The 45,659-nt window shown below is 36.2% G+C and carries 50 protein-coding genes, 1 pseudogene and 1 riboswitch; of the genes and pseudogenes, 16 read left to right on the top strand and 35 right to left on the bottom strand.

The window, feature by feature from the left end; genetic code table 11:
* Positions 1–265: 265 nt before the first annotated feature.
* Complete coding sequence (locus tag JCM9157_RS16905) at positions 266–1,075, bottom strand: S1C family serine protease (RefSeq protein WP_035666573.1); 810 nt, start codon at positions 1,073–1,075, stop codon at positions 266–268.
* Between the two features lie 145 nt (positions 1,076–1,220).
* On the opposite strand from JCM9157_RS16905, the gene JCM9157_RS16900 reads away from it, so the two are divergent.
* From JCM9157_RS16900 to JCM9157_RS16885, 4 genes and pseudogenes are all read left to right on the top strand, one after another.
* The gene (locus JCM9157_RS16900; protein ID WP_035666572.1) at positions 1,221–1,568 is read left to right on the top strand and encodes a YojF family protein; all 348 of its coding nucleotides are present in this window, start codon (positions 1,221–1,223) and stop codon (positions 1,566–1,568) included.
* Positions 1,569–1,582: 14 nt separating this feature from the next.
* A pseudogene (bshB2, locus tag JCM9157_RS16895) lies at positions 1,583–2,253 on the top strand (bacillithiol biosynthesis deacetylase BshB2).
* Between the two features lie 119 nt (positions 2,254–2,372).
* On the top strand, positions 2,373–2,894 hold the full coding sequence (locus tag JCM9157_RS16890) for a GNAT family protein (protein WP_035666571.1): 522 nt from the start codon (positions 2,373–2,375) through the stop codon (positions 2,892–2,894).
* A 291-nt stretch (positions 2,895–3,185) separates the two neighbouring features.
* The gene (locus tag JCM9157_RS16885) at positions 3,186–3,695 is read left to right on the top strand and encodes a haloacid dehalogenase type II (RefSeq protein WP_235715041.1); all 510 of its coding nucleotides are present in this window, start codon (positions 3,186–3,188) and stop codon (positions 3,693–3,695) included.
* Positions 3,696–3,740: 45 nt separating this feature from the next.
* On the opposite strand, the gene JCM9157_RS16880 is transcribed toward JCM9157_RS16885, so the two are convergent.
* The 3 genes from JCM9157_RS16880 to JCM9157_RS16870 form a co-directional block, all read right to left on the bottom strand.
* On the bottom strand, positions 3,741–4,352 hold the full coding sequence (locus tag JCM9157_RS16880; protein ID WP_035666569.1) for a DUF8580 domain-containing lipoprotein: 612 nt from the start codon (positions 4,350–4,352) through the stop codon (positions 3,741–3,743).
* Between the two features lie 75 nt (positions 4,353–4,427).
* On the bottom strand, positions 4,428–4,883 hold the full coding sequence (locus JCM9157_RS16875) for a divergent PAP2 family protein (protein WP_035666567.1): 456 nt from the start codon (positions 4,881–4,883) through the stop codon (positions 4,428–4,430).
* A 242-nt stretch (positions 4,884–5,125) separates the two neighbouring features.
* Positions 5,126–6,016, bottom strand: coding sequence for a DUF4349 domain-containing protein (locus JCM9157_RS16870; RefSeq protein WP_052013216.1), 891 nt, complete (start codon positions 6,014–6,016; stop codon positions 5,126–5,128).
* Positions 6,017–6,182: 166 nt separating this feature from the next.
* On the opposite strand from JCM9157_RS16870, the gene JCM9157_RS16865 reads away from it, so the two are divergent.
* Positions 6,183–7,721: a hypothetical protein gene (locus JCM9157_RS16865; protein WP_035666566.1), complete on the top strand. Its 1,539-nt coding sequence runs from the start codon at positions 6,183–6,185 to the stop codon at positions 7,719–7,721.
* Positions 7,722–7,825: 104 nt separating this feature from the next.
* Here JCM9157_RS16865 and JCM9157_RS16860 read toward each other — a convergent pair whose 3' ends face one another.
* The 5 genes from JCM9157_RS16860 to recQ all read right to left on the bottom strand — a co-directional run bounded on the left by JCM9157_RS16860 (position 7,826) and on the right by recQ (position 13,835).
* A complete protein-coding gene (locus tag JCM9157_RS16860) occupies positions 7,826–8,161 on the bottom strand; it encodes an SCP2 sterol-binding domain-containing protein (RefSeq protein ID WP_035666564.1) in 336 nt (111 codons plus the stop codon).
* Between the two features lie 301 nt (positions 8,162–8,462).
* A complete protein-coding gene (locus JCM9157_RS16855) occupies positions 8,463–9,980 on the bottom strand; it encodes a malate:quinone oxidoreductase (protein WP_035666562.1) in 1,518 nt (505 codons plus the stop codon).
* A gap of 365 nt (positions 9,981–10,345) precedes the next feature.
* On the bottom strand, positions 10,346–10,672 hold the full coding sequence (ytxJ, locus tag JCM9157_RS16850; RefSeq protein ID WP_035666561.1) for a bacillithiol system redox-active protein YtxJ: 327 nt from the start codon (positions 10,670–10,672) through the stop codon (positions 10,346–10,348).
* Between the two features lie 84 nt (positions 10,673–10,756).
* Positions 10,757–11,605: a DegV family protein gene (locus JCM9157_RS16845; RefSeq protein ID WP_035666560.1), complete on the bottom strand. Its 849-nt coding sequence runs from the start codon at positions 11,603–11,605 to the stop codon at positions 10,757–10,759.
* 112 nt (positions 11,606–11,717) lie between these two features.
* The gene (gene recQ, locus JCM9157_RS16840; protein ID WP_369384768.1) at positions 11,718–13,835 is read right to left on the bottom strand and encodes a DNA helicase RecQ; all 2,118 of its coding nucleotides are present in this window, start codon (positions 13,833–13,835) and stop codon (positions 11,718–11,720) included.
* 76 nt (positions 13,836–13,911) lie between these two features.
* On the opposite strand from recQ, the gene JCM9157_RS16835 reads away from it, so the two are divergent.
* The 3 genes from JCM9157_RS16835 (at position 13,912) to JCM9157_RS16825 (ending at position 16,939) form a co-directional block, all read left to right on the top strand.
* Positions 13,912–14,175: a hypothetical protein gene (locus tag JCM9157_RS16835; RefSeq protein WP_035666559.1), complete on the top strand. Its 264-nt coding sequence runs from the start codon at positions 13,912–13,914 to the stop codon at positions 14,173–14,175.
* 149 nt (positions 14,176–14,324) lie between these two features.
* A complete protein-coding gene (locus tag JCM9157_RS16830; RefSeq protein ID WP_035666557.1) occupies positions 14,325–15,917 on the top strand; it encodes an ABC-F family ATP-binding cassette domain-containing protein in 1,593 nt (530 codons plus the stop codon).
* 107 nt (positions 15,918–16,024) lie between these two features.
* On the top strand, positions 16,025–16,939 hold the full coding sequence (locus JCM9157_RS16825) for a DMT family transporter (protein ID WP_035666556.1): 915 nt from the start codon (positions 16,025–16,027) through the stop codon (positions 16,937–16,939).
* On the opposite strand, the gene JCM9157_RS16820 is transcribed toward JCM9157_RS16825, so the two are convergent.
* The 4 genes from JCM9157_RS16820 to JCM9157_RS16805 form a co-directional block, all read right to left on the bottom strand.
* A complete protein-coding gene (locus JCM9157_RS16820; protein ID WP_035666555.1) occupies positions 16,936–17,547 on the bottom strand; it encodes a DedA family protein in 612 nt (203 codons plus the stop codon). The genes JCM9157_RS16825 and JCM9157_RS16820 overlap by 4 nt on opposite strands.
* Positions 17,548–17,596: 49 nt before the next feature.
* Positions 17,597–17,797: a DUF6501 family protein gene (locus tag JCM9157_RS16815; protein WP_035666554.1), complete on the bottom strand. Its 201-nt coding sequence runs from the start codon at positions 17,795–17,797 to the stop codon at positions 17,597–17,599.
* A 141-nt stretch (positions 17,798–17,938) separates the two neighbouring features.
* On the bottom strand, positions 17,939–19,195 hold the full coding sequence (gene odhB, locus JCM9157_RS16810; protein WP_035666553.1) for a 2-oxoglutarate dehydrogenase complex dihydrolipoyllysine-residue succinyltransferase: 1,257 nt from the start codon (positions 19,193–19,195) through the stop codon (positions 17,939–17,941).
* 15 nt (positions 19,196–19,210) lie between these two features.
* A complete protein-coding gene (locus JCM9157_RS16805; protein ID WP_035666552.1) occupies positions 19,211–22,066 on the bottom strand; it encodes a 2-oxoglutarate dehydrogenase E1 component in 2,856 nt (951 codons plus the stop codon).
* 282 nt (positions 22,067–22,348) lie between these two features.
* Between JCM9157_RS16805 and JCM9157_RS16800 the strand changes: the two genes are divergently transcribed.
* Complete coding sequence (locus JCM9157_RS16800) at positions 22,349–22,933, top strand: hypothetical protein (protein WP_035666551.1); 585 nt, start codon at positions 22,349–22,351, stop codon at positions 22,931–22,933.
* 65 nt (positions 22,934–22,998) lie between these two features.
* Here JCM9157_RS16800 and JCM9157_RS26235 read toward each other — a convergent pair whose 3' ends face one another.
* The 4 genes from JCM9157_RS26235 to JCM9157_RS16785 form a co-directional block, all read right to left on the bottom strand.
* Positions 22,999–23,127 carry a hypothetical protein gene (locus JCM9157_RS26235; protein ID WP_439644352.1) on the bottom strand — a complete coding sequence of 43 codons (129 nt, stop codon included), beginning with the start codon at positions 23,125–23,127 and terminating at the stop codon, positions 22,999–23,001.
* On the bottom strand, positions 23,078–24,274 hold the full coding sequence (gene kynU / locus JCM9157_RS16795) for a kynureninase (RefSeq protein WP_439644349.1): 1,197 nt from the start codon (positions 24,272–24,274) through the stop codon (positions 23,078–23,080). The genes JCM9157_RS26235 and kynU overlap by 50 nt, the downstream gene beginning before the upstream one ends.
* 38 nt (positions 24,275–24,312) lie before the next feature.
* Complete coding sequence (locus tag JCM9157_RS16790; RefSeq protein ID WP_035666550.1) at positions 24,313–24,591, bottom strand: hypothetical protein; 279 nt, start codon at positions 24,589–24,591, stop codon at positions 24,313–24,315.
* Positions 24,592–24,665: 74 nt separating this feature from the next.
* The gene (locus tag JCM9157_RS16785; protein WP_035666549.1) at positions 24,666–25,787 is read right to left on the bottom strand and encodes a cysteine desulfurase family protein; all 1,122 of its coding nucleotides are present in this window, start codon (positions 25,785–25,787) and stop codon (positions 24,666–24,668) included.
* A gap of 114 nt (positions 25,788–25,901) precedes the next feature.
* Between JCM9157_RS16785 and JCM9157_RS16780 the strand changes: the two genes are divergently transcribed.
* A complete protein-coding gene (locus tag JCM9157_RS16780) occupies positions 25,902–26,138 on the top strand; it encodes a hypothetical protein (protein ID WP_035666548.1) in 237 nt (78 codons plus the stop codon).
* Between the two features lie 61 nt (positions 26,139–26,199).
* Positions 26,200–26,715, top strand: a complete 516-nt coding sequence (locus tag JCM9157_RS16775) for a manganese efflux pump (RefSeq protein ID WP_035666547.1) — start codon at positions 26,200–26,202, stop codon at positions 26,713–26,715.
* A gap of 134 nt (positions 26,716–26,849) precedes the next feature.
* On the opposite strand, the gene JCM9157_RS16770 is transcribed toward JCM9157_RS16775, so the two are convergent.
* The 3 genes from JCM9157_RS16770 to JCM9157_RS16765 all read right to left on the bottom strand — a co-directional run bounded on the left by JCM9157_RS16770 (position 26,850) and on the right by JCM9157_RS16765 (position 28,445).
* A complete protein-coding gene (locus JCM9157_RS16770; RefSeq protein WP_035666546.1) occupies positions 26,850–27,101 on the bottom strand; it encodes a hypothetical protein in 252 nt (83 codons plus the stop codon).
* 177 nt (positions 27,102–27,278) lie between these two features.
* Entirely contained in the window at positions 27,279–27,440 is a 162-nt protein-coding gene (locus tag JCM9157_RS24705) for a hypothetical protein (protein ID WP_156321502.1), read from the bottom strand.
* Positions 27,441–27,455: 15 nt separating this feature from the next.
* Positions 27,456–28,445, bottom strand: coding sequence for an AimR family lysis-lysogeny pheromone receptor (locus JCM9157_RS16765; RefSeq protein ID WP_035666545.1), 990 nt, complete (start codon positions 28,443–28,445; stop codon positions 27,456–27,458).
* Positions 28,446–28,795: 350 nt separating this feature from the next.
* Between JCM9157_RS16765 and JCM9157_RS16760 the strand changes: the two genes are divergently transcribed.
* Positions 28,796–29,890 (top strand): CotS family spore coat protein, encoded by a 1,095-nt coding sequence (locus JCM9157_RS16760; RefSeq protein ID WP_035666544.1) that lies wholly within the window; start codon positions 28,796–28,798, stop codon positions 29,888–29,890.
* Positions 29,890–31,893, top strand: coding sequence for a glycosyltransferase family 4 protein (locus tag JCM9157_RS24120; RefSeq protein ID WP_081734225.1), 2,004 nt, complete (start codon positions 29,890–29,892; stop codon positions 31,891–31,893). Before JCM9157_RS16760 ends, JCM9157_RS24120 begins: the two co-directional genes overlap by 1 nt.
* Before the next feature lie 373 nt (positions 31,894–32,266).
* On the opposite strand, the gene JCM9157_RS16750 is transcribed toward JCM9157_RS24120, so the two are convergent.
* Both JCM9157_RS16750 and JCM9157_RS16745 read right to left on the bottom strand, forming a co-directional pair.
* The gene (locus JCM9157_RS16750; RefSeq protein WP_035666543.1) at positions 32,267–33,214 is read right to left on the bottom strand and encodes an NAD-dependent epimerase/dehydratase family protein; all 948 of its coding nucleotides are present in this window, start codon (positions 33,212–33,214) and stop codon (positions 32,267–32,269) included.
* Complete coding sequence (locus JCM9157_RS16745) at positions 33,211–34,488, bottom strand: UDP-glucose dehydrogenase family protein (protein ID WP_035666542.1); 1,278 nt, start codon at positions 34,486–34,488, stop codon at positions 33,211–33,213. The genes JCM9157_RS16750 and JCM9157_RS16745 overlap by 4 nt, the downstream gene beginning before the upstream one ends.
* A gap of 344 nt (positions 34,489–34,832) precedes the next feature.
* Here JCM9157_RS16745 and JCM9157_RS16740 point away from each other — a divergent pair, with 344 nt between their 5' ends.
* Positions 34,833–35,030 (top strand): hypothetical protein, encoded by a 198-nt coding sequence (locus JCM9157_RS16740; protein ID WP_035666541.1) that lies wholly within the window; start codon positions 34,833–34,835, stop codon positions 35,028–35,030.
* Between the two features lie 337 nt (positions 35,031–35,367).
* Positions 35,368–35,469: a sporulation histidine kinase inhibitor Sda gene (gene sda / locus JCM9157_RS24115; RefSeq protein ID WP_081734224.1), complete on the top strand. Its 102-nt coding sequence runs from the start codon at positions 35,368–35,370 to the stop codon at positions 35,467–35,469.
* Positions 35,470–35,786: 317 nt separating this feature from the next.
* On the opposite strand, the gene queF is transcribed toward sda, so the two are convergent.
* The 4 genes from queF to queC are packed head-to-tail and all read right to left on the bottom strand — an operon-like array spanning position 35,787 to position 38,094.
* Positions 35,787–36,284 carry a preQ(1) synthase gene (queF, locus tag JCM9157_RS16735; RefSeq protein WP_035666539.1) on the bottom strand — a complete coding sequence of 166 codons (498 nt, stop codon included), beginning with the start codon at positions 36,282–36,284 and terminating at the stop codon, positions 35,787–35,789.
* 15 nt (positions 36,285–36,299) lie between these two features.
* Positions 36,300–37,007: a 7-carboxy-7-deazaguanine synthase QueE gene (gene queE / locus JCM9157_RS16730; protein ID WP_035666537.1), complete on the bottom strand. Its 708-nt coding sequence runs from the start codon at positions 37,005–37,007 to the stop codon at positions 36,300–36,302.
* Positions 37,004–37,429, bottom strand: a complete 426-nt coding sequence (gene queD, locus JCM9157_RS16725; protein WP_035666536.1) for a 6-carboxytetrahydropterin synthase QueD — start codon at positions 37,427–37,429, stop codon at positions 37,004–37,006. The genes queE and queD overlap by 4 nt, the downstream gene beginning before the upstream one ends.
* Positions 37,426–38,094 (bottom strand): 7-cyano-7-deazaguanine synthase QueC, encoded by a 669-nt coding sequence (queC, locus tag JCM9157_RS16720; RefSeq protein WP_035666535.1) that lies wholly within the window; start codon positions 38,092–38,094, stop codon positions 37,426–37,428. The genes queD and queC overlap by 4 nt, the downstream gene beginning before the upstream one ends.
* 206 nt (positions 38,095–38,300) lie before the next feature.
* Positions 38,301–38,344, bottom strand: a riboswitch (PreQ1 riboswitch).
* A gap of 119 nt (positions 38,345–38,463) precedes the next feature.
* Between queC and JCM9157_RS16715 the strand changes: the two genes are divergently transcribed.
* Positions 38,464–39,696 (top strand): aminopeptidase, encoded by a 1,233-nt coding sequence (locus JCM9157_RS16715; RefSeq protein WP_035666534.1) that lies wholly within the window; start codon positions 38,464–38,466, stop codon positions 39,694–39,696.
* Positions 39,697–39,766: 70 nt separating this feature from the next.
* Here JCM9157_RS16715 and JCM9157_RS16710 read toward each other — a convergent pair whose 3' ends face one another.
* The 9 genes from JCM9157_RS16710 to JCM9157_RS23555 form a co-directional block, all read right to left on the bottom strand.
* Positions 39,767–40,891, bottom strand: a complete 1,125-nt coding sequence (locus tag JCM9157_RS16710) for a site-specific integrase (protein ID WP_035666532.1) — start codon at positions 40,889–40,891, stop codon at positions 39,767–39,769.
* A gap of 317 nt (positions 40,892–41,208) precedes the next feature.
* Positions 41,209–42,411: an IS110 family RNA-guided transposase gene (locus JCM9157_RS16705; RefSeq protein ID WP_035666531.1), complete on the bottom strand. Its 1,203-nt coding sequence runs from the start codon at positions 42,409–42,411 to the stop codon at positions 41,209–41,211.
* 264 nt (positions 42,412–42,675) lie between these two features.
* Positions 42,676–43,101 carry a hypothetical protein gene (locus JCM9157_RS16700; protein ID WP_035666529.1) on the bottom strand — a complete coding sequence of 142 codons (426 nt, stop codon included), beginning with the start codon at positions 43,099–43,101 and terminating at the stop codon, positions 42,676–42,678.
* Positions 43,102–43,257: 156 nt separating this feature from the next.
* Positions 43,258–43,569 (bottom strand): hypothetical protein, encoded by a 312-nt coding sequence (locus JCM9157_RS16695; protein WP_035666527.1) that lies wholly within the window; start codon positions 43,567–43,569, stop codon positions 43,258–43,260.
* Positions 43,570–43,639: 70 nt separating this feature from the next.
* Positions 43,640–44,062, bottom strand: a complete 423-nt coding sequence (locus JCM9157_RS16690) for a hypothetical protein (RefSeq protein WP_035666525.1) — start codon at positions 44,060–44,062, stop codon at positions 43,640–43,642.
* A gap of 93 nt (positions 44,063–44,155) precedes the next feature.
* Positions 44,156–44,341 carry a hypothetical protein gene (locus tag JCM9157_RS16685; RefSeq protein WP_035666523.1) on the bottom strand — a complete coding sequence of 62 codons (186 nt, stop codon included), beginning with the start codon at positions 44,339–44,341 and terminating at the stop codon, positions 44,156–44,158.
* Between the two features lie 98 nt (positions 44,342–44,439).
* The gene (locus tag JCM9157_RS16680) at positions 44,440–44,661 is read right to left on the bottom strand and encodes a hypothetical protein (protein WP_035666522.1); all 222 of its coding nucleotides are present in this window, start codon (positions 44,659–44,661) and stop codon (positions 44,440–44,442) included.
* A gap of 18 nt (positions 44,662–44,679) precedes the next feature.
* Positions 44,680–44,802: a hypothetical protein gene (locus JCM9157_RS25830; RefSeq protein ID WP_268870960.1), complete on the bottom strand. Its 123-nt coding sequence runs from the start codon at positions 44,800–44,802 to the stop codon at positions 44,680–44,682.
* Positions 44,803–44,932: 130 nt separating this feature from the next.
* Positions 44,933–45,613 (bottom strand): hypothetical protein, encoded by a 681-nt coding sequence (locus tag JCM9157_RS23555; RefSeq protein ID WP_052013215.1) that lies wholly within the window; start codon positions 45,611–45,613, stop codon positions 44,933–44,935.
* Positions 45,614–45,659 lie beyond the last annotated feature (46 nt).

Raw genomic sequence — 45,659 nt, 5'->3', positions numbered from 1 at the left:
ACTATTGAGCTTCATTTCGGTCTTCATCAACCTTATGAAGACCTTTTCTTGAACTAATGCGCTTCATTTCGGTCTTCATCAACCTTATGAAGACCTTTTCTTGAACTATTGAGCTTCGTTCCGGTCTTCATCAACCTCATGAAGACCTTCTCTTGAACTAAATAGCTTAGTATTGGTTTTTATCGTTCTTATGAAGACTTAAAACAACCTACAATAAACCTTCATTGAATAAATTAGCTATTCTAAACTGATAATTTTACTCTTGTTATTCACTAACAATCTGTTTTAATTCAGGAATAAACTCAAAGACTTGTTCTATAGGTATAGCTAAACCATGACCTTCTTCTTGATTCCCGATCGAGGGAATCATTCTTGCATAAACAATTCCAACAACTTCACCAGCTTGAGAGATTACCGGACTTCCTGAATGCCCTGGGAAAATGGGATTCGTAATTTTCATCACTTGGTAAGGCTGTTCATTATTAACGATTTCACCTTCGTTTACTATTTGGGTCTGTGTAAGTGGATTACCAATTACATATATACTCTCATGCTCTTTTGCATCAGAAATTCGTAAAGGTAGATGAGGTAAATTTTCTCCTTCCACTTTTAAAAGTGCTACATCCAAGTCTTCATCCGATTGCAAAACATCAACATGATATATTTCTCCGCCCGGAAACACAGCGGCTAATGGTTGTCGATTGTCAATAACATGGTGGTTCGTCAAAATATATCCATCATCTGATATAGCAAAGCCTGTTCCTTTGCCTCCATTTCCCTGTATTGTAACGACTGCTTCTTTATAATTAATAATATGTTCATACTGACTTAACTCTTCTGAGGTTCGAGCTAGTTCACGATTATCTTTAGAAAAAAGGGAAAACCAAATATTGGCTCCTTGTAAAATTAACACAACAGCAATCCCAATCCCGATAAAACGTCTCATAAACTTTTGGGACTTTTTCTTTTCTATGTCTTCCTCTGTTTCTTCTTCATCAAATAAAAAGTCTTCTGGAGTCGGAACATATTCCTCTTCTTTTGGTTGATCCTCTTCAAATTTACCTTCGTCTTTCATATGATCTCCCCTTTAACAGAGACTTATTGATTTCTTCCTTCAAGTTTACCAAAAAACAAAAGATGATGACAAACCTCTATATTGGTCGCTAGCTTAATTTTGCTTTATACTATAGTAAAGATAAAAATAGATAGGGGGCTAATAAATGGAATTAATTCAAATCGAAGAAGTACAGCATTTAATAGACTTATTCGCTAAACAAGAAGTATATTTGCATTTAGAGACGACAAATGGGGCTTATGCTTCTCATAATGATGAGTCCTTTTATTCTGCTAGTGCTTATATTCGAAATGCCAAAGTTCAATATGAACATGGTAAAATAATTGGTTCTGGACCGTACCGAGTAGGTTTAAAGATTGAAATTGGTTGGGTATATGCAGAAGGTTTAACTCATTTTGAACTAGACAGCGCTGGTAGGTTATTACTAGCAGGTCACGGTCATGATGGAAAACTAGGTGTTGCACTCGAAATTAGTAAAACACCTTTTGAATAGAGAGGAGACTTACCATGAATAAAGAAGATCAAGTTCTCGTCATCTTTCCCACCCAGATGATGAAGCCTTTGGAGTATCAGGAACGATCTCTATGCACATAGCTAATGGAACCCCTGTTACATATGCATGTTTAACACTTGGTGAAATGGGAAGAAACTTAGGCAATCCTCCCTTTGCTACACGAGAGTCACTTCCAAAGATTCGTAAACAGGAATTGATAAAAGCAGCTGAAGCCATGGGCATTCAAGATTTAAGAATGCTTGGATTTCGAGACAAAACAATTGAATTCGAAAATGATGAAAAAATGGTTCAATTAGTCGAAGCGCTTATTCATGAATTAAACCCTTCGCTTGTCATTAGCTTTTATCCTGAATATTCAGTTCACCCCGATCATGATGCAACGGGAAGAGCAGTCGTTCGAGCAATGGAACGAATGGATAAAGATGCTCGCCCTACACTTCATTGTGTAGCTTTTGCTAATAATCATGAACAGGAAATTGGTCCACCTGATCACATTATCAATGTTTCAAAGTTTGCCGAACAAAAGAAAGCTGCTATGAAAGCTCATCTCTCTCAAACAGCTTGGATGTTAAAGGAAATGGAGCCAAAATGGGAAAACGGGGATAAAGTAGCGCTTGAGTGGCTTCACACTGAACGTTTCTGGACTTATCCATTTCATAATTAACTAAAAAGGTGTATCCAGAAATAACTTTTTGGATACACCTTTTTTCAATTAGGACTTGCACAATTTTACTAGTCCCCTTATAATATATAACTTGTATAAGAGATGAAGGGACTGATTCGGTGCTTTTAACTAGGCTTGGGGCTTATGAGGAGAAAAAAGACCCCGAAGAATTAAAGCAAAATTTAGAGGAACTTGAATTTCAAGTGTTTAGAATGCAAGAAAACATGAAAGAAATTGCGAAAAAATCGCAAATCGTTGGAATTGAACAAACAAGAGAAGAAAAATGGGTGATTGTGTCTATAGTAGATGATGGGCATGCCTGCAAAATCATGCTAAACGACTGTGACTCCGCGTACCATGGCCACTGGGATTTTTCGATTCAAGCAAAATATGAAAATGAATCGACCATCCATATTGGTGACATCAAAGGCGAAGAAAACAAGGGTTATGGCTCGATTTGTATGGATTACTTAAAAGAGTATGCACAAGAACAAAACGTCCAATACATCAAAGGCGACCTCGCCAAACGTGATTGGGACCATCTTGACAGACTCATCCATTTTTATGAAAAACATGATTTTGATGTTGAGATTGACCACGAAAATCAAAGTGGCTCAATCGTTTGCCAGCCCCATTTGTAGAATGGGGTTTTATTTTTTGTGAAGCTATTTTCGTAAACTTTTGTTTTTTTATGACTACAATAGGATTTTCTCTTTAACTTATAGAATTAACATTGTAAACGCTTTAACAATTGAGTGTATTAAGGAGTTGTCAGACTTGCAAATTAAAGCCATCTTGTTTGATGCTTATGGAACTTTATTTGATGTACATTCTATTACACAAGTTTGTGAACAGTACTACCCTGAAAACGGTATAACATAAGTCAATTATGGAGACAAAAGCAACTTGAATATACGTGGCTAAGAACTTTGATGGAGAGCTATGAAGACTTTCAGGTCGTCACTAAAGATGCATTAATCTTCACTTTAAATGAATTAAAGCTTGAGCAAGACGAAATTGTTTTAGCCAAGTTATTAAAAGCCTATTCGAGATTAACCCCTTTTCCTGAAGTAAAAGAAGCATTACAATCATTAGACTCGAAACAACTATCTATCTTATCGAATGGATCACCGGATATGTTGAATAAGGTTGTTGAACGAGCGGATCTGTCTCAACATTTTTCACATATAATAAGTGTTGATGAGTTAAGGAAATATAAACCCTCAATGGACGTATATCAGCAAGGTGTTTTAAAAACGGGTTATCAGAAAGATGAAATTTTATTTATCACTTCAAACCCCTGGGATGCATGTGGGGCAAAAACATTTGGATTCCATGTTTGTTGGATCAACCGGTCACAAAAGGCTTTTGACGAATTGGGAGTTCAGCCTGATGTGATAATAGAACATTTGGGGCAATTAACTGTAAAGCATGAGTTTTAAAATTCAAAAAGTACATTGGTCATACCAATGTACTTCTACTATTCATTAATAATCAACCGTTTCAAGCATAGCCCAGAAACTCGGTTCCATCCCCTCAATTGGTTCTCTTTCAGGTAGGAACAATGTAAACTCAATTAATTGACCATTATATTTTTTAGCTAAGTGTTTGATCGATGTTTTTTCACCATTTGACTCCACCATTTCGTGAAGAGCAAATTCAACATTAGAGAGTGGCACTTCCAACTCCTCTATATCTCCTTCTGCATGTTCCAGTAGATTCTTTTTTATATTCTCGGCATCTGCATCTGGACCATGAACTATCACACGAGCAAAATAATGTTGGTCAAACTTTGAGTAAATAATATCACGATTAGGCTCTTCACTTTCAAGTTGAAAATCCTCTAGAACATAAATGGAGTAACCAAGTCCGCTTCTGTTAAACTGGGCTTTTCTCATTTCTGTTTCGCCTTCTACGTGAACGGGGATCTCCTTAATCTCTGAAGCATCACTTCCTCCTGCTACTGCAGGATCTACTTCCACTACCTCTTCATCACCACTTGTTACATCTTCTAACTCTGATGTATCATTAGTACCACAAGCAACAAGGCCGATACTTACTGCTACCACCAATCCAGCTTTTAATAACTGTTTTAACATGATTACAACCTCCATAAGTAAATATTCATTATTTACTTATGAAACGAATAAGCTCTTTTAAAGGTTTCATTTGTTCTAACGAGTTAATAAATAACTTAATGTTCCTGTAAATAAGCCTAATAACGCTCCTCCAAGGACTTCTTCAGGCAGATGCCCTAATCTTTCCTTTAGTTGGTTCGTTCTTTCTTGGTTTGTAACTTGTTTATGCATTCCGTTTAATTGTTCAAGTTCTTGGTCCATTTCATTTACTTTAATGGTTAATTCCCCTGTTTGTCTTCGGATTCCTTGGGCATCGTACATGACAATTAATCCAAAAACCGTTGACAATGCAAAATCAACTGAAGAAATGCCACGATCTAATGCAACAAAAGTAGCTAATGCAGAAACACCAGCAGAATGAGAGCTAGGCATACCACCCGTTTCAAAAAAGATCGACGGTTCCCATTTCCCCGTTTGTGCTTTATTGATAGGGATCTTTAATGTCTGTGCAATACCAATTGTCGTTAATGCTGTAATCATTGGACGATTCATAGAATTCACCTCGTTTCTATCGTTTGAAAGAAGAGATACTTCTATTCATCATTCATTTTCATTTTTCTGCCAGCAAAAGGATAACTGTCGTTAAAACAAAAAAGCGTTTGATTAAATAAATAATCATAACGCTTTTTGAGGTTTTTTCGTTTTAAATAAGCTTTTAAAAATGTTTTTCCCTTTAAATGAATGGAGACAATCGCCAATAAACCAATTTACACATTCTTGTATGAGGAAATCATTTACTGATTTAGTTTTTGATTTTTCTTCCTAGTATAAATAAAGATAAACAGTAGAAAAGCAATTGGTATTATGACAGGACTTAACCCAATCAAGAAAACGAATACACTGGAACTTGCTTTAATTAAGACATTAATCGTATCTATAAAAAGTTTCTTCGAGCGGTCCCACGTATTTAGATCTTCACTTTGAATACTTGTTGCTAAACTATTTTCTTGTATGTGTATACTTAAGGTTGCATACTCAACCTGGTTGTTTAAATACTGTTTTCTTCCGAGCATCTGTTCAATTTCTGCTTGCACTTGAGCTAATTCCTTAGAAATTTTAAGTAAGTTTTCTGTATTGGTCGCATCATTCATAAACGATAATAACCGTTCTTCAACCACTCGTTTTGCCTTTAACCTAGATTCGAGATCTACATATTCCTCTGTAACATCATTTCCAGACGTTTGTTGTTCGATAATTTTCCAATCACTTGCCACTAGTTGTGAAATCATCGGCTGAAATTCTTGCTTAGGTAAACGAAGAACCATTGATCCAGATGGTTGATTCTCTCCTTGCTCATAGTAATAAGAATCGACAATATAGCCACCAACACTGGTTACTTTCTTTTGAATCTCATCTCGCGCTTTTTGATAATCTTTAACCTCAATCATGAAGTTGCCATGATAAATTACTTTACGATTATCGTTGGAAACGGCACTGTCCATCATAACAGCTTCCTCAGCCATCTCCATTTCCTCAATGCCACGTTCACCACCATACGATTTGGACGTACTCATATCCCCATCCATAGCAACCTCATTGGCCATTTCGGTATCGTGACTTTGATTACTGCATGCAATTATGACAAATACTAAGCTAAACATGAAGAAAAGTTTAAGCTTTTTCATGACCCACCTCTAATTCTCTATTTATTAATTAAACGCACAAAAAGCCAATTAAGTTACAACAAATTAATTTACTATTCTGGTTAATACATGTATAGGCTTACAGTGATTTACTCTAAGTTTCGAATAAGGTAAGCTTTATAAGCAAAATGATAAAAGGAGCTATGTAATGGAAATAATTGATCAGATTACTCATTTACAAATCATTAATCAGTTTTGGATCTTATTGTTTTTCCTGGTCCCTATGGTTCTTATTTCAAGAACAGTTGTAGCAGGTACTAGATTTTCACCTATTTTAATTATTGTTATTTTTGGCCTTTTGCTTGGCTTTATTTTAGTCAACGTTGGCATTGCTTCTCCCGGTTTAACAGAGTTCCCGTTTGTTGATTTAATGGCAAGAACAACAATTATTGCTCTTATTGTTTCTTTCTTTGTTGGTGGTCAAGAACTAAGAAAGATACTCGGAAACAAGGATCTTGAAGTAGATGATATTGTTGTACCGTCTGATGAGGAAACCATTCTAGGTACAAGTCGGACACAGTTCATCTTTATTATACGAGCGTTTTTTCTCTTACTTGGAATTGAAGGCTTTACGAGAATGATCTTACAAGGACAGAATGTAGAAGGGTTAGCCTTATACAATCCTTTGATTGCTTATATTGGAATTGTGTTAGCAATTATTTTTATAGACAATCGTGCTCAAATTAAGAATAAACACCTTTACATTAGAAAGGGCTTAATTGAACTGTTTCTTATTATCGTCGTTCTCGTCATTTCCTTTCATATCGCACAAGCATTTAGTACGATTATTGCACTACCTCAAATTTTCTTTGCCATGATGATATCAGCTGCACTAGGAGCAGTATTTTATAATTGGGCATTCGGACCTACTGTTCGCGCCCTTTTATTCGCAGGAATTCCAGTAGTGCTAGCGGCCAATTTCATGGTTGGTGGCTCTCGAATTGGTGATGCCTTTGTAATTGAAGGAATGAATTCCGTGTTGGCTTACGGATTTTTCGGTCAGTTGTTTTGGATGTTTGGTGGAATTGCATTAGTAATGTTGATTGCTAAAACAGCCCATACACGTAACTTAGCACCAGGAATGGCTGGATCACTTTCTCACTCCGGTCTTACAGGAGCTTGTACTGCTGGAGATTTCGGAAAAGTCGCAGCCAAACGTGCACCGATCATGATTAATATTCCGTTCTTTGGTCATGTATTTGTATTCTCTGTATTGGCCATTAGTGCGGAACGAGGTTCATTGTGGCTTGGTCCAACTGCTTTAATCGTTGCTGTCGGAATTGGCTTAACACTTTACTCGTTATTAAATTTACGAAAGGCTAACGGAGATGATCGTAAAGAGGTTAAAGCTTTAATGCAATTCTCATTTGGCTGGCAAATTTGTGCTGTTTTTGGAGGGCTTGCCTTACTTAGCTTAAGCACTATGTCCTTTGAATACACTGCAATGGCTCAAACATCAGCAATCTCACACTTCGGCCTATTTGCAGCGATTCAAGGAGAAATGTTTGGGATGGACGCTGCTTTATTAATTCCATTTATTTTCTCTATGCCATTTTTAGTCCATCCACTTGTTTTCTATATGTTTGGAAAAGCGATGGAAAGAGATGGAGAAATGCCAGTTAAACCTGTTTATATATTAGCTTTAATTGGTGTAATAGGTGTCTCCTATGCAATATTTCTTTCTTAGAAAACCTTTTTAAAATATTCTTCGTAAGCAATACTTTTGTAAACAAAGAAAGCTAGGAGCCATTCCTAGCTTTTTTTGTTCAGTAATATCATATTACTCACTTGTTATTCGATTGCCTGATATTTCTTAACGATTTCTTGTAGCTTCAACGCAAGTCCCATCTTGCCATCCACTTTTAATTGACCTGTCATAAAGGCCATTGTTGTGTTCAGATCATCTGCAAGTAATTTCAATAAATGTTTTTCAGAAAGAATTAACGTGACATCAGGTTCTGCGTGAACCTCCTCATGTAAGAAAGCTTGCCCCTCCTTTAGCTCCACTTGAACAGTGTTAGAATCCGTTATGTCAAATTGAAATACTCGATTTTTTTCTTCTTTAATATGCTCTGGAAACTCATTTACCTTATTTATAAAAACCTTAAGCTCGTTTACTACGCTCATTACTCTTACCTCCCTTAGTTTCTCTTTCATTTTATTCGCCGTTGATGTAAGCGATTCCTTTTTTATTTTGACGAATATTATCGAAATTCAGGAAAATAGTATTAATGATAGGAGGTTATGACATGGAAACAATGAGAATCTTACAATATGCTTGTTCTTTTCTAGGAGCTGGTTGTTTAATTTTTACATATATTCAAATGGCTAAAAAAAGCAAGAAAGAAAGTAAATAAGATCAAGTACATTTTCGAACGAATTTAGCTCAGAAAATACAGGAAAAAAGCATAAATTGCCATATGGCAACTTATGCTTTTAATTTTTCTTGACGATCTTCTTCTGACCCTGATAAGCCGAGAGTCTGGGCTGTTGAAGTATGAACTTCTTTTAGTAATTCAGGGTTTTCCATTAACGACATTCCGTAAGATGGAATCATTTCTTTTATTTTTGGTTCCCATTCTTTTAGTTGTTCTGGGAAGCATTTTGTAATCACTTCTAGCATTACATGAACAGCTGTTGAAGCCCCTGGAGAAGCTCCAAGTAGTGCCGCTATCGATCCGTCTGCTGCACTTACCACTTCCGTACCGAATTGAAGCGTGCCTTTGCCACCAGCCTCGGTGTCTTTAATCACTTGAACACGTTGACCGGCTACAACTAGATCCCAATCCTCACTTTTAGCATTCGGAAAGAATTCACGTAATTCTTCTAAGCGCTTTTCTTTTGATAACATTACTTGGTTAATTAAATATGTTGTCAATGAAACATTTTTTACACCGGCTGCCAACATAGTTAAAAGATTATCTGGTTTTACGGAAGTTATCAGATCAAACATGGACCCATGTTTCAAAAATTTCGGAGTAAAACCAGCAAAAGGTCCAAATAGTAATGATTTTTTGTTATCAATAAAGCGAGTATCTAGATGTGGAACTGACATTGGCGGAGCTCCAACCTTCGCTTTGCCATAAACCTTGGCATGATGCTGCTTAACAACATCTGGATTATTACACACCATGAAAATACCGCTAACCGGAAATCCTCCAATGTGTTTCCCCTCAGGAATTCCAGATTTCTGAAGAAGGTGTAAACTTCCTCCTCCGCCCCCGATAAAGACGAATTTAGCAGTGTGATGTTCAACAGTACCGCTTTCGAGATTGCGAACTTTTAACTCCCACAAACCGTCAGTAGTTCGCTTAATATCATTAACACTATGTCTATAATTAATTTCAACTTGTTCGTTTTCTAGATGATCGAACATCATACGCGTTAAAGCGCCAAAATTAACATCCGTACCAGAGTCAATTTTCGTTGCTGCAATTGGTTCGTCAGTTGCTCGGTCTTGCATAACAAGTGGCATCCATTCCGATAGTTTTACTGGGTCATCAGAAAATTCCATCCCTTCAAACAACGGATTCTTTGACATTGCTTCAAAACGATTCTTTAGAAATCTTACATTCTGCTCTCCTTGTACCAAACTCATGTGTGGTAAAGGCATGATAAAATCCTGTGGATTACGAAGCAAGTTGCTATTTACAAGATAAGACCAAAATTGTAACGAAACCTGAAATTGCTCATTAATTTTTATAGCTTTACTAATATCTACAGTTCCATCCGATTTTTCATCGGTATAGTTAAGTTCGCATAATGCAGCATGCCCTGTACCGGCATTATTCCATTCATTAGAACTTTCTTCTCCTGCGTTAGACAGCTTTTCAAAGACTTTAATATTCCAATCCGGTACTAATTCTTTTAGAAGTATCCCTAAAGTCGCACTCATAGCACCAGCACCAATTAAGATAACGTCTGTTTTAGTTTGTCTGTTGCTCATTTTTACCTTCCTTATACGCTAAGATTTGCAGAAAGGATGTAAGCGCTCCCTGCCAGGCGCGAAATAAGCCAGGACGCGACCACGGCACACATCTTTTCTGGATCAATTATACCTAGTCTTAGTTTATCATTTTGAACACTAGATTAAAAGATTTATTTATACGGATCTGAGAGTTACCGTTAATACAAAGCACCCATTTTCGCTAACAATACACTCACAATCAACTAAAATTGTTAAAATGTTACAACCTTCTAGTACCTAAAATAACAGAAATTTTCGTTATACCGATCGCTGTTGTTTATCCGTTCAATTATCACAAGAAAAAACCAAACCTCATCGATTTGGTTTAAACTACTCTCTTAAAATTAGCTTACAGCATTTTTTAGGTTCTTAGCTGTTATTTTCCAATGTGAATCAACCCATATAACTTGCTTATCTTTGATAATAAAACACTGCGGTGATTCATGTTTAACGCCTAATTGTTCAGCAATCGCATTAGAAACGGGTCTATGTTCAATTACCTTAACAAGTGCAAACTCTAAATTTGAATGTTCCTCTTGAAAATCTTGAAATTCATCATATGCAGCTGCACTAACTGGACAAGTTGTACTGTGCTTAAGTAAGATAACTGTTTTATTTTGGGTTGCTTCGTACAAATTTCCCCAATCTTCTAGAGTTTCTAAAAGTATCATTGCAACACACACTCCTTCTTGTAGTTAATACTTTCTAAGGCTCTTTTATTACCTTTAGAAAAGCTAATAAAACGATTAAAGAATTTAATCCTTATCTGTGTAGTACATTAAAGCAACTGCTCCCGGTCCTGTATGTGTGCTAATGACAGGCGATGTTTCTGTGATTGTGACAGGAATATTTTTCACTTGTTGAATCGCATCTTTAAGTTTATTGGCTAAAACTTCAGCTTCAACTTGCGCAATACCAATTGCCTTTACTTTTAATCCATCTGTTTCTTCAAGGAATTGTTTCTTAAAATATTCAATCATTTGTAAATGAGTCCGGACCTTATTTACAGGTGTATAAACACCATCAGCGAGGGAAGCAATCGGCTTAATTTTTAATAAAGATCCTAGTAGAGCTTTCCCTCGCCCAATCCGACCTCCCTTAGCAAGGTATTCTAATGTATCAACCATTAAGTAAAGAGAAGTATTAGCTTGAATTTCTTGCAAACGAGTCACAATCTCTTCAACGGAATGACCTTTTTCTGCCATTTCCGCTGCTTCAATTACTTGAAAACTCATGGCGTGAGAGATAAATTTCGAGTTAATTACGGTAACCTGATCCCCTACCAAATCTGCCCCTGTTTGCGCTGAGTTCACAGTACCACTCATTCCCTCTGTAAGATGGATAGAGATTACATGTGTTACTCCCGGTTCTGCTAAGAGTCTCCGATACGTTTGTTCAAAATAACCAACAGATGGTTGAGAACTCTTTGGGAGTTCTTCAGAAGATGTTAACAAGTTCACAAATTCTTTTTTTGTTATATCTACTCCATCTAAGTATGTTTTCCCTTTAACTGAAATTGATAACGGGATAATTTCAATTCCATATTGGTCAATTATTTCTGGTGATAAATCACTTGTTGAGTCAGTTACAATTTTTATAGCCATTTTTCTACATTCCCCTTTTGGTTCCCACCATCTTATTTATCTATAAAAAACATTAACTTCTCTTAATATACATGTCCAATTTTATCATAACATAGTAAATAAATCCTTTGAATTACTTTCCTATAGTAAAGTGAATATCTCGATAAGATATATGTTCAGGTAAAGCATCTTTTAAAGGCTTTAACCTTTCATCACCTATTTGCTGAACTGCTTCTAGGATTAATATACGGTCATTCTCATCCACATAATTCGAGAGATTAAGTTCAATCCCATCTTGCTGCGCTCTCAGCAAATGTTTAATGATCGTCTGCTCAGAAATTCCAAGCGAAATCGCTAACTCCTCAATCGTTTCGCCTTCTAAAAAGCGATGAGCGGTTTCCTTGTATTGCCCTTTTTTGGAAGAAGTTCTTTTGACAACTTCCAATTTTACGATTTCACCTGGCTGTTTATCCTTATGCTTTCTTAGAACCTCTAGAAAAACTTCCCCGTACTTTTCTTGTTTCATTTGTCCGACTCCAGAAATCGTTGAAAATTCTTCATCAGTAGTTGGAATATAACGACTCATCTCTCTTAACGTTTTATCGGAAAAGATCATATATGGCGGTAGTTTGCTTTCTGTTGATAACTGCTTTCTTAGTTCTCTTAAGGCTTCAAACACATCATCTTGTTCCTCAGGCTCTTTCAAAGTCTGTGTTTCAGTAACAAAAACCTCAGCTTGTCCTAGCAGAACATTTAAAGCTTTTTCAGTTAATTGTAGTGTTGGATACGTGGTCCCAGCTGGTAGTAAGTATTCTTCAGCTGTTAAAATATCGATAAACTCCGCAACATCTTTTTGAGTCCAGTCTTTAAGTAAACCATAAGTGGATACATTAGTTAATTGTGATTGTTTGATTTTTTGACTTGAAGATCCTACTAATACTTGTGCAATAATCGTTTTTCCAAAACGTTCCCTCACTCGTTTCACAGTCGAAAACACCATTTGAGCTTCTCTTGTTTTGTTAACCTTTTCTCCCGTTTGAAGGCAGTTGGAACATTTTCCGCATGTCTTATTTGTAGCATCACCAAAATAAAGCAAAATATATTGTTGCAAACAACGTTCTGTGTGTGAAAATGCAGTCATTTGTTGTAATTTCTTGTATTCCATCTCTTGTCTGTCAGCATTTCTATCCGATTGTTCTATTAAGAAGGCTTGAGTTCTAACGTCTTGAGAACTAAATAAAAGAATACATTCACTTTCTTCCCCATCTCGTCCTGCTCTCCCGGCTTCTTGATAGTACGCTTCTATCGTTCGCGGAATATTATAGTGAATCACAAATCGAACATTAGACTTGTCGATCCCCATCCCAAATGCATTGGTAGCTACTATTATCTTTACTTCATCGTGGATAAACGCTTCTTGACTTCTTGTTCTGTCCTCCTCGCTCATGCCACCATGGTATGCAGCAACTTCTATGCCATCTCTTCTTAGATGGGCATAGATTTGTTCAACTTCTTTACGAGTCGATGCATAAATAACCCCTGATTCTTTTCTTTTTGATTTCAAAAAAGAGTCGAGATAGCGTTTTTTGTCTAGCCCTTTTTTTACTTGAAAGGTAAGGTTCGCGCGTTCAAAACCTGTCGTAATAACATAGTCTTCGTCAATACCTAAAAACTGTTGTAAATCTTTACACACCTGTTTTGTCGCCGTAGCTGTCAAAGCTAGTACTACTGGTTTTTGGTTAAGGTGTTCTAACCAAGAAGATATAGATAAGTAGCTAGGTCTAAAATCATGCCCCCACTGCGACATACAGTGTGCCTCATCAATCGCAACTAATGAGAGTGGTAATTGATTGATTAATTGTTGGAATTGATATTGTTCCAACCTCTCAGGAGCAACGTAAACTAATTTATAAAAACCCTGTTTAATTTGTTGGACTCTTTCGTGTTCTTCTTTTGCTGATAATGAACTATTTAAGTATGTAGCTGGAACATTTAATTCAGTTAACGCATCAACTTGATCTTTCATTAAAGAAATTAATGGTGATATAACAAGCGTAAGTCCATCTAAAATGAGAGCTGGAATCTGATAGCATAACGATTTCCCTCCGCCTGTAGGCATGATTCCAATCGTATCTGTTCCATCCAAAATTTGCTTAATAATTTGTCGTTGACCGTTTCTAAAGGAATGATACCCGTAAATGGATTTTAATTTTTCTAGCGCTAATTGTAGTTTCTCGTTGTTCACGCTCACGTCCCAATCCTCCTTTTTTGAATGAGATAGCTTATGTTGGACAACTTAAACGTAAAAACAATAATGAGGTGAAGTCATGAACTTGACGTTAAATCAAAAGAATACGGTTTGCTTAGTAATTGTTTCATTAATTATGTTAGCACCTTTATTCATTACAATCTTTACTGGTGTCAGATTTGTTTCTGCAATAAGACTTTTCCCATTAGATTTTTCACTGTATTTTTCTGTTTTATTAGGAGCGATCATTGTTAACTATTCGATGAAGTCCACTAAGCTATTGACAATCACCATGCTAGCAACAGTTGGTGGTTTAGCGGTCTATTTTTTCTGGTTTATTTAATTAATTTTAATCGTACCACGCATGTCTAATCTGGTCGAGTATTTGTCGAAAACGAGATCACTTTAAAAAAATTTGTTAGAAAACTAGCCCCATGTCTACAATGAATGGTATAATTCATTCGATTATGGACATTGGAGGCATACATATTTATGATTACAGTAACTAATGTTGGTTTGCAGTATGGAGACCGCAAACTATTTGAAGATGTTAATATTAAATTCACGCCAGGAAACTGCTACGGGTTAATCGGAGCAAACGGAGCTGGTAAATCGACTTTTTTAAAAATTCTATCAGGTGACATTGACGCTCAGCAAGGCGATGTTCACATGAAACCAGGGCAAAGATTAGCAGTATTAAAACAAAATCATTTTGAATACGAAGAACAAGAAGTACTAACAACTGTTATTATGGGTCACGCTAGACTTTATCAAGTTATGCAAGAAAAAGATGCCATTTATATGAAAGAAGAATTTACCGACGAAGACGGGATTAAAGCGGCTGAACTCGAAGGTGAATTTGCAGAAATGAACGGGTGGGAAGCTGAATCTGAAGCTGCTATCCTGTTAAAAGGTTTAGGGATCTCAGAAGAACTACACACAAAGAAAATGGCTGATCTAGCTGGGGCAGAAAAAGTAAAAGTTCTTCTTGCTCAAACTCTCTTTGGTGAACCAGATGTATTACTTCTAGATGAGCCGACCAACCATTTAGATATTAAAGCAATTGAGTGGCTTGAAGAGTTTTTAATCAACTTCGAAAATACAGTCATTGTCGTTTCCCATGACCGTCATTTTCTTAATAAAGTTTGTACGCACATTGCTGACTTGGACTTTGGAAAAATCCAAATCTACGTTGGGAATTATGACTTTTGGTATGAATCTAGTCAATTGGCTCAAAGAATGGCTCAAGATCAAAACAAGAAAAAAGAAGAAAAAATCAAAGAATTACAAGCCTTTATCGCCCGGTTTAGTGCCAATGCTTCTAAGTCAAAGCAAGCGACTTCTCGTAAGAAGCTTCTTGATAAAATTGAGCTTGATGACATTCGACCATCTTCTAGAAAATATCCATACGTTCACTTCACTCCGGAACGCGAAATCGGAAATGATGTATTACGTGTAGAGGGACTTACAAAAACGATAGATGGTGAGAAAGTTCTAAACAATGTCAGCTTCGTGATGGAAAAAGAAGATAAAATCACTTTAGTCGGTGAGAACGAAATTGCTAAAACGACTTTGTTTAAAATTTTAGCAGGTGAAATGGAGCCTGACAGTGGAACTTTTAAATGGGGAATCACAACCTCACAAGCTTATTTCCCGAAAGATAACTCAAAATTCTTCGAAGGCTGTGACCTAAACTTAGTTGACTGGCTACGTCAATATTCACCACAAGATGATAGTGATACATTTCTACGTGGTTTCTTAGGGCGTATGCTCTTCTCAGGAGAAGAAGTAAAGAAAAAAGCAAATGTTCTTTCAGGAGGGGAAAAAGTTCGTTGTATGCTCTCTAAAATGATGTTGAGTGGCGCTAACGTCTTGCTTTTAGATGAACCAACCAATCACCTTGACTTAGAATCGATTACAGCCGTGAATAATGGTTTAATTAACTATAAAGGTGCCATGATCTTTACATCACATGACCATCAGTTCAATGAAACAATTGCCAATCGTGTAATTGAATTGACCAAAGATGGGGTAATTGATAAGCAAATGACGTATAATGAGTATTTACAAGCGAAGAAAAACTAACTTTAGGATTTAAGACGACTCCAACTGAGTCGTCTTGTTTATTCGGTTAAATTAACGAAATATTATTTATATTGAAATAGTTAATTTCATAGGAGGAAAGATACGTTATGCAAGCTAAAACCGCTTATTTACTAGCCATTTTAGGAGCAGCTTGTTGGGGTCTTATCGGATTATTTGTCCAGAATTTATATGAATATGGCTTCACTCCTTGGGAAGTCGTTGCTATCCGCTCTATTTTTGCCGCCGTTTTATTACTGGCTTATATGGCCATATTGAAGCGTGACGTTCTCAAAATTAACTGGAAACACGTCCCTCTCTTTATTGGCTCTGGTATTATTAGCATAGTTTTTTTCAACTGGTGCTTTTTCACTGTAATGGAACAAGCAAATCTCTCATTAGCTGTCGTTCTTTTATATACAGGACCATTATTTGTGACGATTTTATCGCGTATCTTTTTTAAAGAACTTCTTACTTTGCAAAAAGGAATTGCTATAATTGCCACTTTAATCGGCTGTGCATTTGTAGTTGGCTTTCTTCCATCCGTTAATAGCGTAATAACTGTTTCCACCCTTTTAATTGGAATTGGTTCTGGCTTCTTTTACGCTCTTTATAGTATTTTTGCTAAAGTAAGCAGTCGCTATTATGGTGCACTGACTATAACTGGCTATACTTACTTTTGCGCTGCTCTATTTATGCTAACAACGAGCCAGGTTACAACAAAGCTTTCTTTGTTTCTAGAAGCTCCAGTTTTATTTAACAGCCTCGGTCTTGCGATTATACCGACAATCGTTGCCTTTTTACTTTACACGAAAGGTTTAAGTCATGTTGAGTCTTCTCGAGCTTCCATCTTGTCAACAATTGAACCTGTTGTAGCTATTTGTGTTGGGTTCTTAGTTTTTCAAGATGTTCTTACTATCTGGCAATGGGTTGGTGTCTGCTTAGTTATTGCTTCTATTATTTTAGCAACCACCTCATCTAGTAAACAAAAACAGAAAAAAACAGCTCAAGCCCGTGTTTCTTAAAGCATACGGCGCTGGCGCTGTTTTTTTCTTTTTATTATTTGTACGGATACTAGTACAATAGCTACTGCAGCTAGTGCGTAGAGGACATGTTGAACAAAGCTCGACCAATCTGTTATGGATCTTCCGTAATAAAAACCGATAAAGAAATAAATAGATAACCAGACGAAAGCAGAACTAAAACTAACAATGGAAAATAGCCGATACTTAATTCCCGACATCCCTATACTAAAAGGGACTGCATGGCGGATAACAGGAAAGAAATAACTGAAACTAGCAGCTTTCAGACCGTACTCATCTAACAGCTCTCTCCCTTTCTCTGCTCGAGAATACCAGACTGAGTGTTTGTGTTTATTTTTATCAATATTTGAGTGTAAAGAGATAACCTGACCTATTACAAACAAAATCGTACCATGCAAGAATATACTACTAAAAAGAACTAGAAAAGTAGGAATAGGATCTAGTAGTTTCGTTGTCGCAAGCAACCCACCACTCATTAGAAGCACTTCGTTGGGGACAGGAAAGAAAAACAAGCCAATCGCTACAATAAAAAACAGGGCAATGTAGCCATATTGTTTAATAAAATCAATAAAAACAAATAATTCTTCCATATTCTCCTCCTTTCCTACACTTTAGTAAAAAAAGACAGCACCTGCTGTCTTATCCTTTAAAATATTCTTTATAATAGCCACCAATTTTACCAGTATTATCAATAACAAAGTAAAATTCCTCTGTTTCATTTTTTAGTTCATATGATTTACCAGCTGTTAAAGCACGGTTAACCATATATTTTTTTGCATCTGTATGAATACATTCAATCGTACGAATTGTTTCTTTTTCAGCCCAAGTTTGATGAATCATGTAAGGACAACTCTCTTTCTCTGTGTGTATAGTACCATTATAATGGTAAATTTTAAATTTGCAAACCAGAATACCTGTATGTAACTAAATTGTAAAACAAAAGCAGAAAAGGCCAACCTAACAGGTCAGCCTTCTCGCTTATTAACCTTCTAATAAAAGATTCTCTGGATCTTCTAACAAATTCTTAACTGTCACTAAGAATCCAACAGCCTCTTTTCCATCAACAATTCGGTGATCATAAGAAAGTGCGATATACATCATTGGGCGATTTTCAAAGCGTTCTTGATCAATCGCTACTGGTCTCCACTGAATCTTATGCATACCTAGAATACCAACTTGAGGAGCATTTAAGATTGGTGTTGACATAAGTGAACCGAATACACCACCGTTTGTGATAGTGAATGTTCCACCTTGTAAGTCAGCAATTGATAACTTGTTATCACGTGCTTTTTTACCTAGTTCACCAATTCCACGTTCAATACCAGCAAAGCTTAGACGATCAGCATCTCTTAAAACAGGAACAACTAATCCCTCATCAGTTGAAACAGCACAGCCAATGTCATAATATTTCTTGATAAGAAGTTCATCACCTTGAATCTCGGCATTTAGCAAAGGATACTGCTTAAGAGCCGCTACAACTGCTTTTGTAAAGAAAGACATAAAACCAAGTTTCACACCATTTTTATCAACAAAAGCATCTTTTCGACGATTACGCACTTCCATTACCGCTGTCATATCAACTTCGTTAAAAGTTGTAAGCATTGCCGCTGTTTGTTGTGATTCTACAAGGCGCTTAGCAATCGTTTGGCGACGACGTGACATCTTCACACGTTCTGCTGGCTTTGTAGGATCTTCAGACGTAACAGGTGCAGCTGGTGCTTTTTTAGCTGGTGCAGCCGGAGCCGAAGGTGCTTGAGTTGATTTCGTACCATGAGACTCAACGTCTTGCTTACGAACACGTCCAAGAGGATCGGTTGTGCTAACCTGTTGTAAGTCAATTCCTTTTTCACGAGCTAATTTTCTCGCTGCAGGTGAAGCAAGCGGACGATCAGTAGAGCTAACTACCTTTTCTTCCTTTGCTGCAGGAATTGTTTCTTTAACTTCTTTTTCAGTTGAAGGTGCAGGAGTAGATTCCACTTCGGCAGTATTTTCACTTGCACTACCACTTTCATCTATAACAGCAATAACTTCTCCAACCTCGACCGTATCACCAGGTTCTCTTTTAAATTCTTTGATAACTCCTGAGTGCTCTGCTACGATTTCAACATTGACTTTATCTGTTTCTAACTCAGCGATGAACTCTCCTTGGTTAACATGCTCTCCAACTTCTTTTAACCATTGAGCAATCGTTCCTTCTGTAATCGACTCTGCTAGTTCTGGTACTTTAATTTCAATCACGGAAAAGGCCTCCTCTTATTGTTTACGTGTTAACGATTCAGTTACAATTCGTTCTTGTTCTTTTTTATGTGCGACTGGGTCTCCTTCTGCTGGGCTTGAACGATGTGTACGTCCGATATAGCTCACAGCTGTCCCTTCAGGAGTGATCTCACGAATACGTGACTCGATGTAAGGCCAAGCACCCATGTTTTTCGGTTCTTCTTGAACCCAGACGATTTCCTTGAGATTGCTATAGCGAGCAAACAATTCACGAATTTGCTTTTTCGGGAACGGATATAACTCTTCTACTCTCGCAATATGCAACCAATCCCAGTTTTCATCTTCATTCTTTTTAACGCGATCAGATAAATCAATTGCCACTTTACCACTACATAAAACAATACGCTCCACTTGCTCAGTATTCGAACCAAGTCCAGTCTGTTCAAACACCGGTAAAAATTCACTTTCAGAGAATTCTTCGTGTGTTGAGGCAACTACTTGGTTACGTAATAAACTCTTAGGAGTCATGATAATTAATGGGCGAACTGCATCCTTTTCAAGAATTTTAGCTTGCCTTCTTAAAATATGGAAATATTGTGCAGCAGACGTACAGTTTGCAATTGTCCAGTTATTTTCTGCAGCAAGAACTAAGAAACGTTCAACACGACCACTTGAGTGCTCAGGTCCTTGACCCTCGTAACCATGTGGCAATAAGATTACTAATCCTGATTTCTGACCCCATTTTGCACGACCAGCCGAAATCCATTGGTCGAACATTACTTGAGCCCCATTAGCGAAATCTCCGAACTGAGCTTCCCATAAAACAAGTGTTTCTGGTGCATGCACATTATATCCGTATTCAAAACCAACAACAGCTTGCTCAGAAAGAGGACTGTTATACACAGCAAATGATGCATTGGCTTTATCAAACGTTTGTAGCGGTGTATGCATTTCATTTGTATCACGATCATGTAAGACTAAATGACGATGAGCAAATGTTCCACGCTCAGAATCTTGACCACTTAATCTAATTGGCGTTCCATCATGAAGAATGGTCGCAAAAGCAAGTGTTTCAGCCAAAGCCCAATCAATTTTTCCGTTTTCTTCAAAAGATAGAAGACGACGTTTCAAAATTTTCTCTAGCTTTGTGTTTGCTGAAAAGCTTTCAGGCCACTTTAATAAGTCCTCATTGATTTCTTTCAATAACTCAATCGGAACACTTGTCTTCACACGTGGTAGTCCGTTTACTACTACATCAGGTGGTGTCATTTCTTTTATTTGATTAGACTTGTTACCCACTACGTCGTCATATTGGGTTTGAAGGTAGTCTTGAACCTCTTTATCTAATTCATCACCGTACTTGGAATCAATAACTGACTTCTCAGTTAGTTGATTTACGTAAATCTCGCGAGCAGTTGGGTGCTTACGAATTAAATGATACGTGTGTGGCTGAGTCACTGCAGGCTCATCCATCTCGTTATGACCTAAACGACGGTACCCAATTAAATCAATTAAGAAATCTTTCTTAAAACGCTTGCGATATTGAACAGCTAAGTGAATAGTAGCCAAACATGCTTCTGGATCATCGGCATTCACATGAATAATTGGAATTTCGAATCCTTTAGCTGGATCACTGGCATATGTAGTTGAACGTGAATCATATGTCTCAGTCGTAAAGCCAATATTGTTGTTAGCGATGATATGAAGAGACCCACCAGTCTGATAACCTTTCAATCGGCTAAGGTTCAACGTTTCAGTCACAATTCCCTGTCCTGGGAAAGCAGCATCTCCATGAATTAAGATAGAATATGCTTTTGAAACAGTTTGCTCAGGAAAGCCTTTTGAAGTTCTTACTTCTTGAGCTGCTCTTGCATAACCTTCAACTATTGGACTAACAAATTCCAAGTGACTTGGATTATTTGCTAGAGACACAGTTGCTTCAGCTGTGTTTTCTTCACGAATTTGACGATCTGCACCTAAGTGATATTTCACATCCCCAGTCCAACCATTAATTCCTTTGGAACCACCAGATGGATCTTGGTCCTTACTTGGCGCATGTAAAAATTCTGAGAATATCATTTTATAAGGTTTGCTTAACGTATGTGCTAAAACATTTAAGCGACCACGATGGGCCATTCCAATTAAAACATTTTGAGTTCCTTCATGAACGACTTCACGAACAGCTTCATCAAGCATCGGAACTAACATATCCAATCCTTCAATCGAGAAACGCTTTTGACCAACGAATGTACGATGAACAAATTTCTCAAAGCCTTCTACTTGAGTTAGTCGTTTTAAAAGATTTAACCTTTGTTGTTTTGTCAAGTTTGGTAAATACATCCCAGACTCAACCATTTTCATTAACCACTCACGCTCTTCCATGTCATGTACATGGTTAAATTCAAAGGCTGTTGTTTTTGTGTAAACAGCTTTTAAGTGATTGATGGCATCTAGTCCATTTTTAACATGAGCTGGAGCGTAAGGACATAGCATGTCTACTGGTACTTGTTTTAAGAACTCTTCTGTTAGATCATATTGACTTAGTTCTAATAAATGAGTATGTGTTTCATTTTTAGATATAGGATTAATATCTGAAACTAAATGACCTTTTCTACGAATCATATCTGCTAATTTAACAGCATTTACGAACTTCCTTACTGTATCAGGTGAGGCAGCAGAAACACCAGAATCAGCAACAGCTACATTCTGACTTCTATTTGACTGTTGTTCGTCCACAGGCGGTGGACCCCAAATGTCGAATAACTCTCTAAGATCTGCTTCTACAGCTTCAGGGTTTTTTGAATACTCTTCGTAAAGCTCAATTGCTACGCCAAGATTCGGACCATGAAACCCTTGCCATGGTTCTTCCGCTTTGTGCCCCTTGCTTGACATAAAATAATGACCTCCTAGTTTAACTTAAAAGTTAAATCTATGAATTTGAATTAAATGTAACGCTTTCATTACCATTTTAACATGATTGTCACAATTGTTAAAGGATATTTCTAACTTTTTTAGACCAATCTAATTGACATTTTCCCAAATTGTCATCACATTAGAAATAACAACTCACAATAAGAAATTTTAAATCTTTTTATTCAGAAAATCTAGTTTTTTTTAAGGATTTAATAATTTTTTTATTAATAGTAACCATACCCAATAAAGGATTTGAGAAACATGATACAAATTGATCAGACAAAAAGACAAATTCTTTCAAATTCATGCCTTTTTTGTCAAGACGAATTTTTCCAACCGCCTACTAACAGTCTCCCAAAAGTCGGTTGTTGCTCGTATAGCCCAACCTTTCGCCTCTTAGAAATCGCAAACATGGCATTGAAAGACCCTTTATTTTTAAAAGAAGACGTACTCAGTCATCCTAAGGCGGAAGTATTTCCTTTTTCCGTCAAAGTACATGCGAATATCCATTCTGAATTTCACAAAACAAATCACTCAAAGCTGACAAAAATAGAGAGAGAAGATCTTCAGCTTTCTTATTCAGTCTGTCAATACTTTGAGATTGGGTGTACACTTGATCCTTCTTTTAAGAACAATGTTTGTCGAACTTTTATTTGCTTAACAATTGAAGACTCTTTAAACGAAGATCAAAAGAAGGAATTACAGTATTGGACAAAAACGTTTCAAGACGAAGATAGAACATTTCAATTGAAGCATGAAGCTAATTTAAAAAAGCTTGGACTTGACTTGATTAATAACCCCACTGAAGTCATCGACTATTTTCAAAGTATTTCACTAGACCTGTAGTATAAATGAGAAGAAGCCTGTCACTATGCTAATTAATTGGCATAGGGCAGGCTTCTTCTCATTTATTAAGCGACTACTCCTCTTTCATTAGAGAATTTCTTATACGTTTCTTCGTCCATAATTTTCTTCAGAATTAATAGGCTTTCATACACATCTGAAAAAGAAGTATATAATGCTACAGGTGCAAGTCGAATGATAGAAGGCGATCTGAAATCTGAAATCTGAAATAACCCCTTCTGCTTTAAGAGCCTTACAGATCCTTGCCGCCTCAGGGTGAGATAAGCTGATATGCCCTCCTCTCTCATTCGCTAGACTAGGAGTTGTGTATTCAAAATTAAAATCGAGTAGTTCCTTTGCTATCTCCATTAGAAAATCAGTTAAAGCTAATGATTTTTCTCGTATTTCCTGTATTCCAGCTTCGAGTGTGATTGAAAGAGATCCGATTAACGGCGCTATACTTAATATATGCGGCGTCCCACTTTGTAGGGAACCAGCCTCATCTGCAGGTGTAAAATTATGAGCCATATCAAATTGTTTGCTTTTATCAGATCCAAACCAACCGGCCAAAGCCGCCTTAATAGGAAGGTGTTTTTCATGAATGAAAAGTCCTGCCACAGCACCAGGTCCCCCGTTTAAATACTTATATGTACACCAAAAGGCTGCGTCTATTCCGCAATTATGAAAATCGTGCGGAATACAACCAACAGAGTGACTACAATCAAAAACGGCTAAAATACCTTTTTTATGAGCTGCCTCGGTTAGCTTCTTCATATCAAGTAATTGACCACTTCGATATAAAACAGAAGGCATCAAAAGTAAGGCAACATCATCTTTCAACTCGGAGATAATGTCTTCAGTGGCAATTGTATAACCATCTTTACTCTTAACAGAAATAAGATGTTGCAAAGGGTCAAGCCCCTGTTCTTCCAAAATAGCGGAAATAGCATAAATATCTGAAGGGAATTCCAACTCATTAACGATTACTTTCGTTCGTCCATCCTTAAAAGGACGAAGCGATCTAATTAATTGATGTAAATTGGTCGTGGTCTGCCCTGTAATGATTACTTCTTTCTTTTTTGCACCTACGACTTGTGCCATTTGCTCTGATAATTTTTCAGATAGAGTGAACCAAGGATACTCCCCTTCTGTCCAGCCATCAATTTGGTTATCTTTCCACATTTGCAAAATCTCAAAAACGGCGGATTCCGCTTTTTTAGACAATAACCCTAGCGAATTACCGTCAAAATAATAACTATCTTCTTTGAGGTAAAATTCTTTTTTTAAATCCTTAAGAGGATCTTGTTTATCTAATTGCCTCGCTTTTTCTAAAAAATTTGTCATGATAACTCCACCTTCCCGTATTTTTAAGGGCTAGATGCTTACTGATCTTGTTGTTTAAACCATTCTATAATTTGTTTCTTTTCATTATCTGTAAATTGAAACAAGGGTGAATCACAGCCTTCTTCTCTTAAAATAACTTGTAAAACAGAACCAGATTCCCCGGTGATTACTAAGGCTTCAGGTTCTACTAATTCAGCAGGGACATCCCCCCGAAAAGAGACAATGAAATGTATCCATTGTTGAACTCGATAAGAATCCACTATTTTAAAATTTTCTAATTTACATTCGCTGTATTTTTCAAAAGTTAAATCTATCATTATGTATACTCACCTTTACATCAATTACGATTAGTTAATCAACTATTTTTCGAGAATTTTTATTAAACTGAACCCTAAGCTAATCGAACTTTTAAATATTGAGCAGCAAATTTTATCTCAGCATCGGTAGTAAATCGTCCCAAACTAAAGCGAATCGTTCCCTTCCCTTCCTCAGGCATGACACCCATCGCTTTTAAAACAGGAGATAACGTAACGACACCTGAATGACATGCTGATCCTGTTGAAGCTGCTATTTCAGGGACAGCGGTTAAGATATCTTGTCCTATTCTATTTTTAAAACTAATATTAAGCGTATTTGGCAAACATTCAACAGGATGGCCGTTTACGGTTATTTGATTAGGAAAATAGTCTCTTAACAAAGATAAAAACTCTTCCTTTAATTGTTTTGTCTTTGACATATCTATTAAAAATTTTTTCGCAGTCTCGCAAGCTTCACCTAATCCAGCTATGAACATCACATTTTCAGTCCCGGCCCTTAAACCATTTTCATGACCAGCACCTAACAAATATGGTTTCAGTTCTACTCCCTTCCGTATATACAAAGCACCAATCCCTTTTGGAGCATAGAGCTTATGGCCAGCAATTGAAAGGAAATCGACTTGCTGCTTTATAACATCAACTTCTATCTTCCCTAATGATTGAGCTGCATCTGTATGAAATAAAACTCCATGTTGTTTAGCTATTTCGCCTATTTTTTCGATAGGTTGAATCGTTCCTACTTCATTATTCGCATGCATAATCGTAATTAAAATGGTATCTGAACGGATTGCCTTTTTTAATGAATCAATAGATACTTGTCCGTACTTATCGACAGGGAGATACGTAATTTCAGCACCGAACTGTTTAAGATATTCTAACGGTTTGTGAACAGCAGGATGTTCAATCGCTGTTGTGATAAAATGTTTGCCCTTATGATGATGTTGGTCAAATACTTTTCTAATCACATGGTTATTTGATTCCGTTCCTCCACTAGTAAAGATGATCTCTTCTTTCGCTGCTCCAATGAACGAGGCAACTTGCTGTCTCGCTTTCTCTACCGCTTTTTTTGCTTCAATAGCAGCAAAATGAGTAGTCGATGGATTACCGTAATATTTTGTAAGAAAAGGAGTCATCACCTCCACAACTTCAGGAGCGAGAGGAGTACTTGCGTTATAATCTAAATAAATCTGTTTCATATGAACCTCCATAGCACACAATTATTGGCTTTATTTTAACAGTAACTTTTGCGAATGTATAACAATTTCAATTAAATCAATAATGTATAGTAGTACGAAAAAGGAGTGAGTAATATGGAGATGAACTTACAATCGAAAGAAAGTGAAATTCCTTGTCTAGTTACTGTTGAGCCTGAGAATGGCATTTTTGCAATACGAACATTTGATACGAGTGGTCGATCTTTTTCTAACGGGCATGAATTATTAGCTTGGGTAAAACGAAACTGGGAACCTATTCAATTTGAAAACCCGCAGCAATACACGGACTTGCTACACGCTGTTAAACTTGAGTTAGGAGACGTCTACGAATAACTATCATCTTTTAGACAAGCAACGCATATAATCCTTTGACAATTATTAATGGGGTGTGCGTATGCTTTCTTTTGTTTTTCTACTTCTTCTCTCCATTCTGGTTAGTGTAGACGCTTTTGCCATCGGTTTTTTATTTGGGCTAAAAAGAATTCGCATCCCTCTCATCATCATCATGTTAATCGCTTTATTTTCTTCGTTTATAATCTTTTTTTCAATGGGGATCGGTCATCTACTGGGCGAACTTATTTCTACGTCCATCATATCGGTTTTTGCAGGTGTTATTTTGATTGTCATTGGTGTATATAATTTTTTTAGTGAGATGCCTTTATATCGACGTTCTTACTTTATAATGGTTGCTTTACTGATGAATGTTGACAGTATAGGTTACGGCATCCAAGCCGGTTTGGCAGACCGCTCATTTTGGTTTGCTCCGCTGGCTGGCTTGATTATTTTCGTTGCCTTTATTCTCGGAATCATTTATGGACACGAAACCAAAAACCGTTTCATCGTTCGATATATGTCCATTATCCCGGGCTTAGTCTTTATTCTACTAGGGTTAAGTAAGCTTCTTTTCTAAATAAAGGATTTTACCAAATAAAAACTCATAAGAAAAAGGAGGTACTCAAAAAGCACCTCCTGTTCTTAATTAAGATCGAAAAATCACCGTTATTGTCGGTTTTTATCTATTATTGCGCTTGCCTCGGAAATAATCTAGCGAACAATTCCCCTACTATGCTGCTTAGCTACTGAAATTTCAAAATAGCTATCGTCGTCCTCATAAATCCGATCAATAATAATTAAAATATCTTCAAAAGCAACCGAATGGTTGTTAGTGTTATTTCTATTCATAAATTCAATCATACTTTCAATTTCCGAATTTATTTTCCCATTTAATCCTTCTTCAGTTGTTTTTTTGTTACGAATACTATCATTGAAATCGACTGGATATCTAGGTATGTTCATATCCTTTACCCTCTTCCATACTATTGTTACTCTCATCATAATAGTTTCAAATGCAAGAATCAAGAATTGAAATTTAGTTGGATTTCTGTATTGGTTATTAGAAATATAAAAATAAATCCACCTAGTTTTAATTAGGTGGATTATCTAGTGATATGTAATACTAAAAAAAAAATTAAATTAGAAAGCTTGATTTACCGATTTAACTCTATCACTGCCTTCTGGGTTTGCAAATTCTATTGATTTAACTCTATCACTTCCCTCTGGGTTGGAAAGGTTAAATTGTTGACTTGATACTGCGAACAAGCCCAAAACAATTGCTACTATTGCAATTTTCTTCATAAATACCACCTCCTTTTAATTAATTCTATTTAATTCGTTTAGTGGCAATTGTCGAAAATATAAATTGCCAGCTAACTCAAAGTATTTAGTGGATTTCTGAAAATATAGACGTTCTCCAGATATTAACCCACGGTAGTATTGATCAAATGCTTTCAAATAATCGTTATCAATTTTAAGATCAATATCATCTAAGATCTTTAAAGCCTCATTTTTTTTACCTGTTTTTATCAAGTAAAAGGCAAAACCCTGTTTGTTATTTAAACTAGTTAATTCATATAGATCTTCTTTGAGTTTATCTGTTTCATTCCAATAACAATAAGTAAAGTTCATACTTATTTGAGCCTGATCAAGCATTCTATTATTTTGTAGGTTCTTAGCTAAATCAATAGATTTATGAAAATTTTCCAAAGCCATGTCTTTATTACAAATAATATAAGAAATTCCTAATAAATTATAAGCTATTGCTTTCATAGATGGTGTCAAAGCATTTTCTAAAAGCTCTAATCCACATTTTCTAGATTCCTCGACCTCATTTAAATGCAAATGAACACCTTGCATAATTAACTTCTCTCGACATAACAAAGAATTTTTCATAAATCCATCTATTAATTGAGGAATTTCAACTGCAACTAGCGAACTAAGTGAAGCCCTCATTTCGAAATTTTTCAAATCATAATAATTATACAATTGAAATACCTTAATGAGTGTTGCTAATTCATCTGATTTAACTTTCTTATACGTTAATTGCTTAGTTGCTTCAATTAAGCTAATTTCTTGTTTATATAGAAGATGATCAATCTGATAAACCTCTGCCCAGGTTCTGCTTTCTTCCGAAGTGCTTGTTAATAATTTTTCAATTAGTTTTTCTAGGAGATCTGACTTACTATTTATCACTAAATACTCTAATGCAACTCTAGCTATGTAAGATTCTGGGTCCACATGCGTTATAAACTCCTCAAGGTCATCAATAGCATTAAACGTCTCTGGTGTAATGAATTCGTTCATAGACATCCTACCCTTTTATTTTCAATTTTCATGAAGAAAACGTTCTAACGTATACTATTTCTAACTTATTCGTTTTATTTCCTTCTTTTTTACCAATTTTTTTCATAACTTTATTTTTTATATTTCAGTCTTACTGTAAATGGACTTGAACCTACGTTCTACTTTTTATAATTACCTATTCATAAATGTAAAAGGCGTGTAATACATTCTTAGTTGAAGGCGATTTTTGCTTACAATCATTAGCTGTCTCTTCCGATCGAATCTTTCTTCCTCCTTTTTAGGTGCTTATCTATACCTATTTCATCTAGATGAATACCTTACTATGAGAAGAGAGTATTGGAGGGAAAATAATGACAGAAGATATCATTGTCCCATGGGATTTGGATGATACATTAAACGATGATTCCTATGTGCCTATGTATATAGAAGAAATGGCTGATAAAGTCCTAACCTATTATGATCTTAACGTTACAAATCGCACTGTAGTCGCTACTAAGGCGGATAAAGGTGGTTTAATTTGGAAAATAGAAACAAACAAAGGACCTTTTAGTTTAAAAGTTCTTCACAGAAGACCAACAAGGAGTTTGTTTAGTCTTGGTGCGCAGCAATATTTAGTAGAAGAAAAAGATGCACGGGTACCCCCTATTTTCAAAACGAAGTCCGGTGAAAACTTTATTGAGATGGGAGGAAAGCTTTGGTTTATCGCCGAGTGGATTTCTCTGACAGAAGCATCAAAAGACTTAAAAGGTGCCCAGCAGTTATGTGCAGGGTTAGGTGAATTCCATCGCCTTTCAAAAGGGTATGAACCTCCACGAGGCTCTGAAAAACCATCAAGACTATATCGTTGGCCACGAAAATATGAAAAGATGATTACAAAAATGACATGGTTTAAAGATATCGCTAAAGCTTATCCAGAAACCATTGCGAGTCCTACCCTTTTGTCTTGTACCGACTTATTTGAACAACAAGCAAAAGAGGCCTTAATTAAACTAAACGAATCGGCTTATTCAGAACTTATTAAAAAAGGAAACACTGAATGGGGGCTAGTTCACCAAGACTACGGTTGGGCAAATGGTCAACTTGGTCCAGGAGGCGTGTGGTTGATAGATCTAGACGGTGTTGCTTATGACATCCCTATTCGAGATCTTAGAAAGCTTATTACAGGACAAATGGAAGAACTAGGGTTTTGGGACCCTACTTGGATGAAAGGAATGATTGAAGCTTATCATGAAACAAATCCAATCAGCCAAGATTTGATGGATTTATTGATCATTGATATGTCCTTGCCTAATGAGTTTTATCTACAAGTAAAAGACCTTCTTTATGAACCTACTGAATTTATGGACGCGGAACTAGATTCAATTGTCAAGGGCATTGTCGAATCAGATAAGACAAAATGGCCTGCACTTGAAGAACTGAAGGAATGGAAAGGAGCTATTACTTGATGAAGATCCTCATGATTTGTACAGAGAAGCTTCCAGTTCCAGCTGTACGAGGTGGTGCTATTCAAACATATATTGATGGAGTTACTTCGTTTTTATCTAAGGAACATGACCTTACTATTTTAGGAACAACCGACCCTTCGCTAGCTGATGATGAGACAGTTAATGGAGTTCGTTATGTTCGTAAAGTAGGTGGTTTAGTTGAGACCTATGTCGAAGGTGTCTGTGAATTCTTAAAAGATCATACGTTTGATCTCATTCACATTTTCAACCGTCCTCGCTTAGTGTTACCAGTTCGCGAACAAGCACCAACTTCAAGAATCGTTTTAAGTATGCATAACGATATGTTTAAACCAGAAAAGATTGAATATGACGAAGGTGCTGGAGCGGTTGAAAATCTAGATAAAATCATTACAGTTAGTGACTATATTGGGAAAACGATCTCTGATCCTTTCCCAAAAGCTAAACCCAAATTAAAAACGATTTATTCTGGAGTTGACATTGATCGCTTTGTCCCTCCACATTCAGATAAAGCTCTTAAAATGAGAGAAGCGATTCGAGAAGAACATGATTTAACTGATAAGAAAGTAATTTTATTTGCGGGTAGGTTATCCCCTAATAAAGGGGCTGATATTCTGGTGAAAGCCATGCCTGACCTTGCAAAAGAACATCCGAATATTGCATTGGTAATGGTAGGTAGTAAATGGTTTAGCGTTGACGCCGTTACCGATTATATCGCTTATGTCCGCGCTCTAGCTGAACGATTACCTATCCCAGTCGTTAACACAGGTTTTGTCCACCCTACAGAAATACAAAAATGGTTTGCTGCTGCTGATGTTTTTGTTTGTCCTTCACAATGGCAAGAACCACTTGCCAGAGTTCACTATGAGGCTATGGCTTCAGGCCTCCCTATTTTAACAACAGCACGTGGTGGAAATCCTGAAGTAATTTTTGACAATGAGAACGGTTTCGTTGTCGAGGAACCTGAGGACCCTCAGTGTTTTGTCAAACATCTTACACACCTACTTTCTGATCCTAAATTGTGTAAGAAACTCGGAAAGAAAGGAAGAGAACTTGCCGAGAAAAATTTCATTTGGAGTCGTGTAGCTAACGATATTTTAGATGTTTGGACTGAAGTAGAAAATCGAATAAAGAACGGCATAGGTTACTCCGAAGATATTGAAGAAAGTATGGTAGAAGAATTCGCCGAAACAGGTAATAACCTGCCAATCACAGAAGTTATTGAAGACCTTAATGACCAAGTTAACCAACCTGAGTCAGGTTCAGAAATACCTATTGACTCTGCCCCACTCACAGAAGTTATTGAAGATCTTAATGACCAAGTCAACCAACCTGAGTCAGGTTCAGAAATACCTATTGACTCTGCCCCAATCACAGAAGTTATTGAAGATCTTAATGACCAAGTCGACCAACCTGAGTCAGGTTCAGAAACACTTAATGGCTCTGCTCCAATCACAGAAGCTATTGAAGATCTTAATGAGCAAGTTAACCAACCTGAGTTAGGTTCAGAAACACCTATTGACTCTGCTCCAATCACAGAAGTTATTGAAGATCTTAATGACCAAGTCAATCAACCTGAGTCTCTATCTGAAACTCCTGTTGATTCTGCTCCAATTGAAGAAGTTATTGAGGACCTTAACGACCAATTAAATCAGACTGACTCTAATGAAACAAATGAACTACCTTTAGGTGAGGAACAACAACAAAAGAAACAAAGAGTAAGGAAACTATTTCTCTCTGAATTAAATAAACAAGAATCCTTATTAGATTTATTGCAATCTATTATTGAAGAAAAAACAAAATCAAACTCTAGTCAGTCGTCTCAAGAAATTAAGACGTTATTAAATCAACTTGAAAGAAATTTCAAAAATCAACCTCAAAAACCGAGCAACCTTTTAGAATCAGTTAATGATATTACAACAGCCAAACTCTTTTCGAAACTAGCTGAGAAAAGAAAGAGTCGATCGTCACGAAGAAGAAATTAGTATTTTAAGCCTGTAGCCATTATATTAAGCTACAGGTTTTATCTGTTTTTTATGTATTTAGATGGAGACGGACAACAGAGCACTTATTTAAGGCTGACAGAGCCATTTCATTACTTAGGAGGACTGTAGAGACTTTATTAGCTAAATGGAACGCCAAATCCTTGTGATTTTCAGATAATAAGGGCCCCCCTGTCCTCTTAGCCTCTCAAAATTATTAATTTTTAGCAAATAAGGTCTCTAGTGTCCCCCCATATAAGAACTACAACTAAACGAAAAAGACCGCACCACAAATCAATGTGCAATCCAGTCTCTTTTTAACGAAAGAAACTGCCTTGATAGAAGTGCTTCACTTTAACCCGGCAGTTTCTTTTTGTTACATACCATAAATACTTTTTAAGAACTTATATTCCTTTTCCAATCCCGTTTTAAGATCAATCTTAGGTTGATAGTTTAATAGTCTTTCTGCTTTTGTTATATCCGCCCAGGTGTGTTTAGGTTCACCAAGCGCTTTCTCAATAAACTCTAGTTCAATCTGCTCTCCCATTATTGACTCTAGCATAGAAATAATATCAAGTATGGACGCTCGTTCTTTACCACCGATGTTAATTGTCTCACCTATAACATTATTAGCTGTCGCTACAGCAGCAGTCGCCTCAGCACAATCTGCAATGAAAGTAAAATCACGGGATTGTGTTCCATCACCAAATATGTGAATAGGCTTTTTGTCTAATGCCCGTTTGATAAATCTATGAAAAGCCATATCACTTCGTTGACGAGGGCCATACACTGTGAAATATCTCAAAATTACCGTCGGAACACCGAAACTTTTTCGATACACATGACATAAATATTCCCCTGTTAATTTGGTAATGCCATAAGGAGATAACGGTTCTGGTTTCGAGTCTTCAGTCACCTTACCCACCTTTTCTCCGTAAACAGACGATGTAGAAGTATATATAAACTTCTTCAGAGAAACCCCCTTACAAGCCTCGAGCAACCTCTGGGTCACGTCAATGTTATTTCTAACATAACGAATGAAATCGTCCCCCCAACTTGCACGAACACCTGGCATACCAGCAAGATGATAAACACAGTCAATTTCTTCTAAATACTTCTTCCAATTTATTAACATTAAATCCTCATTTACAAAATGGAAACGGGGATGCTGTGTAAGATGAACCAAATTCTTTTTTTTAATGAATTCTGGTGTTGGTCCAATAAAGTGGTCCACTCCCGTAATAGTAACATCTTGATTTTCTAGTAAAACCTCACACAAACTTGATCCAATAAATCCTGCAGCTCCTGTGACTAAAATATTCATGGTCTCGCCACCCCAATGTACGTTAACCCATGATGTTTGAGTGTTCTAGGCTGTACACAATTTCTACAGTCTAAGACGATGGTGCCGTTCATTTTTGCCTTCACTAAGTCCCAATCCGCTTTCAGAAATTCTGGCCATTCTGTTGCGATAACTAGCGCGTCAGATTGATCTATTGAAGCATACATATCATCATGTACGGTTACACCTTCTACCGATTTAACAATTGGATCGAACACATGCACGTCACACCCTTCCTGCCTGAGTCGTTCCATTAATTTAATCGCTTGAGAATGACGGGTATCATCCGTGTTCGGTTTAAACGCAGCACCCCACACGGTAATTTTTGCTTCTTGTAAGTTAGCCACTTGTGTTTTTAATTTTTGAATATAAACTTCAATTAAGCGGTTATTTATAGCTTGAGCCGACTGTAACAAAACAGGTGTGATCCCTTTTGTTAAAGATTGATATTCCAATGCAGCTAAATCTTTTGGTAAGCATGATCCCCCGTACCCTAAGCCAGCTTGTAAAAAGTGAGGACCAATTCTAGGGTCAGTTCCAAGTCCTAAAGAAACATCCTTAATATCAACCTTGTACGCATCACTAATTTGTGCGAGCTCATTAATAAAAGAGATCTTCATTGCTAAAAAGGCATTAGATGCATACTTTATCATTTCAGCCCCGTTTAAGCTTGTGATAATATATGGCGCCTGTAAATTTTTATATAATTTTTGCAATTTTTCTATTGGTTTTGGATTTTTTACACCAATTACAATCTTGTCTGGATGCAACATATCGTATAATGCCGTTCCTTCTCTCAAAAATTCTGGATTTGAAACAACATCAAAGAGCTCTGGTGAAACGCCTTTATCTAGTAATGTTTGGTTCAGTCGCTCATTAGTCCCGATAGGAACCGTACTTTTCGTTACAATGACCTTGTATGAATCTATCAGAGGGGAAAGTTCTTCTATGACTGAGTGATAGAAACGAAGATTTGCTTTGCCGTCTTCTGAAAGCGGTGTCCCAACTGCAATAAAAATAATGGAACACTTGTTTATAGCCTCCTTTAAATTACTAGTGAACACTAAATTACCCTTCTCGATATTTCTCTCTATCATTTTATCCAATCCTGGTTCATAGATTGGTACCTTTCCATTTAATAGAACTTCAATTTTACGTTTGTCTTTGTCCACACAATATACACTATGTCCAAAATCAGCTAATACAGCAGAAGTTGTGAGTCCAACATAGCCTGCGCCTATTACACATACTTCCATAGCTTCGACTCCTCTTTATAAAAATAATATCCAATTTTTATATCATATTAACAAAAGTTTAGATTAGTGTGGATTACCCGTAAAATAAGCTATTACCCTAGTTGAAATGCCTTTTTTTCTAGGACTACTTCCCCCCTTTTGCTTAGACGAATAGGATAAGAGGAACATGTTTGCTAAGAGCAAGTGTATAAATTTAAATTTTAAGAATATAAATAATAAATATGCAAATTGAATAGGTAAGGGTTTATACTTGTAAAAAGAGGTTAAACTAAAGAGGAACATCTCAGGTCGTACTTACAGTCGTATTTTAAAGATTGTAAAATTCCTTGAAGGAGCTGATTAGTATGAGGAAATTCCAAGTTGTCGTTGAATTCATTAGCGGTCAGAAAGTTAATTTCACTACTAAGTCAGATATAAGAAAGGAAATGTTCCGACAGAAAATTGATGGCGAGGACTGCATTGTAACCGATGATAATATAGTTCTTAACATCGCAAAGATTAAAGCACTTAAAGTAAGAAAGGTTAATCGTAATACCGCTTAAAATAGTTATGAGCTATATGGATGTTCATCCGTGTAGCTTTTTTAGTTTTACTCATATAACATAACTTAGAAAATCTAACCTAGGTTCTACCCAAAGAATCATTTAATTCATAACTGTCTAAAATGGGTTTACAGGGTTCAATATATTGCACCCTTGAATAAACAATTAGCCGTGAAAAAGTTCGCTCCACAATTTAAGTGAGGGCGCTTTTGGTGGTTTCTAGCTGGAATTATTAAAAAATTCACTTTTTTAGCGTCATTACTTTATTTAGTTAATAAACTAAGTTACAATTAACTTCGCTTTGAATTTTTTAAGTACATAGTGAGGTGGGTTGAATATGTTTGATAATTTAAATAACCAAGCCATGTTAGAAGCTTATTACGAAGCTGTTAGTTTAGGTTTAGATATTGAGTTTATCATGATTATAAAAAAGAATTAGATGAGAGAGGGATTACGATACATTTAAAGCAAGAACTCACACAAAAATAATTAAATGAGTGAGTTCTCTAGTTTCCCTTTTCCATTTTTGCAACTAGCCATTTAATATAACTTAATTCCTTATCAGTCAATTTTCTTTTTAACTTACTCTCAAAGTATTCTCTATATAATTGTTCTCTCTCATTAACTTCCAGTTTTCTCACTCCCTTAAAAAAATAATATACATGAATCCATACCAGTTTACAATGATTTCTTTACACTTATTCTTCAAAAAGTAAAAGAGCACTCTCGTCAAAATAAGAGTACTCTTCGTATAAATTATCTATTATCCACTGTCTCCGGATACATATCATGATTCATCATACGGTGTTCAGCCATTTTTTCATATTTTGTTCCTGGCTTACCGTAGTTCGTGTAAGGGTCAATACTGATTCCCCCACGTGGAGTAAATTTCCCCCACACTTCAATGTAGCGTGGATCCATTAACTCAATTAAGTCATTCATAATAATATTCATGCAATCCTCATGAAAATCCCCATGATTCCGGAAACTGAATAAATAAAGTTTTAAAGATTTACTTTCAACCATTTTTACGTCAGGTATATAGCTAATGTAAATAGTCGCGAAGTCCGGCTGTTTTGTCATCGGACACAGTGACGTGAATTCAGGACAATTAAACTTAACAAAGTAATCTCTGTTTTGGTGCTTGTTTTCAAATATTTCTAACACAGAAGGGTTATATTGAAAGTCATACTCTGTTCCTTGGTTTCCAAGTAACGTAACGCCTTCTAATTCTTGTTCAGTTCTTCCACCCATCTTTATTCCTCCTATTTAAACTCCGCGTTTGTTACCCCAAATTAATGTGTGTAACTGCGGTAGTACTTTAGCATCATTCATCGCTGAAGATTGTGTTGCTTTTTCAATTAACCATTCATAACGTTCTAATAACATAGATAATAATTCTGCATTATTGGTTGAAGCCACGTTTTCATTTCCTATTTGCAAATAAAACGGTACGTTAGGGTAGCGTTTGTGTACCTCTTCCGCAAATTCAAAGTCCTCATCGTTAAATACGACTACTTTTAAACTAACATGATGTCCCTGAAGCTCTTCCATGTAAAAATCTAGTCTTTGATAGTCTGTATTCATACCAGAACTAGGTGGCTTAGGAGAAATGGTAACATCATCTATCTGTTTCATCCATTCCTGCCAAATCGAGCCTTGAGTCTCTACGGCTACTTTCCAACCGTTGCTATGACATAATCCAATTAATTCTTCAATCCCTTTGTGAAGCGCCGGGTTACCACCAGATATCGTAACATGTGAGAAACGATTGCCGCCTATTTGAATTAACTCTTCAACAATGTCAGCCGCTTGCATCAAATGACTGCGAGTTGAACCATCCCAAGTAAAACTTGAATCGCACCAGGAACAAGAGTAATCACAGCCCCCCGTTCGAACAAACATCGTTTTCTGACCGATGACCATTCCTTCTCCCTGGATCGTCGGACCAAAAATTTCCATCACCGGTATTTTCATGCTAATTCCTCCGGTTTGGGACGATACACAACATAGCTCGTAGGTGTTTCTCTTACAACAACTTGTAAACATTTAGGTTGATGGGCTAGCATTTCCAATTCTTGGGTAATCGCCTTCCAAATTTGTTCAGCAACTCGTTCAGTTGTTGGGTAAACATCTTTATATTCGGGATGATCATTTAGAACCGAGTGATCATAACGTTTATGAACAATTTCTTTAATTCTTTTAAAATTAATTAAAAAACCAAGGTCATCTAGAGCATCTCCAGCAATCGTAATATTGATAAAATACGTATGACCGTGCATATATTGACATTGTCCTGCCGCAGCATCTGGGATCAAATGAGCAGCGGCTAAATGCATATCTTTATTTAATTCAAAGCGATAAGAGTGTTGAACTTGCGGGTAAAACTGTTGCATCATTTGGCTTTACCTCCTTCCTTTTTATCAAGGTAGGCGTTCAAGCCTTGTTTTCTAAGTTCACATGCAGGGCATTCTCCACAGCCATTACCTCGAATGCCGTGGTAACAAGTTAATGTTTTCTCTCTGACAAAATCAAGCGCGTTCAGTTCGTCAGCAAGTTTCCAAGTCTCTTCTTTATTCAACCACATTAATGGCGTGTGAATGACGAACTGTGCATCCATAGCCAGATTCAATGTAACATTTAGAGACTTAACGAAACTATCTCGACAATCTGGATACCCACTAAAATCAGTTTCACAAACACCAGTAATAATGTGACGTGCACCAATTGCTTGAGCATAAACGGCTGCAAAAGATAAAAACAAATGATTTCGACCAGGAACAAAGGTTGAAGGTAATTCTCCATCCTTTCCTGCCTTCACTTCTATATCCTCACGAGTTAACGCATTTGCAGAAAGTTGGTTAATTAATTTCATATCCAGTACATGAAATGATACTCCTAACTCCTGTGCGATCTCGCGTGCACATTCAATTTCTTCATGATGGCGTTGACCATAATCAAAAGTAACGGTTGCTACTTCTTTAAATTGTTCAAGCGCCCATAGAAGACATGTCGTACTGTCTTGACCCCCACTAAATACGACAACTGCCTTTTCCTCTCTCATGTCTCATTTCTCCTTTTTTGAGGGTGATCTTGTTTTAGAAACAATACCTCTTTTAATGGAAGAACGAGCATTCGATAACTCCATATGGGTGTATTCAAATTTCTTTTCTTAAAAATCACAGAAAAGGAAATACTAAGTCTATCGACTCAACGTGATGAATACTGTCTTATCAACGACAAGAAAACTGTACTTTGATACGTACAGTCACTACCTTAGTTTTTTATAGAGGGAGTTTGCGAACCTCTTTCCTTATTTTCATATAGTATCATAGCATAAGTGAAACTAGTTCGCTATCCTTTTCACCTGCTCTTATTATTGTTAAAATATAAAGGCACCAACCTTATACATACAGAAACGAGGAATGATACAATGTCAACTTTTCAAGAAAAAGTAGAAAAATATGCCGAATTAGCAGTGAAAGTCGGAATTAACATTCAAAAAGGGCAAACACTTGTTGTGCGCACTCCTATTTCAGCAGCCGATTTTGTACGTGTAGTCGCAAAAAAAGCATACGAAGCAGGTGCAAAAAACGTTCACGTTGAATGGAATGATGAAGAATTAACAAAAACAAAATATGAACTAGCACCAGATGAGGCCTTTCATGAGTTTCCTGAATGGGTGGCAAAAGGCTATGAAGAAATGGCTGATAACGGAGCTGCGTTTCTTAGCATTACAGGCTCAAACCCAGATCTTTTAAAAGACGCTGACCCAGAACGTGTTTCTAATGCTAATAAAGCAAGTGGTAAAGCAATGGAAGGATTCCGTTCTTACGTGATGTCAGATAAAATTAGCTGGTCTATCGTTGGTGTTCCTTCTGAAGGATGGGCAAAAAAAGTATTTCCTGATGACAGTACTGATCAAGCCGTCGAAAAGCTATGGGAAGCCATTTTCGCAGCCTCAAGAATTAATGAAGAGAACCCTGTTGCTGCCTGGCAAGAACATCTAGCTACGCTTGATCAAAAAATGAATTCTTTAAACGAAAAACACTACCATGCTCTGCATTACACTTCTGAAGGAACCGATCTAATAATTGAACTTCCAGAGACTCATTTATGGGTTAGTGGTGGCAGTGTTAACAAAGATGGAGTTGCTTTCGTAGCAAACATGCCAACGGAAGAAGTGTTTACTTCTGCTAAGAAGACAGGAGTGAATGGTGTCGTCTCAAGCACGAAACCATTAAACTATGGTGGAACATTAATCAATAATTTCTCTCTAACGTTTAAAGATGGAAAAGTTATTGATTTTAAAGCTGAAGAAGGTTATGAAACGTTAAAACGCTTATTAAACACAGATGAAGGATCTAGCTTTATCGGTGAAGTCGCTTTAGTACCTCATCAATCACCGATTTCAGATACAAAAATCCTTTTCTATAACACGTTATTTGATGAAAATGCATCAAATCACTTAGCTCTTGGTTCTGCCTACGCATTCTGCATCGAAGGCGGAAAAGAAATGTCTAAGGAAGAACTTGAAAAAGCTGGTTTAAACACGAGCCTTACACATGTAGATTTCATGATGGGATCTGCAGACATGAACATCGACGGTGTTTATGCAGATGGTAAGCGCGAGCCAATTTTCCGTGACGGGAACTGGGCTATCTAAAATGAACGTTGGTGTATAAGGGTTTTAAGCTATAAATTGTATACAAAATCTATAATCGGTCACAAATCAGTCACAGCGATTTAAAAAGATTGTCTAGTTGTTTAGCTACGTCTTGTTGCATAGAAGGCAAGACGTGGCTATATCTATCTAAGGTCATTTGAATAGAAGAATGTCCAAGTCGTTCAGATATTATTTTCACATTAACATTCTGCTCAATCAGTAAAGTGGCATGTGTATGTCGAAGATCGTGAAACCGTATCACTGGTAAGCCAATTACCTTAGCTTGTTCTTTAAATCTCCTAGAAAGTGTTGGAGGGTCTATTGGATTACCATACTTTGTACAAATAACTAAATCTAGATCGTTATATGGTGTTCCGTTTTTTAATCTCTCCTCAGTTAATTTTTTTCGGTGTACCTTCAATTGACTTATCAGCTGATTCGAAATGTGAATCGTTCTGACACTTGATGTATTTTTAGCACCAGCTTTAAATGCCTTACCGTCTGATTCTAAAGTTTGACGGATATAAATAACCTTCTTTTCTAGGTCTAAATCCTTCCACCTTAAACCCAATATTTCACCCTTTCTCATTCCTGTGTACACGGCAATTAAACACGCAGTATAATGCCTAAATTTTTTTGAATTACTTAGAAAAGTGTCAACTTGTGATTTATCCCAAACAATCATTTCTGTCTTATTTTCTCTTGGTAAGTCGACATTAGTTACTGGATTAACTTTAATTAACTGAAGCTTCACCGCTTTTTCTAATGCAACCTTTAGTATAGCAATAATTTTGCTAATTGAACTCGGCTGTAGGTTAGCATTTTTAACTAAAGTGGTTATTAGCTTTTGTATAACAGAAGGGTTTATCTCATTTAATCTAGAGAATCCGATGTGTGGTTTTATATGATGGTTAAACAACGATAGCTGATTAATTAGTGTTCTACGAGAGACTTGCATCCGTCTTGTTTCAAACCACTCTTCCATAAATTCGTTTAGCTTTTTTTTACTTGGATCAATATAAGTCCCCTCTATAAGATCACCATTTAGTCTCGTTAATGCTATCTCAGCTTCCTTCTTTGTACTAAATCCCCTCTTTCGCTTTTGTTTTCGTTTTCCAGTCGAAGGATCGTTACCTATATCAATTGCAATATCCCACTTACCAGTCTTTTTATTTTTTGTTATGCTTCCTTTCACAGTACATCTCCTTGTAACCCGTGTCTGCAAAAGGTTTCCGATGTATATTATACCATTTTTCAGGCACAAAAAAGACTTCTAATGTCAGAGAAGTCCCTTCAATTTTAGATATTTTATGCACGAAAGGTTTAACTAAACCTTTCAAAAAAACTCCCACTAATGTGTGGAAGTTTCCTTCTTCAACTAAACCAGCTAATAGAAGTCAATATTTTTCAATAAAAATCCTTCGAATAAAATGCTATACTAAAAATGCTCATGCCAAATAACCTTCCTTAATTCCATTGGAAGGTTCTGGATTGGTTACTTAATTATATCGTTTAAGCCAAATCTAAGAAAGTCTCTTTGCGTTTCAAAAGGGTAAAAATCCAGTGAACAAGCTTGTTTGCACAAGCAATTATCGCTACTTTGAAGGGTTTTCCTTCTTCTCGTTTACGATCATAAAACTCTTTTAACTTCTTATTACGAGAACTTCTAATTCCGCAAAGGGCAGCCATATACAAGGCGTGACGCAATCGACTTGATCCTCTCTTGCTTATCCGATTAATCGTTGCAGTGAACTTACCTGACGAATGAACACTCGGATCAATACCTGAGAAAGCAACTAGTTTCTTAGGGTGGTTAAACCGTTCGATCTCACCGATTTCGGAAATAATCGTTGCCGCGATTTTTCCTCCTATTCCAGGGATCGACTGGATAATCTTATATTCTTCTATTTCTTCAGCCAGGGCATCTATTTGTTCATCTAACTTTGAAAGATGCTCTTGGTATTGAAGAAGCATCTCAATATACATATGAAGACTAACTAAATGACTCTGATACAATGTGCTCTTAAATGGATTACGCTGAGCTGCTTCGACCAACTTTTTCGCTCTATCCTTTGCCCATCGCTCTGATCTAGTTACACATTCGCTTGCAATTTTATCTGATAGTGGATTTTCCCCAGCCTTCAAAACAGCTTCTGATGTACTAAACTCCAATAACGTATTTAGTGAAACTTTTGAATATAAATCTCCGAAAACCCCTCTATACTCAGGAAACACTTGATCTAAGATGGCATGAAATTGTAATTTTGTTTGTACATAAATACCTGTCACTGTTTCGTGCTGCCTTGAGAGATTTCGTAGGTTCAGAAGTTGAATACCTCTTTGTTTATATGGCTCCAATTCTTCTTTATAAAAAAGCTCACATAAGTTATAAGCATCTATCGCATCGGTCTTTACCTTCCGCAAACTTGATTTTTTGGCTTGATAGGATAGTAACGGATTGACCATAATGTAGAGGTAATCATTCTCCTCTAAGAACTGTACGATTGATGTGTGATAATGACCTGTGGATTCAAATATCACTGTTGGTTTAACTCTAGTTTCACCCTCCACTTCTATCAAAAAACCAAGTAAAGTCTCTAAACCTTTAGTATTGTGCAATACACTAAAGCTTTTTTTATAAGGTTTTCTCTTATCTAAAAAAGCTTGTACTTCACTTTCTCCTTTTGAAACATCCAGACCGATTACTGGATTCATTCTATCTCTTCCTCTCCTGTTAATTACCAGTACCCCTAAAAACCATCTCCTAGTATCATAGCTTCGCTTGTTATTCGAGATCATTGTCCCAACCAGCCTCAAACATGTTTAGGGGGTGGACAGTTTAGTTGACGGGATCAATGTCCCACGCACCCGTTCGTCCTACCCTGGCTACTGATATAATAGGTCCTATAAAAATAAGGTCAACCAGTAAAATCTGGATAACCTTATAATACGAAAGCACCCTTTAGCTGAACAAACAAGTTATTTTATTTTCAATTCTTGTTCGCTATTAGGATTGAATACTTTTAAAGATATTTCTATATCCGTGTCACGATAATGTTCCAATGTACAATAAAAATCTCCTTCGTCAATTAGAGGATATTTCTTTATGGGGAATGTAAAGTAACTATTCCCTTCATAAAAGTAAACTGAAATATACTGAGTTCCCCTGTACCCAATATTCTTTTTTATCTCACATTTTCCTTCCTTAACCTCAGTTTGATTAAGCATTATTTTAGTTACATCTACAATAGAATAAATGAATAGAATGCTTGAAAAGAATATAATGAAGATTAAAGTGAGTTTCCCTTTAAATGACTTTCCTTCTTTTAGAAACTCTCTTAAATAATAAATGGATACGATTAACAACATAGTTGAGCCAACAAGAGCAAACATAAAGTCAAACATTATATAATCACCTATTTGGCTGGATAGTTACAGAATTGAATATATTAACTTATAATACCTCAGACCTTAATTAGCTATTCTGCTTCTTCACTTCAAAAAAAGGCGAATACTTTGTTCAGCAATCATCCCCGAATGGAACAATATCTTTATCATTTTTTAAAGATTGACTGGATCAATACTTTCCGTTTCTAATTTGTTTTCTTTTGTATAGCCTTTGGTATATATAACAGGTACTTTATCCCCTACTTTTACGTGATCATAATAATCTGAATGGTCATATCCATATACAATAACGATATGTTTGTATTGAAGTGTCACTTCCCATTCTGATACTTCTCCATGTTCTTTTGCAATCACGGTTGCGTCTACTACTTGACTTTCAGTATGGTATATTGGAGGTCCTTCAGAACAGCCTGATAATATGAGTATTAGGATTGTAGTAACCCATATGACATTCATTATTTTCATTTTTTAATTCCTCGTTTTTTTGTTTTTTAAAGATTTAAAATTTTCAACTAAAGCCCCCGTTAATCAACAATTATTTCTTAATTACTAATAGTGTTTTTTCAAATATATTGATGTGGTTAATGTCAAAGTTATTTATGTTTATAGTTTGTTCAAATTCTTTTTCTTCCTCCTCTTCTCCAACCCAACAAGTATATAACTCGCAATAATCCCCTTGTTCAAGGTATCCATTTAAAATATCACATAACGCAAGGAAACTCTCTTGTGCTTCTTTATTACTTCTTCTTGTGTAAGGGTCTTGATTGTCCGCATCAAAGGAGATACCCACACCTTCATTAGTAAAAACCTCGTATATATTCTTAGTTGTTAAGTGTTTCTTTACTAAATTTCTCATTTCGTAATCCGAAAAATTTTCACCAACTAAAACTTTTTCATCACTATTTTCTTTACTATAAGGTAAAGAGAAATTACAACCAAGATAATTAACTATACTCATTTCACTTTCCCCCTTTATTCTTTAATCAACTTTCTTGTTAAGTTAGTAAAGAACGTATCCGTTTATTCCAGATACGCCCCCGTAGTTTAATAATTATTCGTTATTTCTATTTCGTTTTCTAAACCACTCTATTCCTAACCATACTAATACAACTCCAATTATTAAGAACATTATCCATCCATCTTTACCATAGTTCTCTGGCTCAGGTTTATAAAAATAAGCATAAATAACCATTGTTATTAAGAAGAAAATTAAAACCCTTAATGATTTTTTTATCATAATACTCATCCTTTATTTAACAACTAATCCGAGATTATTAAGTAACTGCCCCCGTTAGCAGCAAGAAGCGAATGCACATATTGAACACTCGCACTCCGTTAAATGAAAAAATCACTCTCACACGTTCCAGTTCCGATACCCAAGATAGGAAGAATAGTCATTAAAATTATTAACAAACCTAATACAATTGCCCCACCTTCAAACGAAAAAAGGGAAATTATCCTTAAAAATTTAGGGTCATCTTTTGTATTCAAATATAAGAAAAATCCACCGATAAGTAGAAAAAATAAACCAATTCCAAAACCAATCAGGTTGCACATTGAAATGCCTCCATTCATTTAAAAGAAAAATGCTTGCATTTCATAATTTTCTCTTCTTAAAACAGTTAAAAATAAAATACTTCCAATTACCATAAAAATATATAACGGTGAAATAATAAGTTGTGATAATTCATCAGGCATTTAACCCATACTCCTTATTTTAATGCTAATTCTTAGTTTACCACTTACTTATTAAAGTATTCTGTCCCGTTAGCTAAAAGCGAATGCTCTTATTGAACACTCGCACTCGTTAATTCAAATAGAAGAATAACTAATCCCTAAGCTTATACCTCTTAAAAGCTTTAATAGGAACTTTGGGTATATCAAAGTAATTTGGGTCATGATAAGGCATGTCCACCAAATCCCAATTAAATCCATCATTTACACACGAAATAAATAAGTCATATCCTTCATCATCAGAAGGGAAAAGAGTAGTTCTAATTTCACCATATTTTAAAGCTGTATCAATAGCACTACGCATTTCCTCTAATGCCGTACGATTACCTACTATAAAAGCATCTCCATGCCACATACCTTGCCCATAAATATGGCATATTGGCGATGGTGTATCTTCATCATAACCACTATTTACGGCATTATTTAATTTTTCAAAAACCACTTCGGGAGAATAGTCATCTAAATATGTATCCATTCCAAATTCCCAATAACCACCCTGAACACCTTCTACTCCAAATTGTGCCGTGAATTTATCGTATAGTTCATTGTACTCTACAAAGAGATAACGATAAGGACCTTTCCAATCATCAACTATATAGAAACAAAGAATTTGTTCTCCATTAAGGCTATAAACAAAGCGAAAAAGAGTGTTAGCTAAACGTTCACTTTCATCTAACTTAAAGTTATATTTTTTTGCCTTTTTTGGTTTTAATTTTTCATCTTGAAAAGGCGTATCTGGTATATATATAGCTTTAAAAAATTTCGTATTTGACATTTAATCACCTCACCAATCAACATTACCTTTTCCTAGTTAAACTATT

The organism is Halalkalibacter akibai JCM 9157 (assembly GCF_000513135.1).
Lineage (GTDB): Bacteria > Bacillota > Bacilli > Bacillales > Bacillaceae_D > Halalkalibacter > Halalkalibacter akibai.
The sequence above is the reverse complement of the archived record's forward strand: the minus strand, read 5'-3'. Positions and strand labels throughout refer to the sequence as shown.

Excerpts from the sequence above, each read along its gene's own strand:
- JCM9157_RS16905 (WP_035666573.1), bottom strand. The coding sequence starts at position 1,075 with ATGAAAGACGAAGGTAAATTTGAAGAGGATCAACCAAAAGAAGAGGAA.
- JCM9157_RS16900 (WP_035666572.1), top strand. The coding sequence starts at position 1,221 with ATGGAATTAATTCAAATCGAAGAAGTACAGCATTTAATAGACTTATTC.
- JCM9157_RS16885 (WP_235715041.1), top strand. The coding sequence starts at position 3,186 with ATGGAGAGCTATGAAGACTTTCAGGTCGTCACTAAAGATGCATTAATC.
- JCM9157_RS16880 (WP_035666569.1), bottom strand. The coding sequence starts at position 4,352 with ATGTTAAAACAGTTATTAAAAGCTGGATTGGTGGTAGCAGTAAGTATC.
- JCM9157_RS16875 (WP_035666567.1), bottom strand. The coding sequence starts at position 4,883 with ATGAATCGTCCAATGATTACAGCATTAACGACAATTGGTATTGCACAG.
- JCM9157_RS16870 (WP_052013216.1), bottom strand. The coding sequence starts at position 6,016 with ATGAAAAAGCTTAAACTTTTCTTCATGTTTAGCTTAGTATTTGTCATA.
- JCM9157_RS16865 (WP_035666566.1), top strand. The coding sequence starts at position 6,183 with ATGGAAATAATTGATCAGATTACTCATTTACAAATCATTAATCAGTTT.
- JCM9157_RS16860 (WP_035666564.1), bottom strand. The coding sequence starts at position 8,161 with ATGAGCGTAGTAAACGAGCTTAAGGTTTTTATAAATAAGGTAAATGAG.
- JCM9157_RS16855 (WP_035666562.1), bottom strand. The coding sequence starts at position 9,980 with ATGAGCAACAGACAAACTAAAACAGACGTTATCTTAATTGGTGCTGGT.
- ytxJ (WP_035666561.1), bottom strand. The coding sequence starts at position 10,672 with ATGATACTTTTAGAAACTCTAGAAGATTGGGGAAATTTGTACGAAGCA.
- JCM9157_RS16845 (WP_035666560.1), bottom strand. The coding sequence starts at position 11,605 with ATGGCTATAAAAATTGTAACTGACTCAACAAGTGATTTATCACCAGAA.
- JCM9157_RS16835 (WP_035666559.1), top strand. The coding sequence starts at position 13,912 with ATGAACTTGACGTTAAATCAAAAGAATACGGTTTGCTTAGTAATTGTT.
- JCM9157_RS16830 (WP_035666557.1), top strand. The coding sequence starts at position 14,325 with ATGATTACAGTAACTAATGTTGGTTTGCAGTATGGAGACCGCAAACTA.
- JCM9157_RS16825 (WP_035666556.1), top strand. The coding sequence starts at position 16,025 with ATGCAAGCTAAAACCGCTTATTTACTAGCCATTTTAGGAGCAGCTTGT.
- JCM9157_RS16820 (WP_035666555.1), bottom strand. The coding sequence starts at position 17,547 with ATGGAAGAATTATTTGTTTTTATTGATTTTATTAAACAATATGGCTAC.
- JCM9157_RS16815 (WP_035666554.1), bottom strand. The coding sequence starts at position 17,797 with ATGATTCATCAAACTTGGGCTGAAAAAGAAACAATTCGTACGATTGAA.
- JCM9157_RS16805 (WP_035666552.1), bottom strand. The coding sequence starts at position 22,066 with ATGTCAAGCAAGGGGCACAAAGCGGAAGAACCATGGCAAGGGTTTCAT.
- JCM9157_RS16800 (WP_035666551.1), top strand. The coding sequence starts at position 22,349 with ATGATACAAATTGATCAGACAAAAAGACAAATTCTTTCAAATTCATGC.
- kynU (WP_439644349.1), bottom strand. The coding sequence starts at position 24,274 with ATGACAAATTTTTTAGAAAAAGCGAGGCAATTAGATAAACAAGATCCT.
- JCM9157_RS16790 (WP_035666550.1), bottom strand. The coding sequence starts at position 24,591 with ATGATAGATTTAACTTTTGAAAAATACAGCGAATGTAAATTAGAAAAT.
- JCM9157_RS16785 (WP_035666549.1), bottom strand. The coding sequence starts at position 25,787 with ATGAAACAGATTTATTTAGATTATAACGCAAGTACTCCTCTCGCTCCT.
- JCM9157_RS16780 (WP_035666548.1), top strand. The coding sequence starts at position 25,902 with ATGGAGATGAACTTACAATCGAAAGAAAGTGAAATTCCTTGTCTAGTT.
- JCM9157_RS16775 (WP_035666547.1), top strand. The coding sequence starts at position 26,200 with ATGCTTTCTTTTGTTTTTCTACTTCTTCTCTCCATTCTGGTTAGTGTA.
- JCM9157_RS16770 (WP_035666546.1), bottom strand. The coding sequence starts at position 27,101 with ATGAACATACCTAGATATCCAGTCGATTTCAATGATAGTATTCGTAAC.
- JCM9157_RS24705 (WP_156321502.1), bottom strand. The coding sequence starts at position 27,440 with ATGAAGAAAATTGCAATAGTAGCAATTGTTTTGGGCTTGTTCGCAGTA.
- JCM9157_RS16765 (WP_035666545.1), bottom strand. The coding sequence starts at position 28,445 with ATGAACGAATTCATTACACCAGAGACGTTTAATGCTATTGATGACCTT.
- JCM9157_RS16760 (WP_035666544.1), top strand. The coding sequence starts at position 28,796 with ATGACAGAAGATATCATTGTCCCATGGGATTTGGATGATACATTAAAC.
- JCM9157_RS24120 (WP_081734225.1), top strand. The coding sequence starts at position 29,890 with ATGAAGATCCTCATGATTTGTACAGAGAAGCTTCCAGTTCCAGCTGTA.
- JCM9157_RS16750 (WP_035666543.1), bottom strand. The coding sequence starts at position 33,214 with ATGAATATTTTAGTCACAGGAGCTGCAGGATTTATTGGATCAAGTTTG.
- JCM9157_RS16745 (WP_035666542.1), bottom strand. The coding sequence starts at position 34,488 with ATGGAAGTATGTGTAATAGGCGCAGGCTATGTTGGACTCACAACTTCT.
- JCM9157_RS16740 (WP_035666541.1), top strand. The coding sequence starts at position 34,833 with ATGAGGAAATTCCAAGTTGTCGTTGAATTCATTAGCGGTCAGAAAGTT.
- sda (WP_081734224.1), top strand. The coding sequence starts at position 35,368 with ATGTTTGATAATTTAAATAACCAAGCCATGTTAGAAGCTTATTACGAA.
- queF (WP_035666539.1), bottom strand. The coding sequence starts at position 36,284 with ATGGGTGGAAGAACTGAACAAGAATTAGAAGGCGTTACGTTACTTGGA.
- queE (WP_035666537.1), bottom strand. The coding sequence starts at position 37,007 with ATGAAAATACCGGTGATGGAAATTTTTGGTCCGACGATCCAGGGAGAA.
- queD (WP_035666536.1), bottom strand. The coding sequence starts at position 37,429 with ATGATGCAACAGTTTTACCCGCAAGTTCAACACTCTTATCGCTTTGAA.
- queC (WP_035666535.1), bottom strand. The coding sequence starts at position 38,094 with ATGAGAGAGGAAAAGGCAGTTGTCGTATTTAGTGGGGGTCAAGACAGT.
- JCM9157_RS16715 (WP_035666534.1), top strand. The coding sequence starts at position 38,464 with ATGTCAACTTTTCAAGAAAAAGTAGAAAAATATGCCGAATTAGCAGTG.
- JCM9157_RS16705 (WP_035666531.1), bottom strand. The coding sequence starts at position 42,411 with ATGAATCCAGTAATCGGTCTGGATGTTTCAAAAGGAGAAAGTGAAGTA.
- JCM9157_RS16700 (WP_035666529.1), bottom strand. The coding sequence starts at position 43,101 with ATGTTTGACTTTATGTTTGCTCTTGTTGGCTCAACTATGTTGTTAATC.
- JCM9157_RS16695 (WP_035666527.1), bottom strand. The coding sequence starts at position 43,569 with ATGAAAATAATGAATGTCATATGGGTTACTACAATCCTAATACTCATA.
- JCM9157_RS16690 (WP_035666525.1), bottom strand. The coding sequence starts at position 44,062 with ATGAGTATAGTTAATTATCTTGGTTGTAATTTCTCTTTACCTTATAGT.
- JCM9157_RS16685 (WP_035666523.1), bottom strand. The coding sequence starts at position 44,341 with ATGATAAAAAAATCATTAAGGGTTTTAATTTTCTTCTTAATAACAATG.
- JCM9157_RS16680 (WP_035666522.1), bottom strand. The coding sequence starts at position 44,661 with ATGTGCAACCTGATTGGTTTTGGAATTGGTTTATTTTTTCTACTTATC.
- JCM9157_RS25830 (WP_268870960.1), bottom strand. The coding sequence starts at position 44,802 with ATGCCTGATGAATTATCACAACTTATTATTTCACCGTTATATATTTTT.
- JCM9157_RS23555 (WP_052013215.1), bottom strand. The coding sequence starts at position 45,613 with ATGTCAAATACGAAATTTTTTAAAGCTATATATATACCAGATACGCCT.